Raw genomic sequence first — 57,671 nt, forward strand, 5'->3', positions numbered from 1 at the left:
CGCGGCGGAATGCGGCCCCGGCGGGTACGCAAACACTAGCTGAAAGGTCAGGAAACACTTGATAATAGCAGACTGTCTCTCATTATCCGTCCCTATGCGATCTTTGCTGCGCCCCGCCCCGTTGTTTGTCCTTGCCAGCTACCTGCTGCTGTCGCTGGTGCCGTGCGTACCGCTGCTGCTGGGACGGCAGGTGCCGGAGCTGGGCCGCATCCTGCTGGTCGAGCTGCTGACCTGGGCCGCCGTGTGGGGCGTGCTGCAGCGCCCGGCCTGGTTCCACTGGCTGCTGATCCCGGCCTTCCTGGCGATGCCGACCGAGATCTACCTGTTCATCTACTACGGCCAGGGCATCTCCACCCACCACCTGGGCATCATCGCCGAGACCAGCCCCAGGGAGGCGCTGGAATTCCTCGGCCGCAAAGTGTGGCTGATGGGCGCGGTGATGCTGGCCGTGATCGCCTGGTGGATCGCCGTGCAGGCGGCCGCGCGCCGCAGCCCCACTCTGGCCTGGCGCGGCAAGTCGCGCTGGATCGCGCTGCTGGTGTTGGCGGCCATCGCCGCGCTGTGGCTCTACGGCTGGGAGTTCGGCGTGCGCGCCAAGCCGGCGCAGAAGGCCGCGCCGGTGGCGGCGTCCAAGGCGGCCAGCAGCAGGCCGGCCGGCTCGGCGCTCAGCCAGGTCGGCATCACCGCCTCGGTCGGCGCCAGCGATGCCTCGGACAGCGACGACGCGTCCGCCGAGGAAGAGGAAGACGCCGAAGAGGACAGCTCGCCCGAACACGCCGCCATCGCCGGCGCCAGCCGCACCGGCTGGGCGCTGGCGCAGCTGCCGTGGTGGGCGCGCTCGCCGCTGGGCTTCGACGACTTCGCCTCGTCGTGGCCGTTCGGCCTGACCGCGCGCGGCGTCGACTTTTATAAAGAACGCGAATACCTGGCCGACCTGGGCCGGCGCAGCGGCAGCTTCACCTTCAAGGCGCACCAACCCGAGAAGAACGACACGCCGGAAATCGTCATCATGGTGATCGGCGAATCTTCGCGCTATGACCGCTGGGGCATCAACGGCTACCAGCGCGACACCACCCCGCTGCTCAAGCAGGAAGCCAACCTGGTCACACTGCCGGACGTGATCACGGCGGTGTCGGCCACGCGGCTGTCGGTGCCGGTGATCATCTCGCGCAAGCCTTCGATGCAGAGCCTGAAGGACGGCTTCTCGGAAAAATCCTTCCTGACCGCCTATAAAGAAGCCGGCTTCAAGACATGGTGGCTGTCCAACCAGATATCGTTCGGCCAGTTCGACACGCCGGTTTCGGTGTTCGCCAAGGAGGCGGACGTGATCCAGTTCATGAACCTGGGCGGCTTCACCAACAACTCCAACTTCGACCAGATCCTGCTGGAGCCCCTGCAGCACGCCATCGCCGACCCGGCGCCGAAAAAGCTGATCGTGCTGCACACGCTGGGCAACCACTGGAACTACAGCCAGCGCTATCCGAAGGAATTCGACAAATGGCAGCCGTCGCTGTTCGGGGTCGACAAGCCGGTCTACACCGACACCAAGATCAAGCCGCAGCTCAACAACAGCTACGACAATTCCATCCTCTACACCGACTGGTTCCTGTCGCAGGTGATCCACCAGTTGAAGGACACGCAGCAATTGAGCTCGATGGTCTACGTGGCCGACCACGGCCAGACGCTGTACGACAACAGCTGCAACCTCGCCTTCCACGGCCACAACACGCAGTTCGAATTCCATGTGCCGGCGATGGTGTGGTACTCGGACGAATACAAGACGCGTTATCCGGAGAAGGTGAAACAGCTGGTGCGCCACCGCAAGGCGCGGCTGGCGACGGAGAACATCTTCCACACGCTGCTGGACCTGGGCGACATCCAGTACGACGACGAGCGACTGGAATGGAGCTTCATCAACAAGCAGTTCAAGCAGCACAAGCGCTACGTCGACAGCTACGGCTGGAGCAACTACGACAACGCCAGCTTCAAGGGCGACTGCCGCGAGGTGATCGACAAGGGCAAGCCGCTGAAGCAGGAGAAGTGATGGGCATCCGCATCGCCGCTGCGCAGTCGCCGTCCATCGCGGGCGACATCGAGGCCAACGTCCGCATCCACTTGCGCTTCGTCGAAGCCGCGCAGGCGCAGGGCGTGGAGCTGCTGCTGTTTCCCGAGCTGTCGCTATGCGGCTATGAACTGCCGCTGCTTCGCGACTGCCTGCTGACGCCGGACGACGCGCGCCTGGCACCGCTGCGCAACGCCGCCATGGCGACCGGCATGCGCATCATCGCCGGCGCCCCGCTGGCCGGCGATGGCGACGCCCTGCCCTACATCGCCGCGTTCAGCTTCCTGCCCGATGGCACGGCCACCGTCTACCGCAAGCAGTATCTGCATCCAGGCGAAGAACTGTATGCGCGGCCTGGGCCGATGGGCGCGCATTGCCAGGAGCTGGGTGGGCAGCGCTACGCCCAGGCGATCTGCGCCGACGCCACGCATTACCAGCACGCGGCGGATGCGGCGGCGGACGGCGCATCGATCTATCTGGCGGGAGTGCTGATTTCCGAAGCGGGTTACGCGAACGACGCCGCCAAGCTGCAGCGCTACGCCAACGACTTCGGCATGGGCGTGCTGATGGCGAATCACGCCGCGCCGTCGGGCGGCTATGCGGCTGCGGGCCGCAGCGCCTGGTGGACTGCGGGCGGCGTGTTATCTGCGGAGGTGACGGGGCCGGGCAGCGCCCTGCTGGTCGTCGACAGGGCGGGCAACGCGCACGTTGTCGCGCCAATCGGGATGTGACGCTTGGCGGAAGCGCTTATTTCGTATGGTAGGTGAGTGGACGTTGCATCACGGCCCCTGCTCCAACGCGATTTGCAGAGAGGCGCTCTCGGCGTCTTCGCGAGACAGGTTGATGACGGGACTTCCATTCTGATTTAAGGACTTGTCGAGGGAATACCTCCATGCCAAATGGTCACTTCCGCTTTTTTTCGGAAGGCCCAACTTCTTTACGACTAACGCCTTCATCGCCGGAAAACGGTCTGCCGAAAAGTCCACGACGATCGACATCATGTAGTTCGGCAGCGGCTCGCCCAGTCCCTCGCGGGAGTCCACGCTGATTGCCGTGATGCCGGATTCCGGCGAGCACGTATATTCCCGAACTATCATCGGCTTCCGGGCTTTGTCGCGCACCCTCGTGCAATAGGGCGCGACGAGGCTGTCGAGTTCCGAGCTCTTCAAGCGAAACGTCTTGTAGTCGGCCAGGGCGCCGATCACGATGTCGAGCGGCGCCGCACACGCCATTTGCGCCGCACCGGCGGCCGATATCAAAAGCGTCGCGGCGCGCAGCGACTTGAATAAGCTGAAATTCAATCTTCCTCCAATCATGGTGTCCGCCGTTTCTGCCCCTCCAGCCAGGCGGCCGGCAGCCTGGCAAGCAAGGGATCGTTAGCCTTCAGATTGCGCCAGCGCTTGCCGCCATCGTCCGAATATACCAGCAGATGCGGACTGGGGCCGTCGCCTTGCGGCAGCGCGGCCGCTAGCCAGATCTCGCGCTCGTTGGTCACGTGGGCGCTGACCAGCGACGACAGGCCCGCCGGCAGGCTCACCTTGCGCCAGTGGCGGCCATCGCGCGAACGCAGCAGCGTCTGCTCGACCGAGCCGGCGATCCACCAGCCTCCGCGCTCGGAACGCGCCAGTTCGACCAGCAAATCCGGGTTGCCCAGCCGCTGCGGCGCCACCACCCGGCAGCGGGCGATGTCGATCCGCTCGACCAGGTAGTCGGCCACCGCGCCATCCGCGCCGAAGCGCGTCACCAGCACCAGCAATGTGCCGCTCGCGCTGGCAAGGACCAGATTCGCATCTTTCAGCGCATCGAGCGCACTCTTCTTCGCGTCGAGATGGAGCTGCCGCGGCGACAGGCGGCACTCCTTGCCGCCACGCCGGAAGCGATAGCGCTCATCCAGCACCGCCACCTCCACGCCGTGCGGCAACGCCAGCGCGGCATCCGCGCGCGACACCACGCGGCCGGTGGCGCTATCGATCACCGTGCCACCGGCGTAGATGCGCCCGGCCTCGTCAAGCGACAGCGCCGGCCAGGATCTGCCTCCAGGCAGGATGTCCACAGCGATGGCAGGCTGCGCATGGATCACAATCCGATATTGGTCCTCGCTGACACTGGTCGCGCCGAGGCGGTAGTCGAAGGCATTCACACCGGCCAGTGCGGAATGCGCCAGGAACAAGCCAGCCACGAATATGCCCGGAAGTTTCATCGGCACTCCTATGGCGTCTTTAGCGACGACACCACCAGCACCGACAAGCCGCGATTGGCATTGCTCACCTCACCGGATACGCTGGCCGTCAATCCAGGATTGGCCAGTCCGCACACCAGCGACACGGCGGGATGCGCCTGCTGCCAGTTGGCCTGCGGCTGCGTGACCGCCAGCCGCACATCGCGCATCAGCATGAACGCCAACGGGATCTCATAGCGCTCGACCATCACTTGCACCGGCTCGCCGGTCGTTTGGCGCAAGCGGCGGCGGATCGCGTCGGGATTGCCGCAGTGCTGCAGCACCGCCTGGCCGAACGCCGGCGAGTCGAGCTCGGTCAGCGAAAATTGCGGCAGCGCGCGGTATCGCACCTCGACCGCCGCCGACGCATGCGGCGCAATGGCGGCGTTCCATGAATAGGCCACGTAGCCCTGCCATTGCTCGAAGCGCAGTCCTTGCACCGTCGGCAGCCTGGCCAGCTTCTTGGCGTCGGCCTGAAGGTCGGGCAACGGCGCCAGGCCGGCCCGGGCCAACTCACGGGTGATGTCGCGCCCCATGAAGTAGCCGCGCCGGTAAACGGCCGGTTTCATCGCATGGCCATTGAAACTGGCGCCGACATCGGAAAACGATTTATCCTGATGCTCCTCGCCCTCGCCGAGCACCGTGAATTGTGGCGTGCTGGCGTACCAGCCGATCTGCGAGGCGCGCGCCTCGCCGTTCCGCAGCGTGGTCAGGATGGACACTTCCCGGCCATCGAGCTTGACGGCGATCTGCTCAACGACGGCCTTGCCGGCTTCCAGTCCCAGTTTCAACGGCACCGCGTTTTCATCCTCATACGCGGCGGCGCTTGCACACACGATAAGGGCGGCAAGCAAGGCGGGCCGTGCCAGGACGGGGGATTTCACTCAGCGCAGCGCCAGTTGGCTGCCGGTGCGGCGCGCGGCAGGCACCGCGCCCTCGTTGATCTTGAACACGCTGACGGTCTGCTGCAATTGGCTGGCCTGGTCCTGCAAGGACTGGGTCGCGGCGGCCGCCTCCTCCACCAGCGCGGCGTTCTGCTGCGTCACCTGATCCATCTGGGCCACCGCCTGGTTGACCTGGTCGATGCCCTCGCTCTGCTCGCGGCTGGCGGTGGCGATCTCGCCGACGATCTGCGTCACCTGATGGACATTGCCAACCAGCGTGGTCATGGTGGTGCCGGCCTGCTCCACCAGCGTGGTGCCGAGCTGGATCTTCCGCACCGAATCGTCGATCAGCACCTTGATCTCCTTGGCGGCGGAGGCCGAGCGCTGCGCCAGGTTGCGCACCTCGGTGGCGACCACCGCGAAGCCGCGGCCCTGCTCGCCGGCACGGGCCGCCTCGACCGCCGCGTTCAGCGCCAGGATATTGGTCTGGAAGGCGATGCCGTCGATCACGCCGGTGATGTCGACAATCTTACGCGAGGCGTCGTTGATGTCGTTCATGGTGGAGACCACCTGCTGCATCACCTCGCCGCCCTGGGCCGCCGTGTTGGACGCGCCCTCCACCAGCGAGCGCGCGTGCTGCGCGTTCTCGGAGTTTTGCCGGACGGTGCTGGTCAGCTCCTCGATCGAGGCGGCGGTTTCCTCCAGCGAGCTGGCCTGCGTCTCGGTGCGCGCGGACAGTTCCATATTGCCCGCCGCCAGTTCCTGCGAGCCGGAATTGATCACCGCCGCGCCGTTGCGCACGCGCGACACGGTCGACAGCAGGTCGCCCTGCATGCGCTGGATGGCCTTGAGCAGGCGCTGGATCTCGTTGTCGCCCGATGCCTCGATGATGGCGGTCAGGTCGCCGCTGGCCACGCGGTCGAGCTGCTCGACGGCGCCCTCCAGCGGCAGCAGCACGGTCGAGCGCAACATCAGGTGGGTGGCGGCGACCACGCCCAGCGCGATCAGCAAGCCCAGCGCCACCAGCCACATGACGATGCCGTATTCGCTGGCGCGCTTCTCGGCCAGGGCCGTGACCTGCTCATCGCCCAGCTTCTGGAATTTCTCCAGCGCCGCCGAGAAGGCCGCGCCCACCGGCGTCAGCTCCTTGGAGTTGATGGCCGAGTAGGCCGCCGTATCGTCCTTGACCAGCGCGTCGGCAGCGCGGTCCAGCACCGCCGACAGCTTGCGGCCCGATTCGAGCAGATCCTTCTTCAACTGCGCATCCTGGCCGGGGAAGGCCGGCGCCTTTTCGAACTTGTCGAGGAAGTCCAGCGTGCGCTGGTAGGATTTCTTGGCGCTGCCCAGCGCGGAATCGCGCTCGGTCTTGTTGTCGCTTTCCTTCAGTGCGGAATAGCCGCGCGTCAGGGCCGAGCGGGTGCGCGTGGTGTCCTTGTAGGCATCGTTGATGGTGATGATCTGCGAGGAGATCGCGTGCACCTCCGCGATCGACCTGTTGGACTGCTGCAGCGCGAAGATGCCCAGTCCTGCACCGGCGAGCAACATCGCAGTAAACAACACCAGCACGCCCAGCAAGCTCGCCCGCACAGTAACCTTATTCATCCCGCCTCCAAAGATTGATATTTCCAATTGACAATACTATATCAAATTTTAAAGTTTTCTGATCCGGGGGGGGCGCCGGCCTCAGGCCGGTTTATGCACCATCAGCCAGTACACCACCAGCAAACCGGCGAAGGCCGGGAAGCCAAGCGCGGTCCAAATTTTTTCGTAACGCCAGTAGCGCGCCGGCAGCGCCTCGCCGCAACGCGCCGCGTGAACCGCCATGTCGCGCATCCGCAGCTGCAGCCAGACCACCGGCAGCCAGCAGGCGCCGGCCAGCAGGTACAGCGCCATCGACCACACGATCCAGGTCGCGGTGAACGGGAAGCCCGCCAGGTGGACCATCCACAGCCCGGACAAGGGCTGGATGACGACCGCCGGTGTGGTGAACCACCAGTCGGCCCTGGCGACCAGCCGCGTCACCACCGCCATCGCCTGCACGTTGCCGCTGCGGTTGACGAAGAACATGTAGAACGCCGTGCCGAAGCCGGTGCCGAACATCAGGGTGGCCGACAGGATGTGCAGCCATTTGATCGCGAGGTAGTCCATTATTTGCTCACTCTCCACATCAACAACATCAACGCCAGCAAGGGCAGGTTCTTGCTCAGCGGGCCAAACGGATGCAGCCAGAACTCCGGCAGGCACACGCTCATGATGACGGTGTAGCCGCCGGCCAGCGCCAGCTGCGCCGCCCACAGCCAGCGGCGCGGCCGCAGCAACAGCAGCGCGCCCACGGCGGCGTCCATGAAGCTGGCCGCCAGCAGCATCGGCTCCCGCAAGCCGGCCGGCACCCCGCAGGCCGCCAGCCATGACATGCTTTGCGCATGCGGCCAGCCGAACCACGAGACCCAGGCGGTGATTAGCCAAAGCAGCGCGACCGTCATCGTGATCAGCGGCGCGGCCCAACTCCAGACGGCGCCGATGCGCTGCGCTGGCCGCGCGAAGCGCGCCGGATCGCGCAGCGGGCGGCCCAGCATCGCGACGACGGGAGCCGCGTCGGCCGTGTTGCCGCCGTCGGCGCTTTGTTCCAGCATGCGCAGCGAGTCCGGCGTCAGCGCGCTCGATGGCATCCTTGCCGCCACGCGCGCGGCCATCCGCGCCAGCGGCATCGACAGGTCCAGCACCAGTGACGGCGCGGACCGCATGCCGCCGCGCAGTGCGCCGAGGTAGCCGGCCAGCGTCATCGCGCGTGGGCCGACTGCTGCCAGCTCACGCGGCGCCTCGCCGATTGCGGCCATCTCGTGCGGCGCCTCGCCGCCCGCCATCGCCAGCCGGGCGATCAGCGCCGCCAGGTCGTCGATGTGGATCGGCTGTACCTTGGCCTCATGCGCCATCGGCAGCATCAGCAACGGCAAGGTCGCCAGCGCGCGGAACAGGACACTGCTGGCGCCGTCCTCGCCATACACCAGCGAGGGCCGGACGATGGTGGCGCTGAGCGTGCGCGCCAGCAGATCGGCATCCGCCGCACCTTTGCTGCACCAGTAGGCGGTCACCGCGTCCGGATGGCTGCCGAGCGCGGACAGCTGCACCACGCGCCGCACGCCGAGGCGCTCGCAAGCGCCGAACAACGCGACAGGGGCGGCGCGGTGCAGCAGGTCGAAATCGCCGGCTTGTTCCTCGCGGAGGATGCCGACGCAATTGACCACCGCATCCACACCGGCCAACAACGGCAGCCAGTCGTCTTCGCTAGTCATGCGGCCGAAGTCGATCTCGATCCAATCATCTGGATGCTCATCTTGCGGACGATGGCGACTGGCGCCGGTCGTCGTGCAGCCGGCGGCGCGCAAGGCCCGCAGCGCATGGCTGCCGACCAGGCCTGTCGCGCCAAGTACCAATGCTTTCATGTCATCCTCCAATCAGGCCAGGCTGCGCAGCGCGCCTTCCAGCTGCGGATGGCGGAACGCGTAGCCGCTGGCCAGCAGCCGCTCGGGCGCGACGCGCTGGCCCTCCAGCAGCAGGTCGGCCTGCTCGCCCAGCATCAGGCGCATCGGCCAGCCCGGCGTGGGGAAGCCATATGGACGATGCAGCACGGCCGCCGCCACGCGGTTGAACCGCGCTTGCGTGAGGCTCTCCGGCGCCGTGAAGTTGAAGACGCCCTCCTCGCCCGAGCTGCACAGGTGGGCGATGCCGCCGATGACATCGTCCACGTGGATCCACGACAGCCATTGCGTGCCGCCGCCCAGCGGACCGCCCAGTCCCAGCTTGATGGGCAACAGCATCATCGGCAGCGCGCCCTGCGTGCCCAGCACCAGCCCGAAGCGCGTACAGGCCACGCGCACGCCGTGGGCCGCCGCGCCTTGCGCCGCCTGCTCCCATTCCCGGCACAGGTCGGACATGAACATGGGTTGCGGGCCGTCGTTTTCCGTCAACACGGTATCGTCTCCGCGCCGCTGCGTGCCGTAGTAGCCGATCGCGGAGGCCGATATCAACTGCGCCGGCTTGTGCTCGGCCGCGGCGATCCAGGCCACCAGATTGTTCGTCAATGCGACGCGGCTGGCGCGCAGCGCGGCACGGCGTGCGGCTGTCCAGCGCCAGCCCAGGATGCGCGCGCCGGCCAGGTTGATCACGACATCGATGCGGCGCGACGCCGGCAATTGCGCCATGCTGTCCACGCAATCGACGCGGCCGTCGAACAGCCACGCGGCTTGCCGCACCTGACGGGTCAGCACCGTCACGCGATGGCCGTCGCGCAGCAGGGCGCGCACCAGGCGCTGGCCGATAAAGCCGGTGGCGCCGGTCACCAGGAAGCTGCGCTCCGGCGCGCCGAAACCCGGCTCCGGCGCGGCGCCGTCGCGCAGCGCCAGCTTGCCGATGGCCCTGGCGGCAAACGCGTCGCGCATGCCGGACAGGCCGACGCCCACGCCGCACAACGCCAGGAACACGCTCAACGCGCCTTGCGGTTGCCAGGCCAGCGCGGTCGGCATCGCCCACCACGCGGGTGTGTTCAACGCCAGCAGCGCGATGAAGGCGCCGCCGTTCATCGCCAGCACGGTGTGGGTCACGCGCTCGGTGGCCGGCAGCAGGCGGGTGCGGTCCTCCACCACGAAGTCCCACAGGGTCAGCACGATCTCGACCGAGAACACGGCCAGCAGCACCAAGGCCCACGCGCCGTGGAACGCCCAGCCGGCAAGGCCGATGAACAAGGCGCTGTAGATCAGTGCGCGCACGGCGTGGATGGACAGCTCGCGCCGGGCCGTGGCGCGGCCGGGCAGCGCCTCGGTCAGCTCGTGGTGGTACAGGGTGTCGAACGCGCCAAGGCAGCCCTGGGCGGCCATGAGCTGCAGCGCTATCAGATGGGTATTCATGCTGTCACCTCGCGAAATACGCCTGCTTGTGTGAATGTGGTGCCGAACAGCGCATGCCGGATCTCGATGCGGATGTCGAACTGGTTGGCGCTGTTGTTGCGGTGGCAGAGGAAGGTCTTGCCCGGCGTGAGCACGCCCGGCAGCGGTATGCGCACGCCCAGCACCTCCCAGAAATAGCCGTCGCTTTCGAAGTGCAGGTTGCCGTCGCGGACGTCCAACAGCAGCTTCATGCCCAGGCCCATGCCGACGTATTCGAGCACTTCGCCCTTGCTGCTCTCGGCCATGAAGGAGGTGAACATGACCGGCTTGCGGCCGTTGAGCCGGTAGATGCGCTGCTTGAAGATCGAGGCGCAATCGGGCTTGGAGTAGACCTGGATGTCGACCGGGAAGTCGGCGTCGTTGTAGGGCATCAGCGCGCCCTGGATCAGCGGCATGGTCAGGTAGCCCAGCAGCCTTCCGACGCGCGAGCACGTCAGCTCGGACAGGCTGCCGCTGTAGTTGAGCGGCTTGCCCGGCAGCGGATTCTTGTCGAAGCGCGCCTGGATGTCGGGATGCAGCCGGCGCCATTCCGGCCCCAGGATTTTCTTGAACAGCTCACCTTCGGAGGGAATCATCATGATATTGCCCTTGTATGTTTGAATGCCAGGTCGTGCCTGCACAACCACAACAGCGGCGGCAGCATGACCGCCAGCGCCGACATATCAATCCACAGGTTGATCCAGCAATGCGCGCGCGCCGAGATCAACATGTCCTGTGGCGCCCACACCAGCAGGCCGGCGATGAGCATGAACCAGGCGAAGGCGTTGCGTTGCTTGTCGCCGATGACCGCCAGGCCGGCCATCCAGATCGCCGCCGCCTGCACCGTCGGGCCGAACAGCGAGATCCACCACACGTGCAGCGCCTGGCCGGCGGCCGGGGCCTCCGCGCCAAAGAAAAATTCTTCGATGCCGCGACGGTAAGCGCCGCCGATGGCCGCGCCCGCACACAGCGGCAGCAACACGCCCACCAGCAAGTGCACCGCCACCGTCGCGTAGATCCACCGCACCAGCCAGGTTCTCGTTCTCATGACTCCATCCGTAATTTCTGTAAAAACAGAAATAGAAAGTGAAAAAAATCAGCGCAATGGGTGTTTATAGGCGCACACGCCATCGGCGCAGGCGGGCCGGCCCAGCCAGCCGGAGATGCGATAGCGGTTACGGGCGAAGCCGCGATACAGCGCGGCAAACAATGGCCTCAGCCAGCGCACGCGCAACGGCGCCACCATCCAGCCGCGTCCGACCAGCGTATAGGCGGCCAGCAAGCTATCGATGCCGACCAGCAGACGCCCATCGGTGCTCTGCGCGTGCATTTCGGTCTCCAGCGCGTGCATGCTGACGCCCGGCGGCGGCACAAAGTCCGGGGCGGCGATATCCACGAACGCCAGGCGGCGCGCGCGGTCCCAGCCGCGCAGACGGGAGACTTCGACGCGGCAAAAGCCGCAGCTGCCGTCGTAGTACAGCGTCAGCGTGTCCATGTCAGTCTCCGCCCAGCAGCCGCGCCACCTTGCCGCCCATCTTCAGGAAGCGCTGCATGGTGGCGGGCGGCAGGTGCTTGTAGTCGCCGTAGGTAGCGGTCAGCATTTCGAGGAAGTCCAGCACCTGGTCCATCTTGACCTTGGTGGCCTGCTCCAGCGCCGGATCGTTTTCAGCCTCGGCCGCGCATTCGCGCAGCACGGCCAGCGTGGGATCGATCTCGCGCTTCTTGCGCTCCTCGACGATGACGCGGAAGATTTCCCACACGTCCTGCAGGGCGACGAAGTGGTCGCGGCGGTCGCCGGCCACGTGGCTGATACGCACCAGCCCCCAGCCCTGCAGCTCCTTCAAGCTGTTGCTGACGTTGGAGCGCGCCACGCCCAGCGTGTCGGCGATCTCCTCGGCCGGCAGCGGGCGGTTGGACAGGAACAGCAGCGCGTGGATCTGCGCCACCGTGCGGTTGACGCCCCAGCGCGTGCCCATCTCTCCCCAGTGCAGGATGTACTTCTGGATGGTCGGCGCGAGCGTCATGGCATTTCCTTAATTTCTGTCGTTACAGAAATAATAGAACTACACGCCGCAAAAGTCAAAGACTATTCCGGATGCCCTCGCAGTCGGTCGGATGCGCCATGTAGTCGCTGAGCCAGTCGTACACGCGGTTGGCCTTGGCCGAGATGACGGCGTCGAAGCCGCGCGCGGCCAGCAGGGCGATGCCGTTGGTCTCGCGCAGCACGCCCGGCGCCACCCGCAGGCCCTCGCCCACGCGGCCCACGCACCACGGCGTCAGGCGCGCCTCCAGCAGCGGCGCCAGCACCAGGTTGTGCGAGGACACGATCACCGTGCCCCGCTGCGACAGCGTGTGCAGCACCGCCGCCGCCGCCGAGATCGATTCCAGGTGGTTGGTGCCGCGGAAGATCTCGTCGATGATGAACACCGCCGGCGCCCGCTCGGCCAGCGCCAGCAGCTCGTGCGCCCGGCGCAGCTCGGCGATGTACAGGCTCTCGCCGCCCTCCAGCGCATCCTCGCTCTGCATGCTGGAGTACACCGGCAGCTGCGGCGTGACGGCCCGCTCCGCGTAGCAGAAGCCGAAGGCGCGGGCGACGATCAGGTTCAGGCCCACCGTGCGCAGCAGCGTGCTCTTGCCGATGCCGTTCTGCCCGGAGATAAAGGCGCCCCGCCCCGCCAGCGCGAACGACAGCGGCTCGGCCCGCGCCAGCAGCGGATGCACCACTTGCTCCAGCGTGAGCTCGCCGCCCTGTTGCGCCCAGCAGTGGCGCGGCGTCTGCGCCAGGTGCCGCGCCAGCGCCAGGTCGGCCTCCAGCGCCGCCACGCGACGGAAGCTGGCGCGCAGCAGGTCGATATGGGTCCGCACCGCGTCGCGGCTGGCGAAGTGGTGGCGCACATTCATTTGCCACAGCCAGTCGCGGTACTCGCGCACGCCGGGCAGGTTGCCGGCCGCCGACTGGCTGAGCCGGGAATTGAGCTTGCCGGCCTGCGCGGCGTCGTCGCGCAAATCGGCCGTCAGCGGATCGTCCAGCGCGGCCAGCAGGCCGTGGCTGCGCAGCAGTTGCTGCAGCGTCGCGCGGACGCGGTCCCATTCCTCGATCGCTTCGTGGTGGAGCACCTGCACCGCCAGCGACGCCATCCACAGCGCCACGACCACGCCCCACAGCACCACCACGCCGGTGACCAGCGCCAGCACCACCGACAGCAGCAGCGCCGGCGCCAGCCACGGCAGCAACGCCACCCAGCGCGGCGACGGCGCCAGCGGCGCGCCGAACAGGGTTGCGCTGACCTCGCGGTCGGCGCGGCGCAGGCCGGTGCAGGCCGCGTGCAGGCGTTGCCGCTGTCCGGCGTCCTGCGCCAGTGTCCGCACCCGGACGGCGGACGCGGCCACGCCGCCGCCATCCGCGTGCAGGCGCCGGTGCAGCTCCTGCTGGCCGAAGATGCTGGTCTCGCGCGCCAGCAGCGCGCTGTATTGCGGCAGCAGCATGTCGTCCCAGGTCTGCGCGTCCAGCACGCTGTCGTGCGCGTGGGCGGTGCGCCGGTACAGCGCGACGTCGCTGGCGACAAAGGGGTAGTCGGCGACCGGCGCTTCGGCGGGCAGCAGCAGGCGGGACAGACGGTCGAACAAGCTCATGCGGTTCTCGGTTGGGGCGACAGTACGCCACATGGTCACGCTTGCCGTTTTATCAAGTGCGGCCGGACAGGCGGACGACCGGACAGGCGGGCGGACAGCGGACGTCACCACAAAATACCAATCAAATCAAATACTTAGATTCTGGCACAGTTTCTGCATAACATTGCCTGTCTCTAAACACTTACCCCATCATGATACGCGACACCTCCAATCAAGACGCCGTCATCGCCGCCCCCAAAGGGCAAGCCACCAAGCGCCGCCTGTTGATCGCGCTCGGCGCCGTGGCCGTCGCGGCGGCGGCCTATTCCGTGGTCCACGCGTGGCGCGGCAGCGACCATTCGGTCAACCTGTCGCGCCTGCGCATCGCCGAGGTGGGCCGCGGCACGCTGATCCGCGACGCCGCCGTCAACGGCCGCATCGTCGCCGCCATCAGCCCGACGCTGTACTCGGCCTCGCCGGCCACGGTGACGCTGAAGGCGGCCGCCGGCGACACCGTCAAGAAGGGCGACATCCTGGCGGTGCTGGAATCGCCCGACCTGACCGACGCGCTCAAACGCGAGCAGTCCAGCTATCTGCAACTGGAGGCCGAGGTGGCGCGCCAGCAGATCCTGGCGCGCAAACAAAAGCTGCTGGCCCGGCGCGACGCCGACACCGCCGAGATCGAGCGCCTGTCCGCGCTGCGCACGCTGGAGCGCTACAACGCCGTCTCCAACGAGGGCATCATCGCCAAGATCGAGTACCAGAAGGCCAAGGACGCCTTGAACTCGGCCGAGATCCGCGCCAAGCACGCCGGCCAGGCGGCCGAGCTGGAAAGCGACAACGTGGCGCTGGAACTGAAGACCAAGATCAACGAGCTGGACCGCCAGCGCCTGTCGCTGGCCAACGCCCAGCGCCGCGTCGACGAGCTGACCGTGCGCGCGCCGGTGGACGGCTTCATCGGCACGCTGTCGGTGGCCAACCGCAGCGTGGTGCCGGCCAACGCGCCGCTGATGACCTTGGTCGACCTGTCGCGCCTGGAGGTGGAGCTGGAGGTGCCGGAGACCTATGTGTCCGACATCGGCCTGGGCATGAACGCCGAGGTCAACTTCGGCACCGGCACCGCCAACGCCAAGCTGTCGGCGCTGTCGCCGGAGGTGGTCAAGAACCAGGTGCTGGCGCGGGTACGCTTCACCGCCGCCCAGCCGGCCGGCCTGCGCCAGAACCAGCGCGTCACCGCGCGCCTGCTGATCGACGAGAAACCCAACACGCTGATGCTGCAGCGCGGCCCGTTCGTGGAATCCGAGGGCGGCCGCTTCGCCTACGTGGTGCGCGACGGCATCGCCATCCGCACCCCGATCAAGATGGGCGCCACCAGCGTCTCCGCGGTGGAGATCCTCGGCGGTTTGAAACAGGGCGACAAGGTCGTCATCTCCGGTACCGAAACGTTCGAGAACGCCGAGCGCGTCTCGATCAACCAATAACTTTTTAAAGAGGCCCTCCATGCTGCGCATGCAAAACCTGAGCAAAGTCTATCGTACCCACATGATCGAAACCCACGCGCTGCGCGGCTTCGAGATCAACGTCAAGCAGGGCGAGTTCGTCACCGTGACCGGGCCGTCCGGCTCCGGCAAGACCAGCTTCCTCAACATCGCCGGCCTGCTGGAGGAGTTCACCGACGGCGAGTACATCCTCGACGGCATCAACGTCAAGGGCATGGACGACAACGCCCGCTCGCGCCTGCGCAACGAGAAGCTCGGCTTCATCTTCCAGGGCTTCAACCTGATCCCCGACCTGTCGCTGTTCGACAACGTCGATGTGCCGCTGCGCTACCGCGGCTTCAACGCGGCCGAGCGCAAGGAGCGCATCGAGGACGCGCTGTCCAAGGTCGGCCTGGCCTCGCGCATGAAGCACTACCCGGCCGAGCTGTCGGGCGGCCAGCAGCAGCGCGTGGCGATCGCGCGCGCGCTGGCCGGCTCACCCAAGCTGCTGTTGGCCGACGAACCGACCGGCAACCTGGATACGCAAATGGCGCGCGGCGTGATGGAGCTGCTGGAGGAGATCAACGCCCAGGGCACGACCATCCTGATGGTCACCCACGATCCCGAGCTGGCGGTGCGCTCGCAGCGCAACGTCCACATCATCGACGGCCAGGTGTCGGACCTGGTGCGCAAGGCGCCGACGCTGTTCGACGCCAACTCGCACGCCGACGGCAAATCCCATGTCGCATAAGGAGCGCCGCATGTTCCACTACTACTTCCTGCTGGGCCTGCGCAGCCTGCGCCGCAACCCGGCCCTGACCGCGCTGATGGTGCTGACCCTGGCCGTCGGCGTGGCCGCCAGCGTGGCCACGCTGACCATCCTGCACGTGATGTCGGGCGACCCGATCCCGCACAAGAGCGACCGCCTGTTCGTGCCGCTGGTCGACAACGGCCCGATCGAGGGCTACAAGCCGGGCGACGAGCGCCCCGACAACCAGGTCAGCTACCGCGACGCCATCAACTTCCTCAACAGCAAAGCGGCCGAGCGCGCCACGGCGGTCTACGGCACCAGCGTGGCGGTCGAGCCGGCGCGCAAGGACATGGCGGTGTTCATTTCGCGCGGCCTGGGCGTGGGCAGCGATTTCTTCAACATGTTCGACGCGCCCTTCCTGCACGGCCAGCCCTGGAGCCCTGCCGACGACAAGGCCGCCGCCAACGTCGTGGTGCTGGGCCGCAAGCTGGCCGACAAGCTGTACGGCGATACCGACCCGGTCGGCCAGCGCATCACCATGAGCGGCCAGCAGTACCAGATCGTCGGCGTGCTCGACACCTGGACCGTGGTGCCGCGCTTCCACCGCATCATCGGCAGCAGCGACGGCGCCTTCAGCGACGAGGACGACATGTTCGTGCCCTTCACCGCGGCGATCCGCAACGAGCTGCCGCGCAACGGCAGCACCACCTGCACCGACGACATCAGCCCCGGCTACCAGGCCTTCCTCGATTCCGAGTGCACCTGGATCCAGTTCTGGTTCGAGACCCGCAGCGCCGGCGACCGCCCCGCGCTGCAAAACTACCTCGACAGCTACGCCGCCGAGCAGCGCAAGCTGGGCCGCCTCAAGCGCAACGCGCCCAACGTGCTGTACGACGTGCGCGAATGGCTGGACTTCATGAAGGTGGTCGGCAACGACAGCAAGCTGTCGGCCTGGCTGGCGTTCGGCTTCTTGGTGCTGTGCCTGGTCAACACCATCGGCCTGCTGCTGGCCAAGTTCTCGGTGCGCGCCGCCGAGGTGGGCATCCGCCGCGCGCTGGGCGCGTCGCGGCGCGAGATCTTCAACCAGTTCCTGATCGAGACCACGGTGGTGGGCCTGGTTGGCGGCGTGCTCGGCCTGGCGCTGGCCTTCGGCGCGCTGGCGCTGATCGCCATGCAGTCGAAGGCGCTGACGGTGGTGGCGCACATGGACTGGATCATGCTGCTGACCACCTTCGCGCTGGCGGTGCTGTCGGCCGTGCTGGCCGGCCTGCTGCCGACCTGGCGCGCCTGCCAGGTCACGCCGGCCCTGCAACTCAAATCCCAATAAAGCGAGGCCCCTTATGGAAATCCGTCCCATCCTGTCCGCGCTGCTGCGCAATAAGACCGGCCCCATCCTGGTGGCGGTGCAGGTCGCCCTCAGCCTCGGCATCCTGGCCAACGCGCTGCACATCGTGCAGGTGCGCCAGGCCGTGTCGGCGCGCCCCAGCGGCATCGCCAACGAGGCCGACGTGTTCAACCTGCAGGTGCGCCGCCTGAAGACCGGCAACCACCAGGAACAGCTGGCGGCCCAGCACCGCGAAACCGACACCCTGCGCGCCGTGGCGGGCGTGACGTCGGTGGCGATCACCACGCAGATGCCGCTGTCGCGCTCGGGCAACTACACCGGCCTGGCCACCGACCGCCGGCAGGTCAAGTCGACCCTCACCACCACCTCCTACGTCAGTCCCGATTCGCTGATCAAGACCTGGGGCCTGCAATTGGTGGAGGGGCGCGACTTCCTGCCGGGCGAGATTCCGGAGATCGACGAGACCACCAGCCAGGAGTTCGCCAAGGTGGTCGTCATCACGCGCCAGCAGGCCGAGAAGCTGTGGCCGGGCCAGGCCAGCTACGTCGGCAAGACCATCTTCTTCGGCACCGGCGAGGGCGCCAGGGCGGTGCAGGTGGTGGGCGTGATCGACAAGCTGCAGTCGCCGAACGCCCATATCGGCGAACGGGGCGATTTCTCCACGCTGGTGCCGGCGCGCCTGACCGGCGACAACGCCAACAACTACACGCTGCGCGCCGAGCCGGGCCAGATGGACCGCGTCATCAAGGAGGCCGAGGCGGCGCTGCGCGCGTCCTCGCCGACGCCGGTGATCGTCAAGACCAGGACCATGGTCGAGCTGCGCCGCGACCGCTACCGCGCCGACCAGGCGCTGGCGTGGATGCTGGTGACGGTCAGCGTGCTGCTGCTGTTGATCACCGCCAGCGGCATCGTCGGCATGGCCAGCCTGTGGGTCACGCAGCGGCGCAAGCAGATCGGCGTGCGGCGCGCGCTGGGGGCGCGCCGGGTCGACATCCTGCGCTACTTCGTCACCGAGAACTTCATGATCACCAGCGTCGGCGTGGCGGCCGGCGTGGTGCTGGCGCTGGGCCTGAACCAGCTGCTGGTGAGCCAGCTGGAGATGGCGCGCCTGCCGGCCGGCTACCTGGTCGCCGGCGCCGCCGTGTTCTGGGCGCTGGGCGTGCTCGCGGTGTACGGCCCGGCCTGGCGCGCGGCGTCGATCTCGCCGGCCACCGCCACCCGCAGCGCCTGACGATGTTGGCCGCACCGGGCATGCCGCGACAATGTTATGCTTACGGCATGCCTACCGTATTGATCATCGACGACAACGCCGCCGTCGCCATCGCGCTTGAAGTGCTGTTCTCGCTGCACGACATCGACGCGCTGCGCGCCGCCTCCCCCGAAGCCGGCCTGGCGCTGCTGGAACAGCACAGCGTCGACCTGGTGCTGCAGGACATGAACTTCTCCGCCGACACCACCTCGGGCGAGGAAGGCACGGCGCTGTTCCGCGCCATCCGCGAACGCCACCCCGAGCTGCCGGTGATCCTGCTGACCGCCTGGACCCACCTGGACGCGGCGGTCGAGCTGGTCAAGGCCGGCGCGGCCGACTACCTGGCCAAGCCGTGGGACGACAACCGCCTGATCGCCACGGTCAACAACCTGATCGAACTGGGCCAGGCCAAGCGCGCGCTGCAGCAGCGCCTGCAGACCGAGCTGCGCCAGCGGCGCGAGCTCGAACGCGGCCACGACCTGCGCGGCATGGTGTGGCAGGACCCGGCCACCGAGCGCGTGGTGCACCTGGCCTGCCAGGTGGCGCGCGCCGACGTCCCGGTGCTGATCAGCGGCCCGAACGGCACCGGCAAGGAGCGCATCGCCGAGATCATCCAGGCCAATTCGTCCGTGCGCGACGGCCCCTTCGTGGTCTTGAATTGCGGCGCCCTGCCCGCCGAGCTGATCGAGGCCGAGCTGTTCGGCGCCGACGCCGGCGCCTACACCGGCGCCTCCAAGGCGCGCGAGGGCAAGTTCGAGGCGGCCGACGGCGGCACCTTGTTCCTCGACGAGATCGGCAACCTGCCGCTGGCCGGGCAGATGAAGCTGCTGCGGGTGCTGGAGACCGGCCGCTTCGAGCGGCTCGGCTCCAACCGCGAGCGCCAGGTCAAGGTGCGCGTGGTCAGCGCCACCAACGCCGACCTGCAGGCCATGATACGGGCCGGCAGCTTCCGCGAAGACCTGTTCTACCGCCTCAACGTGATCGAGCTGCGGCTGCCGCCGCTGGCCGGCCGCCCGGCCGACATCCTGCCGCTGGCGCGCCACTTCCTGGGCGCCGGCAAGGACCTGCACCCGTCGGCGCAGCAGGCGCTGCTGGCCCACCCGTGGCCGGGCAATGTGCGCGAGCTGAAGAACGTGATGGCGCGCGCCGGCCTGCTGGCCGCTGGCGACGTCATCAAGGCGGCCGACCTGGGCCTGCCGGCCGCCGCCAGCGCCGTCGCCGACGACGGCGCGCGCGAGCCGGACCGCGACACCATCGGCCTGGCGCTGAGCCGGGCCGGCGGCGTGTGGCGCAGGCCGCCGCCGAGCTGGGCCTGTCGCGCCAGGCGCTGTACCGCCACGTGGGCGGCTGGGCATCGCCCGCCTGATGGGCGCCACGCCGCCAACCCGCCCGCCGGCCGCGCGCCCGGCCGGCATGCGCCTCTCGCTGCTCACGCGCTGGACCGCGATGGTCGGCACCCTGCTGACGGTCGGCATCCTGATCGCGCTGGCGCTGACGCATTTCTTCCCCAACCATCCGGGCCTGGTGCTGGCGGTGTGCCTGCTGTGCGTGCTGCCGATCTCGATCATCACCATCCGCGCCCAGCTCGAGTCCATGCTGTCGCTGTTCCGCGCGCTGACCGGCACCGTCACCAGCTACCAGGACGGCGACTTCTCGTTCAGCCTGCACTGGCCGCAGAACGACGAGCTCAGCGACCTGGTGGCGGCCCACAACGCGCTGGGCGACGTGCTGCGCCAGCAGCGCCTGGACCTGGTGCAACGCGAACTGCTGCTCGACACCATGGTGCAGAACACGCCGGTGGCGATGCTGCTGGTCAGCGAGGCCGGCCCCATCGTCTACGCCAACGTGGCGGCGCGCCAGCTGCTGCACCAGGGCCGCAAGCTGGAGGGCCACCGGCTCGACGACATCCTGGCGCACGCCTCGCCGGCGCTGCTGGAGGCGCTGGCGCGCGGCGGCGACGGCCTGTTCACCACGCGCGAGGCCGGCGCCGAGGTGGAGGAGGAAGAGGTCTACCACCTGGCGCGCCGCAGCTTCAACCTCAACGGCCGCAAGCACGAGCTGCTGCTGCTGCGCCAGCTGACCATGGAGCTGCGCCGGCAGGAGGTGCAGACCTGGAAAAAAGTCATCCGCGTGATCAGCCATGAGCTGAACAATTCCCTGGCTCCGCTGACCTCGCTGGCCCACTCCGGCGCCGAGCTGGTGCGGCGCGGCCAGACCGAGCGGCTGCCGCAGATCCTCGCCACCATCGAGGAGCGCACCCGCCACCTGGAGAGCTTCATCCTCGGCTACGCGCGCTTCGCCAAGCTGCCGGCGCCGCGGCTGGAGCTGCAGGCGTGGCCGGCCTTCCTGGCCCAGCTGGCGGCCCAGGTCGATTTCACGGTGAGCGGCACGCCGCCCGACGAGCCCAGCGCCTTCGACCCCTCGCAGCTGGAGCAGGCGCTGCTGAACCTGCTCAAGAACGCCCACGAGTCCGGCTCGCCGACCGGCGAGGTCAGCCTGGAGGTGCGGCGCCTGCACGGCGCGGTGCGGATCGACGTGCAGGACCGCGGCCCCGGCATGAGCGACACGGTGCTGACCAACGCGCTGGTGCCGTTCTACTCGACCAAGCGCAGCGGCACCGGCCTGGGCCTGGCGCTGGCGCGCGAGATCGCCGAGGCGCACGGCGGCCGCATCACGCTGGCCAACCGCGACGGCGGCGGACTGGCCGTGACGCTGATCCTGCCGGTGTCGGCTGCAAACAACTAATCCGCCATGAAAAAATTGAAATTATGTTGACGATTTGCACAACAGAAATTGATTGGTAGAAATTGTTTATGGTTCTGCCTGTGCAATAGACCTGTTCTATTGGATTTACCGCCGCAATCAAAAAATAGCTAATTGACATCGAAAATAGCCAAGCGTACTTTGCATAGGTAGCACCGGGGTTTCATGTCTTTTAGTCAGATAATTGCGGAGATAATATGAAATTAAAATCAATATTGGCAGCGGGGTTGATGGCTGCAGCGGCGGGTGGCGCCATGGCCAACGATTACACGTCGCCGGTGATCGCCATGGCGGGCGGCGCTGGCAGCTGGAGCACGGCGTTCGGCACCACGCACAGCGACGGGCTGGCGTTCACCGACACCTTTACGTTCTCGTATGACGGCTCGCCGGGCTCGGCGCAGGGCTTCTTCGCCAACTTCGTCAATTTCACGGCCGGGCCGCCGACCATGCTGAACTTCAGCTGGGCCGACCTCAATGGCACGTCGCTACCGGTCTTCAACGGCTTCTCGTCGGGCAGCGTGTTCTTCGCCGTGCCGGTGAGCGGGCTGATCACGCTTACCATCAAGGGCACCGACATCGGCACCGCCAGCTACGGCGGCACGCTGGACATCAAGTCGGCCGTGCCGGAACCGGCCACCTACGGCATGCTGCTGGGCGGCCTGGCGCTGATGGGCCTGGTCGCGCGCCGACGCCGGTCTTGAGCCCCCTCACAAAAGACGCTGCGGCGTCTTTTTTTATTCCGCGCGGGCCGGTAAACCACGCCATGTCCAAAATACCCGCCTCCGCCGCCCGCCACCATCACCGAATACCAGGGCGTGCGCAGCCTGCACCTGGGCACCTCCTGGACTTGGAACAGAAGTGTCCATTTTTGACAATGAACCGAATGGGAGACGACTGATCGAGGCCGGCGTGCCCGAGACGATACGCGGCGCGACGTCGACCGGCGTGGCACCGCTCAGGCGCCGGGCCGTCCCAGCCACTGCCCGGCGAACGCGGCGGCCGGCAGCGGCCGGCAAAAATAGTAGCCCTGCGCATCGTCGCAGCCCAGCGCCAGCAGCGCCTCGGCCTGGGCCGCCTGCTCCACCCCCTCGGCCACGGTGCGCAGCTGCAGGTTGCGGGCCATGCCGATGATGGTGGTGACGATGGTGTAGTCCTGGCGGTCGCTGAGCATGTCGCGCACGAAGGAGATGTCGATCTTGAGCGTGTCGGCCGGCAGCCGCTTCAGGTAGGACAACGAGGAGTAGCCGGTGCCGAAATCGTCGATCGACAGGGTGAAGCCGGCCGCCTTCAGGGTCGCCATCACGCCGATGGCGTGCTCGACGTTGTCCATCAGGCCGCTCTCGGTCAGTTCCAGTTCAAAGCAGTCGGGGCTCAGGCCGGCCTGCTCGACGATGGCCAGGATCTGCTCGGCCGCGTCGGCGCCGGCCAACTGCCGGGCCGCCAGGTTGACGGCCAGTCGGCCCGGGAACTCCAGGCCGGCGGCGCGCCAGGCGGCCATCTGGCGGCAGGCGGCGCGCAACACCCAGTTGCCCAGCGCCGCTATCATGCCGCGCGCTTCGGCGATGGGGATGAAGGTGGCCGGACTGACCGCGCCCCACTCCGCGTCGTGCCAGCGCAGCAGCGCCTCGGCGCCGTCGACGGCGCCGCTGGCGAGCCGCACCTTGGGCTGGTAGTACAGTTCCAGCGTGCCGGCCTCGATGGCCAGGCCGAGCCGCCTGGCCATTTCGATGCGCTGGTCCAGGCCGGCGCTCATGTCGGGCCGGTAGGCCTGGTGGCCGCCGCCCTGCGCCTTGGCGCGGTACATCGCCAGGTCGGCGTGCTTGAGCAGTTCCTCGACGCTGCGCCCGTCGCCGGGGAACAGGGCGGTGCCGATGCTGACGCTGAGCGGGAAGCTGTGGCCCATCGCCGCCACCGGCAGGCGCAGCGCGTCCTGCAGGCGGGCGGCCAGCTGGGCCGCCATGGCCGCGTTGGCCGAGCCGGCGACGACGACGAACTCGTCCCCGGCCAGCCGGGCCAGCAACTGCTCGCCCGGCAGCGCCGCCTGGAAGCGCTGCGCCACGCCGATCAGCACCTGGTCGCCGACCTCGTGGCCCAGCGTGTCGTTGATTTCCTTGAAGCGATTCAGGTCCAGAAACAGCAGGGCCAGGGTGTCGTCGTGGCGTTCGCCGTCGGCCAGGGCCTGGCGGATGTGCTGCATGAACATGCGCCGGTTGGGCAGCCCGGTCATGCTGTCGTACAGGGCCATCGTGCGGATCCGCGCCTCCTGCTCCTTGCGCTGGCTGATGTCGGTGTTGATGATGAACACGGACTGGGCCCGGCCGGCGCCGTCGCGCACCAGCGTGCGCTGGCTTTCGACGGTGAAGCGGCCGCCGTCGCGGCGTAGTTGTACCAGCTCGCCGCGCCAGCTGCCCTGCGCCAGCACTTGCCGCTTGATCTCCTGCAGCTCGGCCGGATCGGCGTACATCGCGGCGGCGCCCGGCGCGCCCAGCACCTCGGCGGCGCGCCAACCGTACAGGCGCTGCGCGCCCATGTTCCAGAACACCACGCGGTCGTCCATGTCGCGCACGATGATGGCGTCGGTGGCCTTGTCGAGCAGCGCGGCCTGGTTGCGGTAGTGCGCCGCCGGCGAACACGACTCCTGGCACGGTTCCTCGCCGCGGATGCCGTCGTCCAGGCTGAGCAGCAGGCGCGCGCCGATGGCGCCGATGTCGACCACGGCGAAGCTGGCGTTCAGGCAGCGCCCGCCGACGGTCACGGCCATGGCCGGCGGCGCGGCGGCGCCGGCCAGCAGGGCCTGCGCGCGCGCGCACAGCTGCGCGCTGGGCAGCAGGGTGGCCAACGCCAGGCCGGCCGGCTCCAGCGCGCCGTCCAGGCCGCAGATGGCGCGGCCGCGCGCGTTGATGGCCAGCACCCGCAGCGCGCCGTCGGTCACGATCACGCCCGCGCACAGCTGGTCGAGTATGCTCGCGGCGCAGCCGAGCCAGTCCGCCGCCGGCGTCCCCGATTGATTGATGACGACCCTAGCGACCATGCTCGTTCCCATTGCTCCAGTTGGCCGCGCCGGCCGGCGGCGGGCGATCCGCTCAGAACGGACTCAGAATGCTTCCCACTCGTCGACGGCGGCGAGTTGGCGCGGCCGCGCCTTGGCGGCAGCCGGCGTGGTTACGGCGCCGCGCCGCCGTGGCGGGACCGGGGCCGCGGCCAGCGCGCCGGCGCGCAAATCGTCGATGCGGAACACGCCGACCGTCGCGGACAGGCCGCGCGCCTGCTGCTGCAGGCTGGCGGCCGCCGCCGCCGCCTCCTCCACCAGCGCGGCGTTCTGCTGGGTCACCGCGTCCATCTGGGCGATCGCTTCGTTGACCTGGGCGATGCCGGCGCTTTGTTCGACGCCGGCGGCGCTGATCTCGCCCATGATGTCGCTGACCCGGTGCACGCTGGCCACCACCTCGGCCATGGTGCGGCCGGCGTCGCTGACCAGTCGGTTGCCGCATTCGACCTGCTCGACCGAGTCGCGGATCAGCAACTCGATCTCCTTGGCCGCCGCCGTGCTGCGCTGGGCCAGGCCGCGCACCTCCGCCGCCACCACGGCGAAGCCACGGCCCTGTTCGCCGGCGCGCGCCGCCTCGACGGCGGCGTTCAGCGCCAGGATGTTGGTCTGGAAGGCGATGGCCTCGATGACGCTGATGATGTCGACGATCTTCTGCGACGAGGCGTTGATCGAGGCCATCGTGTCGACCACCCGGGCCACCTCGGCGCCGCCCTTGCTGGCCACCGCGCTGGCGCCGGCGGCCAGCGCGCTGGCCTGGCGCGCGCTGTCGGCGTTTTGCCGCACCGTGCTGGTCAGCTGCTCCATCGCGGCGGCCGTCTCCTCCAGCGAACTGGCCTGCTGCTCGGTGCGCGCCGACAGGTCCAGATTGCCGTCGGCGATCTCGCTGGCGGCGGCGTTGATGGTGTCGGTGCCGCTGCGCACCTGGCCGACGATGCGCTGCAGGCTGTCGTTCATTGCCTGCAGCGCCTTGAGCAGGCGCGCCGTCTCGTCGTCGCCGCTGACGCTGATGTGGCTGCGCAGGTCGCCGCCGGCGATGGCCTGGGCGACGGCCATGGCGCAGCGCAGCGGGCCGGTGATGCCGCGCGTGATCCAGATGCCCAAGCCGCAGGCCAGCAGCGTGGCCAGCGCCGCCAGGCCGAGCATCCAGTTGCGGCTGGCGTGGAAGGTCAGCGCCGAGTGCTCGCCGGCCTTCTCCATCAGCTGGCCGACCAGGTTGACCAGGCCGCGCACCTCGTCGAAATAGGCTTGCTGGTCGCGCATCACACTCGACAGCAGCAAGGCGCCGGCCTGCGCCTTGTCGCCCGCCGCCAGCAGCGCGAGGAAGCGCTGTTGCCCGGCGGCGTAGCGGACCCGCGCGTCGAGGATGCGCTTGAGGCTCTGGCGGCCCTGCTCGGTCGACAGTTCCCGTTCCAGCGTGGCCAGCTGGATCGTGACCTGCCCGCGCGCCAGCGCCATCCGTTCCAGCGCCTGGGCGGCCTGCGCCTTGTCCTCGAGGATCAGCAGGTTGCGCATCTCCACCGCCGTGCTGTTGATGCCGTCGAGGACGGCGTTGGCGATCGTCACCTTGCGGTACCGGTCGTTGACGATCAATTCGCTGCTGTCGTTGACGGAACTCATGCCGGCGATCCCCTGCAGGGTGATGCCCAGCAGCAGAACAATCATCAGCAAGAAGGCGGCGCTCAGCCGGGTACCCACATTCATGTTCATTCAAGCTCTCCGATTGCGGTGGATCCCGCCGGTTTGCCGGCGCGACGGGAGGGAAGGCGACGCCGGCGGCCTGGACTGGCGGCGCGGGCAAGACAGGTCGCGCCAGCATCGCGCAATGAGGCACGGAACAACCTGATTCCCGACGGAAATATATATCGGAGTTTCAAACAAGTCAATAATTTTGATCGTTTTAATCGGTTTGATCGAATATGTCTCGCCGGCGCGACAGCGCCGCCGGCACCGCTCAAACCAGCGCCAGCGCGACCGCCCGCAGCAGCGCGTCGCCGGAGACGGGCTTGTCGAAGCAGCGCTGGACGCCGCAGCGCACCAGCGCCGCCTCGTCCAGGCCGGCGCGCTGGCCGGTGCACAGGAAGATCGGCAGGCCGGGCCGCAGGCGGTGCAGCGCGGCGGCCAGCGCCAGGCCGCCGATGCCCGGCATGGTCTGGTCGGTCAGCACCAGGTCGACCGCCATCGGCGCGGCGCGGAAGGCGGCCAGCAACTGCAGCGGATCGTCGAAACGGCGCACCTGGTAGCCCCAGTCGCCCAGCAGTTCGGCGATGTAGCGGGCCACGGCCGGCGTGTCGTCGACCACCCAGATCTGCTGGCCGGCCCCGGCCACGCCGTCGAACACGGCGGCCGGGCCGGCCACGGCGGCCGCGCCGGCGGTGGCCGCCGCGACCGGGAACAGCAGCGGGAAGCAGCTGCCCAGGCCGGGCGCCGTCTCGACCAGCACGTGGCCGCCGGCGCGCCGCAGTATGCTTTGCAGCATGGCCAAGCCGAGGCCGGTGCCCTTGCCCACCTCCTTGGTGGTGAAGAAGGGGTCGAACAGGCGCCCGACATGCTCGGCGGCGATGCCGCAGCCGTCGTCGCGCACCTCGATGGCCAGGTAGTCGCCCGCCAGCCGGCGCCGGCTGACGGCGCACAACTGGCCGTCGAGCAGGCGGCGGCGCACCCGCACCTCGATGCTGCCGTGCTCGCCGATCGCGTCGCGCGCATTGATGATCAGGTTGACCAGCACCTGGTGCAGTTCGCCGGCCGCCATCAGCACGCAGGCCGGATCGTCGACGCGGCTGTGCAGGGCGATGCCGGACGGGATCGACGGGCGCAGCATGGCCAGCACCTCGGCGATCACCCCGGCCGGCGCCAGCGGTCCGGCCGGCGCGCCCGGCTGCATGCGCGCGAAGGTCAGCATCTTGGCCACCAGCTCGCTGGCCCGTTCGCTGGCGCCGACGATTTCGCGCAGGTAGGGGCCCAGCTTGCCGGGCTGGGCCGGCAAGCAGCGGCGCAGCGCCAGGTTGGCGTAGCCGAGGATGGCCGTCAGCGCGTTGTTGAAATCGTGCGCGATGCCGCCGGTCAGTTGCCCGAGCGACTGCATCTTCTGCGACTGCAGCAGCTGCCGCTCCAGGTCGTAGCGGGCGGCGGCGGCCGCCTCGTACTCGCTGCGGTCGTGCAGGAACACGAAGATATGGCCCGTCGCGGGGTCGTGGGTGGCCGACATCTCGACGACGAACTCGTGGCCGTCGGCGTGGCGGTGGCGGCTCTGCAGCCGCAACTGCCCCTGGCTGGCGAGATGCGCCATGCGCAGCGGGATGTCGCGGGTGAAGGCGGCCGCCTCCAGCTCGTCCACGTTCATCCGCAGCAACTGCGCCACCGTGTAGCCCGACATCTTGGCGTAGCCCTGGTTGACCTCCAGCAGCCGGCCGTCGGCGCCGACGATCCAGAAGCCGTCCAGGGCGGTGTCGAGCACGCGCTTGTAGCGTTGCCGCGCCGCGATGCGCTCGGTGACGTCCTCGGCGGTGATGACCGAGCCGTCCACCGCACCGTCATCGTTGCGCAGCGGCGTCGCCGTGCAGTCCAGGCTCAGGCGCGGCCCGCCGTCCCGGCCCAGGCGCACCTGGCCGCGCCAGAGCTGGCCGTTGGCGAGCGCGGCGCGCATGCCGGCCAGCGCGGCCGGATCGCTGTGCAACAGGGCCGACATGAACTGCTGGCGCGCGGCGCGCCCGGGCAGGGCCTGGCGCAGCAGCGCGTAGGCGGCGCGGTTGCGCCATTGCACCCGGCCGGCCAGGTCGGTCACGAAGACCGGCATCGCCGTCGAGGACAGCGCCAGCGAGCGCGTGCGCAATTGGGCGTTGGTCTCGGCCAGGGCATGGGCCTGCAGCGACAACTGGTGGTAGGGCTTGCGCACGCTGGCGACGAACATGGCCTGGAACAGCAAGCCGTAGCTGAGCAGCTTGTACAGGTGGCCGAACAGATTGCGCAGGTCGGCCATGATTTCATGATTGATCAGCAGCAGGCCGCTGAGCGCCCCGGCCAACGCGGCGAGGAACAGCGGCCGCAGGCTGTCGGCGCCGGCGCCGGCGCCGCGCGCCAGCCGCCGGTAGCGCCAGGCACTGGGCAGCAGCAGCGCCGCCGCCAAGCCTTCGAGGATGTTTTTCAAGCTGAAATAGTCCATCGCGCCGCCGCCGCCGGGCAGCTCGGCCTCGTGCCAGAACACGCCCCACAGCAACAGCAGGTTGAGCGCGGCGGCGCCGGCCAGCAAGCCGTAGCGGCCAAGCCGGCTGGGACGCCGCAGATGCGGATAAAAGCTCACGCCCAGCAGCGTCAGCGCCACGATGAGGCGGGCCGCCAGCCAGAACGCCGTGGATTTTTTCGCCGTCGACGGCGTGATCAGGTCCGGCATGCCGCGGAACGACAGCGCATGGGCCAAGTCCAGCCAGCCGGCCGAAAACAGCGCGACGGCGATCAACAGCCAGGAAGCGGAGACGGCGTTGGACGGGGTGTACCAGAGCGTGGCGAAGACCAGGAAGGCGACGACGATGGAGGTGAACTCAAGCAGCGTATGCAAGGGCAGGTAGTGACGGAAGGGAATGTCAACCTGGCCCCAGGGCAGCAGCACCAGCAGCGCCACCAGCAGCGCCAGCGCCACGGCGAGGCCATCGTGCCGCGCCGGCCTGATGTGCTTAACCATATTTTCCTATCGCGCCATTCATCGTTGCGTCTGGCCTCTGGCCTGCCGACAGCACGGCGGGCGCCGTGCCGGGCGGTCAGACCTCCAGGCCCATCGCCTTGAGCAAGGCCATGCCGTCTATGGGTTTGGCGATGCAGCGCTCGGCCCCGGCCGCCAACAGCTCACTTTCGTTCTCGGCCGTCAAGTAACCGCTCATTGCGATCACGCGCACACTGTCCAGCCCCGCGCTTTGCTTGATCTGGCGGCACACCTCGGTGCCGCTCAGGCCCGGCATCATCAGGTCCAGCAACATCACGTCGGGGACGAAACTCTGCGCCAGGCAGCCGGCGTCGAAACCGTTGTGCGCCGTCTCGACCACGACGTCGTAGTCGCCGCCGTCGATCAATTCGCGCAGGAAACCCACCACGCCCATGTCGTCGTCGACGATCAGCACGCGCAGCGGCCCCTTGTTGCCAGCCGGATTCCACTGGCGCGCGAAGCGCTCAACTTCTTCGCGGCGGAACCGGCGGTGGCCGCCCGGCGTCACCTCGGCCTGCAACAGATTGCGTTGCGCCCAGCCGCGCACGGTGACGGGCGACACCATCATCCAGTTGGCCACTTCGGTGGGGGTCAGGTAGGGCCGGTCTTTGGGATCTTTGGACATAATCACGTTACACAATTGAGTCCTCATTTTAAGCGATTTCGCCTGGAGCCCGGCGATTGATTCCGGCGCGGCCAGACCGCCCGCGCCGGCGCCGGCTTTGGCCGGGATCTATCGAACCCCGTTGAAATCGGAAAAGGCCCGACCGGCTTTCCACCCTTATGCGATGTGAACTTCTATTCAGCCTGCTAAACTACCGGGCTATGTCCAAGTCCTCCAATTTCTATAATACCGCCAACATCCGGTTCGATCAGCCCGGTTATCCTCCCGCCACCATCACCGAATACCAGGGCGTGCGCAGCCTGCACCTGGGCACCTCCTGGGTGCAGGGCGCCATGCGCCTGGCCAAGCCGGACAACATCGAGCTCGAATACGTGCAGATGATGATGATGTGGCTGCTCTTCAACGACCAGCCGCGCCACATCGTCCAGCTCGGCCTGGGCAGCGCCGCGCTCACCAAGTTCTGCTACCGCCGCCTGCCCGGCGCGCGCGTGACGGCGGTCGAGCTCAATCCCAACGTGATCGCCATCTGCCACGCGCAGTTCGCCCTGCCGCCCAACGACGAGCGCCTGAACGTGCTGGAAATGAACGCCATGGATTTCGTGCTCGACCCGGCCAACCACGGCGGCGTCGACATCCTGCAGGTGGACCTGTACGACGAGGAGGCGCGCGGCCCGGTGCTGGACTCGCCCGAGTTCTACCAGGCCTGCTTCGACACCCTGCGCGACGGCGGCATGATGACCACCAATGTGTTCGGCGACTTCGCCAACTACGACAAGAACCTGCAGGCGATGGAGCAGGTGTTCGACGCCGTGGTCTGGCTGCCCGAGGTGCACGACGCCAACATCGTGGTGATCGCCTTCAAGCAGTCGCCGGTGCTGGATTTCAGCGTGCTGTACGAGCGCGCCGGCGCCATCAAGAAGAGCCTGAACCTGCCGGCCAAGTCCTGGGTCAACGGTCTGAAGGGCTGGATGCTGGACCAGCAGTAACGCACCAGGCAAAGCACCGTACTGATGCGCCCGCACCACAGTTTTGCACCGTTTTGCGGCGGCCCGTCGGCCAGATTACGACAAGTCGTCCCATAACGCACGCAATATTGTCGAATGTGCAGAATATGCAACATGATGGTGCATGCCGCGTTGCCGCTCAGTTCGCGGAAACGATAGTATTTTTCTCGCCCGTGCTATCCGCGCGCGTCCACAACAACGAGAGAGATACATGACAAGAGCACCGCACTTCAAACGCACGCTGGTCGCCAGCGCGATCCTGCTGCTGGCAGCAGGCCAGGGCAGCGCCCAAACCGCCTCCGCCGACACCACGGCGGCCCCCGAACAAACCGTGGTCGTGCTCGGTTCGCGCTCGGTGGCCAAGACCGCGCTGGACACCTCGGCCCCGGTCGGCCTGATCAGCCTGAAGGACATGCAGACCGCCGGCCCGCTGGAGCTGGGCAAGCTGCTGCAGACGCTGGACCCGTCGTTCAACTTCTCCAGCACCTTCATCAGCGACGGCACCGACTCGATCCGCCCCGCCACGCTGCGCTCGCTCGGCCCCGACCAGGTCCTGGTGCTGGTCAACGGCAAGCGCCGCCACCAGCAGGCGCTGGTGAACGTGCAGCAGACCATCGGCCGCGGCTCGGCCGGCACCGACATCAACGCCATCCCGCTGGGCGCCATCCACCACATCGAGGTGCTGCGCGACGGCGCCGCCGCCCAGTACGGCTCGGACGCGATCGCCGGCGTGATCAACATCGTGCTCAAGTCGCAGGTCAACGAGACCCAGTTGAGCGGCAGCTACGGCACCACCTCCGAAGGCGACGGCGACCTGTACTCGGGCACCGCCAACACCGGCTTCGCGCTGGGCCAGGACGGCGGCTTCATCAATCTGACCGCCGAGGCGCGCAAGCGCGGCGAGACCAACCGCGCCGGCCCCGACTCGCTGCGCGTCAATCCGCCGCGCGTGACCCAGCACATCGGCGACAGCAACACCAAGGACGGCTACCTGTGGTGGAACGCCGGCCTGCCGATCGACAAGGCCAGCGAGTTCTACGCCTTCGGCGGCGTCTCCAAGCGCAAGAGCGATTCGTACGGCTTCTTCCGCTCGGCCGGCGACGACCGCACCATCCCGTCGATCGCGCCGAACGGCTACCTGCCGGCCATCCACACCGACATCAAGGACGCCTCGTTCGCCTTCGGCTACCGCCGCGACCTGGCCAACGACTGGAAGGCCGACGTCAGCATCAACTACGGCGCCAGCGAGCTCGGTTTCCACGAGTCGGACAGCGTCAACGTCAGCTACTGGTGGGAGAAGAAGGCCGACGGCAGCATCTACGGCGAATCGCCGCGCGACGCCAACACCGGCACGCTGAAGTTCAACCAGCTGACCTTCAACGCCGACGTCAAGGGCCCGGTCAAGGTCGGCGACGGCAGCATCTTCCTGGCCACCGGCTTCGAATACCGCGCCGACAACTACCAGATCGTCGCCGGCGACCCGGTCTCGTACCAGTACGGCCGCACCAACAACCCGGCCATCATCATCAAGACCCCGAGCGGCGCCACGGCGGCCTCCGGCATCCAGGGCTTCCCCGGCTACACGCCGGCCACCGCGGTCGACTCGGGCCGCCACAACATCGCCCTGTTCCTGGACGCCGAGCACAAGCCGGTCGACAACCTGACGCTGGCCGGCGCCGTGCGCTATGAAAAATACTCGGACTTCGGCAGCACCGTCACCGGCAAGCTGAGCGCCCGTTTCGACCCGACCAAGGAAATCGGCTTCCGCGGCAGCCTGTCCACCGGCTTCCGCGCGCCGAGCGTGCAGCAGGAGTTCTACAGCTCCGTGTCGACCAACCTGAACAACGGCGTGCTGACCGAAACCCTGACCGCGCGCCAGGGTAGCGCCGTCACCCAGGCCTTCGGCATCGCGCCGCTGAAAGAGGAAACCTCGACCAGCGGCAGCGTCGGCATGGTGCTGCGTCCGGCGAAGAACATGTCGCTGACCGCCGACCTGTACGAGATCAAGATCAAGGACCGCATCGTGTTCTCGAGCGAGATCGCACCGGAGGCCAACGGCGGCCCGATCGCCAACATCCTCAAACCGCTGGGCGTGGGCCAGGCGCAGTTCTTCACCAACGCGGTCGACACCCGCACGCGCGGCCTGGACATCGTGGCCGAGCACACCTCGAAGTTCGCGGCGTCGACGCTGGTGCTGTCCGGCCAGCTGGGCTTCAACAAGACCGAAGTCACCAAGCGTCATTCGACGTCGTCGGTGCTGACCGGCGAGCAGCTGTTCGACAAGTCGCAGGTGACCCTGATCGAACACGGCCAGCCACGCAAGCACCACGTGGTGGCGGCCGACTACACCGCCGGCCAGTGGAACGTGAACACCCGCGCCAATTACTACGGTGAAGTGGAAGCGGAAAACTTCAGCCCCCTGCAGAAGTGGGACGCCAAGTGGCTGGTGGACGCCTCGGTGCGCTACGCCTACACCAAGCGCACCTTCTTCAGCATCGGCGTGAACAATATGTTCAACCAGCTGCCGTCGGAGTGGACCAACGGCGGATCGTTCCCGAAACTGGGCTTCACCCGCTGCTGGGAAACCTGCCCGATCGGCGTGAACGGCCGCTCGATGTACATCCGCGCCGACACCGCGTTCTAATGTCGTCCTGAACGGTTGGCGGCGAAGGCCGCCAGGTGCAGTATCGCCGCCAACTGTTTGACCAGTCCCTCCATTTGCTCGGCCGGCACTTGTGCGTAGCCGAGCATCAGCCCCTTCCAGCCCGACGTACCCTGCGTGTCCTTGCCGCTCAGCGCCTCGGCCACGATGCCATGCTCCAGCGCCTGCGCGCTGATCGCGTGGTCGTCCAGGTCCGCCCGCGCGAAGCGCAGCGCTAGGTGCATGCCGGCCGAGCCGCCGTGCACCGTCGCCACCGATCCCAGATGCTGTTCCAGCGCCGCCACCAGCGCGTCGCGCCGCTGCCGGTACAGCCGCCGCATGCGGCGCAAGTGCAGCGCGAACTGGCCGCTGCGCAGGAACTCCGCCAGCGCCAGCTGCTCGGCCACGCGCCCCCGCGCGGACGACTGCGCGCGCATGCGCGCGAAATCGTCGGCCAGCCAGGGCGGCACCACCACGAAGCCGATCCGCAGCGACGGGAACATGGTCTTGCTGAAGGTGCCCAGGTAGACCACTGGCGCGTCCGGCGCCAGGCCCTGCATGGCCGACAGCGGCGCGCCGTCGTGGCGGAATTCGCTGTCGTAGTCGTCCTCGATGATCAGCGCGCCGGCGTCGCGCGCGGCGGCGATCAGCGCCATGCGGCGGCGCAGACTGAGCACGCTGCCCACCGGGTATTGGTGCGACGGCGTGGTGTAGACCAGGCGCGGTGGCCGCAGCAGCCAGTCGGCGGCGGCGGGCGCGATGCCGTCGTCGTCGACCTCGATGCCGGCCACGTTCAGGCTGGCCGCGCGCGCCGCCGCCAGCGCGCCGCCGTAGCCGGGGTTCTCGATCCAGATGGTGTCGCCGACATCGGCCAGCGCGCGCACGCACAGATCCAGGCTGCTCTGGGTGCCGTCGGTGATGAACACCTGCGCCGCCTCGCACACCACGCCGCGCGCCGCGCGCAGATGGTCGGCGATGGCCTCGCGCAGCTGCGGCTCGCCGGCCGGGTCGCCGTAGTTGAGCTGCTCCACCGTCAGCGTGCGCCAGGCGCGTTCCAGCATGCGGCGCCACAACGTCAGCGGAAAATGGTCGAGCGCCGGCACGCCGGGCACGAAGGCGCCCATCATCTCGGCCGGTCCCTGCGGGGGGCGCAAGGCGCGTGCCCGCTGCGACAGGCCGGCCTGCGGCGCGGCCGCCTGGCGCTGCGCGGCGGGCTTGCGGTCCGGCGCCACGGCGGCCACCACGGTGCCGCGCCGGTCGGTGGTGACGAAGCCCTCGCTGGCCAGCTGCTCGTAGGCGTACAGCACGGTGTTGCGGGCCAGGCCCAGCTCCTCGGCCAGCGCGCGCGACGCGGCCAGCCGCGTGCCCGCAGCCAGCGTGCCGTTGCGAATCGCCGCGCGCAGGCATTCGTGCAGCATGCGCTGGCGCGGCCAGCCGCGATGGCGGTTCTGCGCGGCGTAGCCGTCGATCAGCAAGGCAAAGTCCATTCGTGGCTCCATTAAAACAATGATTACTGGACCTGTTTAAGGGGCCAGCCAGCCATTATATTGCGGCTTCAACCTTTTTGGATGGAGATCATGACCGAACCAGCAAGCCACGCCGCACCGAGCGAACGCACCCGCGTCCGCCGCATTCCGACCAACGCGCATTACGACACCGCCACGCTGCACGCGATTATCGACGACGCCTACCTGTGCCACATCGCCTTCGCCGACGACAAGGGGTCGCACTGCATCCCGACCGCCTGCTGGCGCGAAGGGAACCACCTGTACATCCACGGTTCCAACGGCAGCCGCATGCTCAAGCGTTTGACGGAGAGCGAGACCTGCGTGACCATCACGCACCTCGACGGCCTGGTGATGGCGCGTTCGGCGTTCAACCATTCGATGAACTACCGCTCGGCGATGGTCTACGGCCGCTTCGAGGTGGTGGCGGACGAGGGCGAGCGGCGCCGCACGATGGAGGCGTTCATGGAGAAGCTGGCGCCGGGCCGCCAGGCCGACATCCGGCCGGGATCGGACAAGGAATACGCGGCCACCACCATCATGCGCGTCGCGCTCGACGAAGCGGCCTGCAAGGTGCGCGCCGGCGGCCCGGAGGACGACGAGGAGGACATGAGCTGGCCGGTGTGGGCGGGCGTGCTGCCGTTCGAGCGCGTGCAGATGAAGCCCATCACCGATCCGGCCTGCACCCACGCCGCGCCGGCGTACGTGGTCGGCTGGCAGAAGTGGTAGCGCACTTTTTTACTGGCGCTGCCGGGACTCGCGATACCACAAGCCCAACATGCACAGGGTAAACGCCAGTGCGAAGGGCGCAATCGGCAAGAGAAGCCCGGCGGAGGCCACGTCACCGGCGCGGGCGGCACGCGCCGCATAGGTCGTGGTGGCGTCGCGCCGCAAGGCCCGCTGCCACGCCGGCCAGTCCTTGACGTCGTAGACATATTCCAGCGCCGGCGCCTCCATGCCGGCCGCATCGAACCTCATCCACCCAGCGCGGCGCGGCCACCATGCGCCGCATCGGGAATCGGCCTTGTCGGCGCGTGCCAGCAGCGGCAGCGCGGGGCCGCCGTCGGCCGGCTGCGCGCTTGCCGCCGCGCCTCCCTCGACGCAGACTTCGCTGCGCAAGCCTTGCAGCGGCATAGGGTCCGGCATCCGCCAGATGGTTTTTTGAACGCCCGCCAGCGCGATCTTGTCCATCGCACCCTGCCACCATAAGGCCAGTGCTTGCGGCGAGTTGATGGCGTAGCGGTGCCAGTCCGATACGCCTATCCACACCACTCGGCCCTGCTGAAAATCGCGCTGCCAGAGCCAGGGCTGCTTCCTGCTGTCGCGCGCCGCCACGGACCACGGCGCAACGGCGTTATCGTCGGGATTCAAGGCGGCGGGCGGCATCGCCAGCACGGCGCCGGCGACGGCGAACTGGCGCGTGTCCTCCTTCTCCGTGGTGGGCGATTGCGGATGCAGGCGCAGGCCGAACTCGCGCTGCCACATCGCCGCATCGGCGGCGTTCGCGCCCAGCACAACCAGCGGCGTGCCTTGCCGTGTCTGCGCCAACAGTGCGCCGCGCGCGGAAGGATTCATGTGTTCCACGTAGGCGGCATCGACAAACATCGCGTTCGGCGCCGTCAATGGAGCGCGCGCGGTTTCGCTGCGTGCAACGGCCTTGCCCAGGGTGACACTCCAGTCCAGCACCGCGTTGCCGTCGGCCAGCAGCTGGTTCAATGCGCGCGCGTCGAACGATGGCGCATCGAAGCGGCCCTGTATCTGCAAGGGCATCGGCTCCTTTACCTGCAATGGTATCGGGCCTTGGGCGATCGCCTTGCCGGCGGCGTCCAGCAGGCGCGCCTGCAATACCATGGCCTCCGCCACCGGCGGCAGCCACTGAACGCTCAGCGACGACGTTCCGGCGCCGGACAGATTGGAGTCCGCCAAAACCTGCTTGTTCTCGGCCAGCAGCTGCAAGCGCCATCCCGCCTGCGCCGGCGCGCGGCGCACCGTCAGCGTGAAGATACGGCCCAGCGATATCGAGCGCGGGAAGTCCAGCCAGAGCTGGTCGGCCGCGCCTGGCGTCCATTGCACGGGGCGCGCTGGCAGGTCGCGCCACTCCGCCTCTCGCAGGCCATCGCCGCTCAGGGCGACGGTTTGGGCGCGCGTTATCGCTTGCAGGGATGCTTCGCCGATGCCGCCGGATGCGTCGGTCGTCACCTTCGCGATGTTCTCGCCGGCCTGCGGCAAGCGTATATCGGCCAGTGCGATGGCCAACGACGACGAGGCCACCAAGACCAGCGCGGCATCGATCCATTTGCGCTTGCGGCCATACAGCATGCCGCTGACTGCGCCGGCGGCCAAAACTGCCACGGGAACGGCGACGGACGTCAATTCCATGTTCATCATTTCGACGGCTCCTTGCCGCTCCAGGCCTGACGGAATGGTGTATCCGTCGATGTCCGTGCTTGCAGCAGCACCGGGGCGTCCGTCAGCGTGCCGCGCAACCATGCACGCAATTCGCCGCGACAGGCGGCACAGCCGTCCTGCACATCCTGCACCGCGCGTTGCGCGCTCAGTTTCTGTTCCGGATCGGCGATGCGGGCGGCGATGGTGTCGCGGGCGGCCTTGCTCCACAGGGCCGGCAGCGCGCCGTCCTGCGACAAGGCCTGAACCAGTTCGCGCACTTCGGTAGGCACCGTGTCGCCGGCGGTGCCTTGTGCGCGCTTGTAGCTTAATACGCCGACGATGTCGCCGCTCATGCGCTTCTCTTCCTTCAGCGCGGGCGGCACGAAGGCGGTGCGGTGCAGGTAGATCCGCTCCGCAGCCTGCAGCTCCTTGATCGCGTCCAGCGCTTTATATTCTGGCGGCAGTGCGGGCTTGGGCGAGATCGCGCGCAGTGACTTTTCCGCGTCCCACATGGCGGACAGTGCGCGCTTCAGTATCGCCTTGGTCTTGGGGTCGAAGATGGTGGCGTTGTCTTCCTGGTCGTGCGCGTGGCCGAACTCCTTCACCACCGACATCTCGCTGCCGAAGGCCGCCTTGCCGCCGTGGTGTTCTTCGCCTTCGTGGTCGTGCTCATCGCCGAACAGGCTGGATTCTTCGCCGAGGAATTGGCCGTAGCGCAGGCGCAGGCTGGCCTGGTCCGATGCGATGGCTTCGCTGCGCGCGCGCACCGTGGCCGCCGGCATGCCGGGGTGGGCTTGCATGTCGGCCACCAGCTGTTCGGTGTCGATGATGATCTGGCGCTGGCTGCGCAGGTTTTCGGGCTTGGACAGCGATGGCAGCGCGCTGGCGTCCAGGCTTTCCGCTTCCGGTGCGGGCAGGCGCAGAGTGTAGGTGGGCGATTGGGTGGTGTGCGGATTGTCCGGCGAGTTGTCGGTTGCGCGCACGAAGAAATACAGTTCATCGCCCGGTTCCATGCCGAGTTCCGCCAGCGTCCATTGTTTTTTCCAGTTGCGGGTTTTCGGATCGGACGATTGGGGCAGCGGCACTTCACGGTCAGTGAAGCGGATATTCTCGCCGCTGCCACGCGCCAGCGTCATGTGCAGACTGGCGCGGACGATGGCGTAGTCGTCGCGGGCGCTGACGGCGATCTGCGCGGTCTTCGCGTCCTTGGAGAGGATGTGTATCAATTCGTTCGGCTCGATGATGGTCACTTGCGGCGCCTGGTCGGGCGTGACGCGGATGTTGTAGCGGGTGCTGTTCTTGCCGCGCGCGCGCCAGAACGTGGATTCTTCGACGCGCTTCATCGCGCAGGCTTCGGTGACGGGCAGGATGACGCCGTCGCCCAGCTCCACCGCCGGCTGCGCGCCGCTGGGGTTGCGCACGCACCAGCGCACTTCGGAGAATTGCGGTGCCTGGATGTCGCGGGCTGCGGTTTCAAACTGCTTGGCGCCGGTGTAGACCGGCGGCGTTACGCGCAGGTAGATTTCGCCGTCGACAATCGGCCTTGGCGCCTGGCTGGCTGCGGCTGGCGCGCTGGCGGCGGTTTGCTTGCCGTGGTAGCCCCATGCGGCGCCTGCAGCGGCAAGGCTTAGCAGGATGGGCAGGATGCTCATTCGCACACGGTTGCGGGCGATGCGGCGGTAGTCGTCGTCACCCAGCACGGCGGCCAGGCGGGCTTGCAGGCGTTGTTGCTGTAGCCTGGCGATCGGCGTGGTGGCGTCGGCCGCCAGCAGCGTGCTGCTGTCTTCCAGCGCGGGGATGGCGGCGTTCAGCCAAGAGGTCCATTCGCGTTTGATGCGCTGGCGCCAGCGGTAGATGTCGACGGCCAGCCAGGCGCCCCATGGCAGCATGGCCGCGATCACCAGCGGGCGAGCCGCGTGCAGCAGGACCAGGGCTGCGGCAAGCGGCGCCAATGCGGCCAGCCATTGGGGGACGCGGCGGCGCAGGACGGCGGCCCACAGGTGGCGGCGCAGGGTGTCAGCTTCGCCGTGCATGGCTCAGTATCCGTTCGAGTAAAAACAGCGCAAGCAGGACAAGGGCGAGCCAGGCGGCGGGCTTGGCATCGGTGATGGCGGGCAGCGCGCTGCGGGTACCGCCCAGGGTTTGCGATGGCATCGGGTAGGCCGGTGCGGGGGCGGGGCTTAGCTGTTGCCACGCTTCGTAGAGGGCGCGGGCGGTGTCGGCGTCGCGCGGGGGGAGGGCGTCCGAAGTCCACAGGCGGCCGCGCGGGGAGTCGGCGTATTTCAGGGTGAGGCCGTTGATGTTCAGCGTGGAGGCGTTTGCCAGTTCGGGAAACGCGGGGCTTGGCGCGGCCAGCCACCAGTGCGGGGCGCGCCAGTTGGCGGGCGGCGCGGATGGGGATTCCCAGATGATCAGCTCCGTCGCAGTGGCCGGTTCGGCGGCGAGCGTGTAGCGTTCAGCGCCATCGCCGGCGCGGGCAAAGGCGGCGAGCAACGAACGCCAGGCGGCGCCCTGCTCCTGCGCGCCGGCCAGCACGATGTGATGTCCGCCCCGCAGCGGTCCGGCAGGCGCGGCCGACGCGGCGGCGGTGGGGGCGGCGGCGGGCGGCAGCTTGGTGCGCAGTTCGACCTGGTGGCTGAACGGCGGCACGCGGGCCGGCATCGCTATCTGTTCGCCACGTGCGACGATCAGAAGGCGCGCGCTGGGGCGCCAATCGCGCTCGTGCTGGCGCAGCCATTGCAGGCCGTTCGGCGGCAGTTCGATGCGCTGGGCGGCGCTCATGCCGGCGGCGGTGATCTGCTGCTCGGCCCAGGCCTTGTCCACGCCGGCGTCCAGCAGCACGGTGTCGCCGCGCCATGGGAAGATGGTCGCGGCCAGCCAGGCGATCAGCGTCACCAGCATCAGGCAGCGCACCAGCAGCAGCAAGCGGTCGCGCCATCGCCATACGCGCAACTGCTCCGGCGCGGCCGATGGCAGGAAGCGCGCGGTCGCCAACGGCTCGGCCTTCAGGCGCTGGCGTTTTTGGCGATGCCACCACACCGGCAGCAGCAGCACCGGCAGCGCAAGCCACCACAATGGATAAGAACTCAACATCATTTTGCGCGCGCTCCCGCCAGCTGCAACCAGCTGCGCAGCACTGCGCCCAATGGCTGCTCGATGCGCGCCTCGTAGTGGACGATATTGTTTTGACGGCAGCTGGTCGCCACCGCGTCGAAATGCGCGCGGCTCTGCTGCCTGTAGCTTTCGCGGTCCGCGTTGCTCATGCGGTGCAAGCCGTCGCTCCGTTCCGGGTCGCGGTAGGCCGCGCCGGCCTTGAAGCTGGCATCGACTTCCGCTTGCGTGCGCAAGGTCAGCAGCCGCACGTCATGCCGCAGGCGGCGCAGGCGCAGCAGCGCTTCGCTCAGCGGCGATGGCCAGTCGAGGAAATCGCTGGCGGCGAATATCAAACTCGGTGAGCGGGCGAAGTGCAAATTCGCTTTCAGCACCTCGGCGCCGGGCAGGCCGCCTTCCGGCTTGGCCTTGGCCAGTTGCGCCAGCACGCGCTGCAACTGGCGCGGCCCGCGCGAGGCTTGCGTGAATTCAACCTTGCCGCCGCTGCACACCACCAATCCGAACGCGTCGCCCTGCCGCTGCGCGATGGCCGCCACGCAGGCCAGCACGGTGCGCGCGAACCACAGCTTGTCGACACCGTTGATCTCGCGGCTGGGCTCCGCCATCGACGCGCTGGCGTCCAGCCACAGCCAGGTGGCGACGTGGCTGTCGCGCTCCGCCTCGCGAACGAAGTAGCGGTCGGCCCGCGCCAGCAGCTTCCAGTCGACGCGGCGCCACTCGTCGCCCGGCGCATAGGCGCGGTACTCGGAGAACTCGACGCCGGCACCGCGCTCGCGGCCCGCGTGCAGGCCGTGGCCCAGCCCCGCCAGCACGTGGCGGATCACCAGGTCCAAGTCCTTGGTCTGCGCCATCATCGCCGTCATGGCGGCGGCAGGTGAGGACGTCCCCGGCGCGGACGGTTTGAAAGTCGATTGCATCGCGGCTTAGTCTAGGCGGATATGCTCGCGCAGCGCCAGCAAGATGTCGGCGATCGCCACGCCATCCGCCTCCGCTTCGAAATTTCGAATGACCCGATGCGCCAGCACCGGCAGCAGCATCTCGCCGATGTCCTCGCGCGTGACTGCGAGGCGGTTGTGCATCAGAGCGCGCGCCTTGGAGGCCAGCACCAGCGCCTGCCCCGCGCGCGGGCCAGCGCCCCAGCCGACATGCTTTTTCACCGCAGGCACCGTCGTCAACGCCGGACGGGTGGCGCGCACCAGGCGCGTCGCATAGGCCAGCAGATGGTCGCCGATCTCGATGTCGCGCACCAGCTGCTGCAGGCGCAGAAGCGTCTCCACGTCCATCACCGGGTCGGCATCCTTCAAGCCGGCGTGGGTGGTGGCGGAGACCATCGCGATTTCCTCTTCCTCGGTCGGATACACCACGTCGATGCGCAGCAGGAAGCGGTCCAGCTGCGCCTCCGGCAGCGGATAGGTGCCGGCCTGCTCGATCGGGTTCTGCGTCGCCAGCACGAAGAAAGGCATGGGCAGCCGGTGCGTCTGGCCGGCGAAGGTCACGCTGCGTTCCTGCATCGCCTCCAGCAGCGCCGATTGCGTCTTCGGCGGCGCACGGTTGATCTCGTCGGCCAGTAGCACCTGCGTGAACACCGGCCCTCGCTGGAAGCGGAACTCGCGCTTGCGCGTCGCATGGTCCTCTTCAAGGATCTCGGTGCCGACGATATCGGACGGCATCAGGTCCGGTGTGAACTGCACGCGGTGGAAGTCCATGTCCGTCGCCTGCGACAACGATTTGACCAGCAGCGTCTTGCCCAGTCCCGGCACACCCTCCACCAGCGCATGGCCGCCGGCCAGCAGGCAGATGATCAGCGAATCGATCACGTTTTCCTGGCCGATGATCACACGGGACATGCTCGCCTTCAGCGCCGCCACCTTGGCGCTCAACGCGCCGATTTCATTTTCGCTCCAGGCGATTGCACTATCCAAGATCAGGCTCCCAACGCATATTGAATGATATTGACCGCGAAGCGGGTGTTGTCGACCACCAGCCAGCGCTTGTTGCGGAAGTCGTAGTCCCACTCGCAGCCGTAGTCCTTGTTGCTGTACAAAAGCCGCACGCGGCCACCGACTTCCACCGCCTTCAGGTAGTCGTGCACCAGATCGTCGCCCCAGCCGTTGAGCTCCACGCTGGTGTTGGGCGGGCCGTCGAAATGGAAGAAGCTCGAATACACGGGATGCGTGTTCGGAATCTTGTGCAGCGCCTTCGGCCCGAAGATGCGGGCGATTTCGGCCTCGAACGATTTGGCGAACAGGCCGTCGATATCGTGGTTGCAGTCGTCCACGAACAGGAAGCCGCCGCCCTTGATGTAGCGCTCCAGGTTCTTGCGCTCGGCCGGCGTGAACTGCACCAGCTTGTGGCCGGCGAAGTAGCAGAACGGCGCTTCCAGCATCTTCGGGTCCGACAGCGCGACGATGCGCTCGACGGGATCGACCCGCAAGGTCGTGTATTCGACCAGCGAATTGAGCACGTTGCTCGGCATGCGGATATCGACATCCCAGTCGCCCGACTCGTAGGTCAGGCGGGTGAAGTAAAAATCGTAGTTGGCCACGGCCCTGCCTTACACCGCGTCCGACAGGGAGGTGAAGTTGAAGTCGCGTATCTTCATCGGCGGGATCAGCATCTGGAACCGTACCTCGTCGCCGCCGATCACCACCGGCTTGCCCAGTTCATCGATATTGTTCAGCATCGACACCGGGCTTTCGTTGAAACGGAAGTTCTTGATCGGATGCTTGATCTTGCCGTTCTCGATGTAGAAGGTGCCGTCGCGCGTGAGGCCCGTCAGCAGCAGCGACTGCGGATCGACCATGCGGATGTACCAGGTGCGCGTGACCAGCACACCCTTCTTGGTCGACGCGATCAACTCCTCGGTCGACTTGCCGCCGCCCGCCATGATCATGTTGCCGTGCCGGCCCGACGCGCGCTGGCCCTGCTTCTCGGCCCAGTAGCGGGTATAGTCGAGCGAGGCCACCTTGCCGCCCTTGATCACGTCGGCGCGTTCGCGCGCCAGCATCGACGAGTCGTCCCACGCCAGCACCGGCACGTCCTTGTCCCAAGGGTCGGCCCAGACGTTGACCTGCTCATCGAACAGCTTCTCGCCCAGGCGGTTGCCGCCGCCCTTCTTCGACAGGAAGCTGCGGCCCTCGTCGGCGCGCCGCGCGTCGAAGGCGCCGAACATGCGGCCGATGATTTCCGATGTCGCAGCCGGCTCCAGGATCACCGTGTAGCGGCCCGGCTCCAGCGCCTTGGCGTCCACCGATTTCAACGCCTTCTCGATCGCGATCTCGGATGCCTCGCGCGCATCGAACTTCTTCGCATCGGTGGCCGAGCGCGTGGCCCAGCCGGAGCCGCGACCATCCTCGGTGCGGGTGGTGATGGTGAAGCCAAGATTGCTCAAGGTCTGGTGGCCGAACACGCCGTTCGAGTTGGCCACCGTTTCAAAGCCGGTGGTGTCGCTGAAGAAGCCCGCAGCGACCAGCCCCTGCTTGCGGCAGGCGTTGATGCTGGCCGCCGCCACTTCGGCGCGGTATTCGGGATCGATGGCGGCGGTGGCCTCGTTGTACGTGGCGGACGGCTTGTACTCCTGCTTCTTGATCGCCGGCTGGAACTCCGGGTTCTCCGGCGCCAGGCGCGCCACGTCCTCGGCGCGGCGCACGGCGCGCTCCAGCGCCTTGTCGTCGAACTCATTGATCGAGGCCGTGCCCTGGCGCTTGCCGAAGGCGACGCTGACGGTCAGCTGCGTATTCTCGGTCAGGCCGGCGGTCGACACGGCGTTGCGCGCGTAGCGAATATTGCCATTGCGGCTGCCGCTGATCTGCACGCGACACTCGTCGGCCTTGGACAGCGACATCACCTTGTCGCAAATGCGTTTTGCTTCTTCCTGATTCAGCATCTTCATTGTTTATCCTATCTTGCGAGCGGTGTTGATGACGTTGATGCCGTTGAAGCGCGTGGTCGGCGATCCGTGCGATACCGCGCTCACCTGCGAAGGCTGGCCCTTGCCATCGAAGAAGGAGCCGCCCATGCGCCAGTCGCGTTCATCGCACAGCGCCGAGCAGGCGTTCCAGAACTCCTGCGTGTTGGACTGGTAGGCCACGTCCTCCAGCTGGTTGGTGATCTTGCCGTTCTTGATTTCGAAATACAGTTGGCCGCCGAACTGGAAGTTGTAGCGCTGCTGGTCGATCGAGTACGAGCCCCGGCCCAGGATGTAGATGCCCTTCTTGATGTCCTTGACCATGTCGTCCGGCGTGAGCGGCTTCCTGCCCGCCTCCAGCGACACGTTGGGCATGCGCTGGAACTGCACGCTGCTCCAGCTGTCCGCGTATGAGCAGCCGTGCGATTCCTTCTCGCCGATGATGGCCGCCTGGTCGCGCGTGGCCTGGTAGTTGACCAGGATGCCGTTGCGGATCAGGTCCCAGCGCTTCGATGCCACGCCCTCGTCGTCGTAGCCCACGCAGCCCAGCGAGCCTGGCGTGGTTTTGTCGGCGACGATGTTGACCAGCTCCGATCCATACTTGAAGTTCTTGCTCTTCCACTTGTCCAGCGTGGCGAAGCTGGTACCGGCGTAGTTGGCCTCGTAGCCCAGCACGCGATCCAGCTCGGTGGCGTGGCCGACCGACTCGTGGATGGTCAGGAACAGGTGTTCCGGCGACAGCACCAGGTCGTACTTGCCCGGTTCGACGGTTTTCGCGGTCAGCTTCTCGCGGGCCTGGCGGCCGGCGGCGCGCGCGTCCTCGATCAAATCGTAGGCGCCCTTGTACAGCGTGGTGACGTTGCCGGCGGCCTTGATCTTGTTGGCGTCCTTCGCGTCGAAGAACTCATAGCCCATGCTGGCCGGCGACGACAGCCCGTCGCGCGTGCGGAAGCGGTTGGTGGCCTTGTCGACGGCGGTGGCGGTCAGCGGCGCCCACAGGCGGTGGATGTCCTGGTCGATGTAGGAGCCGTCGGTGGAGGCGAAGTACTTCTGCTGGTTCACCTGGAACAGGTTGGACGACATGAAGCTGGCGCCCGCGTCCAGGCCGGCCTTGTTGGCGGCGATGAGCATCTCGGCCTTTTCCTTGATCGGCACGGTGCGCCAGTCCTTCTTGAACTGCGTGGCCCACGCCACTTCGCCCACGCCCTTGACGGGGGCCAGCACCACAGGCTCGGTTTGCAGCTTGGCGTTGGCGCGCGCGATGGCGACCGCCTGGCGCGCGGCGGCGGCCACCGAGTCCGGCGTCATCACGTTGGTCGAGCAGAAGCCATAGGCGCCGTTGGCGATCACGCGCACGCCGACGCCGGAGGATTCGGTGTTGACGATGTTTTCCACGTTCAGGTCGCGCGTGGTGAGGAACTGGTTCAGGTAGCGGCCGATACGGACGTCGCAGTAGCTGGCGCCGGCCTTGGTGGCGGCGTTCATCGCGGCGTCGGCCAGCGATTTCTTGAACTGCACGGCCACGGGGTTGAGCAGCTCCTCGGCCGCGATGGCGTTGCCGAACACCGGTATCAGCAAGCTGCCGCCCGCCGCCGCACCGATTTTTAGAAATGAACGTCGTTCCACTTTGACTCCCTGATGAACGTAACAGGGCCGGAATCGGATCCGGCCCCTGATGCCTTACACCGCGTCCGACAACGAGGTGAAGTTGAAGTCGCGCACCCGCATCGCCGGTATCAGCAACTGGTACTGCGACTCGTCACCCGCCAGGATTTCCGGCCGGCCCAGTTCCTCGATGTTGTTCAACATCGTCACCGGGCTTTCGTTGAAGCGGAAGTTCTTGATCGGATGCTTGATCTTGCCGTTCTCGATGTAGAAGGTGCCGTCGCGCGTCAAGCCGGTCAGCAGCACCGACTGCGGATCGACCATGCGGATGTACCAGGTGCGCGTGACCAGCACGCCCTTCTTGGTGTTGGCGATCAGCTCCTGGGTCGACTTGTTGGTGCCGGCCATGATGATGTTGCCCGGCGAGCCGACGGCGCGCTTGCCCTGCTTCTGCGCCCAGAAACGCGAGTAATCCAGGTTGGCCACCTTGCCGCCCTTGATGATGTCCATGCGCTCGCGGGCCAGCATGTTCTGGCCGTCCCACGGCAGCACCGCCACGTCCTTGTCCCAAGGGTCGGCCCAGACGTTGACCTGCTCGTCGAACAGCTTCTCGCCCATGCGGTTGCCGCCGCCCTTCTTCGACAGGAAGCTGCGGCCCTCGTCGGCCTGGCGCGCATCGAAGCCGCTGAACATATAGCCCAGCAGGTCCGAGGTCGCCGCCGGTTCCAGGATCACCGTGTAGCGGCCCGGCTCCAGCGCCTTGGCGTCCACCGATTTCAAGGCCTTCTCGATCGCCACGTTGGACGCCTCGCGCGCGTCGAACTTGCCGACGTCGCCCACGCTGCGCTTGACCCAGCCCGAACCGCGGCCGTCTTCCGTACGCACGGTGACGGTGAAGTCCAGCCCCGTATCCTGCTGGTAGCCGAACACGCCGTTGGAGTTGGCGATGGTGGTGAACTGCGCGCTGTCGGTGAAGAAGCCCGCCGCCACCAGCTTGTTCTTCCTGCTGTTCTCGATGCTGTAGGCCGCCACCTGCGCGCGGAATTCGGGATCGATGTCGGCGGTCTTCTGGAAGAAGGTCTGGCTGGCCTTGTATTCCTGCTTGGTCGGCGTCGGCATGAACTCCGGATTCTCCGGCGCCAGGCGGGCCAGGTCCTCCGCGCGGCGCACGGCTTTTTCCAGCGACTTGTCGTCAAACTCGTTGATGCTGGCGATGCCCTGCTTCTTGCCGAAGGCGACCGACACGGTCATCTGCGTATCCTCGATCAAGCCGGCGGTCGACACGGCGTTGCGCGCGTAGCGGATGTTGCCCTTGCGGCTGCCGGTGATGTTCACTTCGCACTGGTCGCCCTTGGAAAGGGACAGCACCTTGTCGCAGATGCGTTTTGCTTCGTCTTGACTCAAATTCTTCATCTCGTGGTCTCCAGGGCTTAGCCGATTTTGCGTGCGGTGTTGATGACGTTGATGCCGTTGAAGCGCGCCGTGCTGGCGCCGTGCGACACCACCGACACCTGCGAAGGCTGCCCTTTGCCGTCGAAGAAGGAGCCGCCCATGCGCCAATCGCGCTCGTCGCACAGGCCGGCGCAGGCGTTCCAGAACTCCTGCGTGTTCGACTGGTAGGCCACGTCCTCCAGCATCTCGCCGATCTTGCCGTTCTTGATTTCGTAGAACAGCTGGCCGCCGAACTGGAAGTTGTAGCGCTGCTGGTCGATCGAGAAGGAACCGTCGCCGACGATGTAGATGCCCTTCTTGACGTCCTTGACCATCTCGTCCGGGGTCATCTTCTTTTTACCCGCCTGCAGCGAGACGTTGGGCATGCGCTGGAACTGCACGCTGCTCCAGTTGTCCGCGTACGAGCAGCCGTGCGATTCCTTCTCGCCGATGATGTGGGCCTGGTCGCGCGTGGCCTGGTAGTTGACCAGGATGCCGTCCTTGATGATGTCCCAGCGCTTGCACTGCACGCCCTCGTCGTCGTAGCCGACGTTGGCCAGCGAGCCCGGCGTGGTCTTGTCGGCCACGATGTTGACCAGGTCCGAGCCGTACTTGAATTTCTTCGACTGCCATTTGTCGAGCGTGGCGAAGCTGGTGCCGGCGTAGTTGGCCTCGTAGCCCAGCACGCGATCGAGCTCGGTCGGGTGGCCGACCGATTCGTGGATGGTCAGCCACAGGTGTTCCGGCGACAGCACCAGGTCGTACTTGCCCGGCTCGACCGACTTGGCGGTCAGCTTCTGCTTGGCCTGCTTGCCGGCCGCGCGCGCGTCCTCGATCAGGTCGTAGGACTTGGTGTACAGCGTGGTCACGCCGCCGGCCGCCTTGATCTTGTGCTCGGGCCGCGCGTCCAGGTATTCGTAGCCCATGCCGACCGGCGCCGACAGGCCCTGGCGCGAGCGGAACTTGTTGGTCTTCTGGTCGACGGCGGTGGCGAACACCGGCATCCACAGGCGGTGCATGTCCTGGTCGATGTAGGAGCCGTCGGTGGAGGCGAAGTACTTCTGCTGGTTCACCTGGAACAGCAGCGACTGCATGAAGCTGGCGCCGCCCTCCATGCCGGCCTTGTTGGCGGCGATCAGCAACTCGGCCTTGTCCTTGATGGCGACGGTGCGCCAGTCCTTGACGATGGGCGTGGCCCACGCCACTTCGCCCACGCCCTTGACCGGCGCCAGGATCACCGGTTCGGTCTGCAGCTTGGCGTTGGCCTTGGCGATGGCGACCGCCTGGCGCGCGGCGCCGGCCACGCCGTCCGGCGTCATGTCGTTGGTGGCGGCGAAGCCGTAGGCGCCGCCGGCGATCACGCGCACGCCGACGCCGGCCGACTCCGTGTTGACCACGTTTTCGACGTTCAGGTCGCGGGTGGTGATGAACTGGTTCAGATAGCGTCCCACCCGCACGTCGCAGTAGGAAGCGCCGGCCTGGGTCGCCGCGGTCATCGCGGTGTCGGCCAGCATTTTCTTGAATTGAAGGGCGACTGGCTTGAGCAGCTCTTCCGCCGCGATTGCGCGGCCGAAGGCGGGCAGCAACATCGTGCCCAGGGCCAGACTACTAACATTGAGGAATGCACGTCGTTCCATCGTATCTCCAAAAACGTAACAGCAAGGATAGGATTGCGGGCCGGTCGCCCGGGATTCTGCTTTTTATTTGCTCTTCCAGCTGGAACTACTTCGTTACCGCTCGTTGCTTCGCACTACACCTGAATATCCGCCGCCGTTTCCGCGGGTTTTGCAATATTAGCGCCGGATTAAGGAACGAGATAGGCAAAATGTGTGCCACGGGTTTTCATGTTGCAAGTTGGTGCATTTGCCATGTTTGCCGTGGCCCGGGTGTCCGCCGGACTGTCCGCGCGAGTGTCCGCGAGTGTCCGGAAGTGTCCGCCAGGTGTCCGCCGGCCGCGCGGTCACTGCGGGATGGAGCGCCGTCCCAATTCGCTTGACCAACTTGCAAGGTTGGCCGATGATCGCGCTGGGCGAGCGGCTGCGCGTCGCCACAACCATGATCCATCAGGAGACCCTGCATGAAACGAACCGTACTTGCCGTCCTCGCCACCACCATGCTGATCGCGGGCGGCGCCTTCGCCGCCGAGGACGCGGCGCTGAAGGCCGCCATCGCGGCGCCGTCGCGCACGCCGGCCAATGTGGAGCGCGACGTCTATCGCCATCCGTACGAGACGCTGAGCTTTTTCGGCATCAAGCCGACCATGACGGTGGTCGAGCTGGCCCCGGGCGGCGGCTGGTACACCGAGATCCTGGCGCCCTATCTGCGCGACCACGGCAAGCTGATCGCCGCCGGCAACGACCTGGCCTCGCCCAATGCCAACGAGCGCAAGGCGGCCGAGCGCTTCATGGCGTACCTGAACACCAAGCCCGAGGTGTACAACAAGGTGGCGCTGGGCGTGTTCTCGCCGCCGCGCAACAAGTATGAGTTCGCGCCGGCCGGCAGCGTCGACATGGTGGTCACGTTCCGCAACATCCACAATTGGATGGCGGGCGGGCCGGACACCCTGAAGCCGCTGTTCGCCAGCGTCTTCACCAGCCTGAAGAAGGGCGGCGTGTTCGGCGTGGTGGAGCACCGCCTGCCTGCCTCCAAGACCCAGGACAAGGAGGCCAGCACCGGCTACATGCATGAGAAATATGTGATCGGCCTGGCCGAGGCGGCCGGCTTCAAGCTGGCCGACAAGTCGGAGGTCAACGCCAATCCGAAGGACAACGCCGAGCACAAGGAAGGCGTGTGGGCGCTGCCGCCGACCTACGCCAACAAGGACGAGGACCGCGCCAAGTACAAGGCCATCGGCGAGAGCGACCGCATGACGCTGAAGTTCGTCAAGCCGTGATCAGAAGCGCGTGAACTTGGTCTCGTCCGGCGCGCCCTCGGCCACCAGGTCGAGCTTGCGCGACGGACGCGCCGGCGCCGGCTTGGCGCCCGGCCTCAGCACGGCGGCGCGCCGTGGCGCGGCGCGCGGCGCGGTGTCGACCGCGTACTGCTTGAACACCGCCATCAACAGGCCCAGCTGCTCGGCCTGGGCGCTCATCTCCTCCGACGTGGCCGCCAGCTCCTCCGAGCTGGCCGCGTTGACCTGGGTGGTCTGGCTCAGCTGACCCACCGCGCTGTTAATCTGCCGCACGCCGGAGCTCTGCTCCTCCGACGCCGCCGCGATCTCCTGCACCAGTTCCGACGTCTTGCGAATATTCGGCGCCAGCGCGTCGAACATCTGGCCGGCCTGCTCGGCCAGCTCCACGCTGTCGGCCGCCACCTTGCCGATTTCCTGCGCCGCCACCTGGCTGCGCTCGGCCAGTTTGCGCACCTCGGCCGCGACCACCGCGAAGCCCTTGCCGTGCTCGCCCGCACGGGCCGCCTCGATCGCCGCGTTCAGCGCCAGCAGGTTGGTCTGGTAGGCGATGTCGTCGATGATGCCGATCTTGCCGGCGATCTGCTTCATCGCCATCGCCGTGGCCTTGACCACCTCGCCGCCGCGCGCCGCGTCCACCGCCGCCTGGGTGGCGATGCCGTCGGTGACCTTGGCGTTCTCGGTGTTCTGCGCGATCGACGCCGTCATCTGCTCGATCGAGGCGCTGGTCTCCTCGACGCCGGCGGCCTGCTCGCTGGCCGCCTGCGACAGCGATTGCGCGGTCGAGCTCACCTCCTCGGAGGCGCCGGCCAGGCTGCCGACCACCATCTGCACCTCGCGCACGATGCCCGACAGGCTGCGCGCCAGCCACACCGCCAGCACGCAGCCCAGCACCGAGATCAGGATGTCCATGCCCAGTATCAGCCGCTTGGCGGAGTCGGTCACTTCCGTCATGGCGGCCGATTCGGCCCGGGTCTCGCCGTCGTTGACCTTGAGCAGCTTGCGGAAGGCGGCGGCGATGGCTTCGTCCGCGCCCTTGATGGACTTGTCCATCTCCTGCGCCGACATGCCCTTCTCGTGCATGGCCTCCAGCTGGGTCATGCTGTCGCCGTAGCTGCGGGTGGCGGCCACCACGTCGCTCAGCAGCGTCTGCTCCTCGGGCGTGAGGCCGCCGGCCCCCTTGTAGTCGCCCATGCTCTTGTCGATGGCGGCCAGGTCGGCGCGGAACTTGCTGTTGTTGTCGCCGCCGCGCAGCATGTAGTTCTTGAAGTGATGGACCGCCTCGCCGTGCGCGGTGACGCCCTCCAGCACGGCGTTCTTGCGCGCCAGCGTGATGGTCTCGAAATCGTTCCAGTGCCCGTGCAGCGAACTGAGCTTGGCGAACGCGATCACGCCCAGCAGCACCACCAGCAGCACGATGCCGCCAAAGCCGGCATGCAGCCGGGTTTCCATTTTCATCTGTTTGAACATGAGCGCTTTCTCCAATCGGCGGGGAGGGTCACGAGTCATTGTGAACCAATCGGCCGCCGCAATTCTCACCAATTCCCACCTGTGGCGCGCATCCCACGCGGCCGCCGGATGGGCCCGCTAGGAAGCCTGCGCCAACGCGCCGCCCTCGGCCAGCGCGGCCAGCTCGCTGGCCGCCACCACGTGCTGCACGTTGAGCAGCAACACGAAGCGGCCATCCACCTTGCCGATGCCCTGCAGCAGCTCGGCGCGCACCTGGGCGCCGAAGCTGGGCGCCGGTTCGATCTCGGCCGGCGGTATGTCGAGCACGGCGTTGACGGCGTCGACCAGGATGCCGATCACGAAGGCGCCATCCCCGCCGCTGTCGACCTCGACCACGATGATGCAGGTGCGCTTGCCGATCGGCGACGGCGCGCGCTCCAGCCGGCGCGCCAGGTCCAGCACCGGCACCGCCGTGCCGCGCAGGTTGATGACGCCGCTGATACAGGCCGGCATCTGCGGCACCGGCGTCACGCCGGCGTACTCGAGGATCTCGCGCACCGCCAGGATGCCGATGGCGAACATCTCCTGGCCCAGCATGAAGCTGAGGTATTGCGCCGGTGTGGTCATGGTGTTCATCTGCGCCTCGCTCAGAATTTGACGAAATGCGATTCGTCCGGATCGCTCATGTCGGCCATGCGGTGGCTGCCGCCGCGCGGCCGCGCCGGCGCCTTGCCGGCCGGCCCGGGCTTGTCCGGCCTGCCCGGCTTGCGCTCCCCGCCCGCACGCGCCGGCCGCGAAGCGCCGGCCAGCGTGAAGAAGGACATGGTCTGCTGCAGCTGCTCGGCCTGGCCGCTCATCTCCTCGGCGGTGGCGGCCAGCTCCTCGGAACTGGAGGCGTTCTGCTGGGTGGTCTGGCTCAGCTGGGTGACGGCGGCGTTGATCTGGCCGACGCCGGCCGACTGCTCCTCCGACGCCGCCGTGATCTCCTGCACCAGGTTGGACGTCTTGCGGATGTTGGGCACCATCTCGTCGAGCAGGCGGCCGGCCTTCTCGGCCAGCTGCACGCTGCTCGACGCCACCTGCTCGATCTCCTGCGCCGCCACCTGGCTGCGCTCGGCCAGCTTGCGCACCTCGGCCGCCACCACCGCGAAGCCCTTGCCGTGCTCGCCCGCGCGCGCCGCCTCGATCGCCGCGTTCAAGGCCAGCAGGTTGGTCTGGTAGGCGATGTCGTCGATGATGCTGATCTTCTTGGCGATCTGCCGCATCGCCGCCACCGTCGACCTGACCGCCTCGCCGCCCTCGGCCGCCTCCAGCGCCGCCTTGCTGGCGATGCCGTCGGTGACCTTGGCGTTTTCCGTGTTCTGCGAGATCGAGGCGGTCATCTGCTCGACCGAGGCGCTGGTCTCCTCGGTGCCGGCGGCCTGCTCGCTGGCGGCCTGCGACAGCGCCTGCGCGGTGGCGCTGACCTCCTCGGAGGCGCTGGCCAGCGACTCGGCGCCGTTGTTCACCTCCTGCACCACGTGCGACAGCCTGGCTATCATGCCCTTCATCGCCGCCAGCAGGCTGGTGCTGTCGCCGTTCCTGAGCGCGACGTCGGCGCTGAGGTCGCCCTCGGCCACCTGCCGCACGATCTCGGCCGCGTAGGCCGGATCGCCGCCCAGCTGGCGCATGATGCCGTTCAGGATCAACAGGCCGATCGCCACCAGCAGCGCCAGCGCCACGCCGCCGGTCGTGTACATCAGGTTGAGCGCGTGCGCCGACGAGGTGTCGGCCTGGCGCACGGCGGCGTCGCCGTAGCCGACGTTGAGCGCCACCAGCTTGTTCAGGCTGTCCTCGGCGTCGTGGAAGAACGGCCCGGCCTCGACGACCGCCTTGTGCAGCGCGACGAACAGCTCCTTGCGCTGGCCGGGGGCGGACCGCGCGATCCGGCCGGCCGCCTCGCCGATGATCACGTCGCGCGCCTTCCAGGCATCCCACTGCTTGACGAACACCTTCCACAGCGCCTCCTCCTCGGGTTCCTGCGGCAGCGGCTCGTAGATCTTCCAGCCCTTGTCGATGCCGGCCCAGATCTCCTGCTTGCGCTTGAGCTGTTGCGCGATCTGGTCGAAGTTTTCGGGATAGGCCGCCACCGCGTCCATGGCGCGGTTGGCCGAGCGTACCGCGGTCTGGCCCTCGCTCACCTGCAGCAGCCCCTGCACCGAAGGCAGCCGGTTCCTGCCGACCTCCGCCAGCATGGCCGCGTCCTGCTTCAAGCCGACGAAGGCGATCGCGACCACCGCCACCAGCGCCAGCACCGCCACCGACAGCAGGATGATGATCTTGGCCCTGACCGTTAATGTAGACAACATATCGCCTCCCAGTTGATGAAACCGTACGGACTTGCCGGACTACGGTTGCTCCGCCAGCTCGCGCAGGCGGCGCCGCTCGTGGCGGATCCAGGCCACCAGCTCGCCGGCCGGCATCGGCTTGGCCAGCAGGTAGCCCTGCGCCATGTCGCAGCCCAGGCTGCGCAGCAGCCGCCAGTCGGCCAGCGTCTCCACGCCTTCGGCCACGGTGGCCACGCCCAGGCTCTGGCCGAGGTCCAGCGCGCTCTTGAGCACCATGTGCCGGTTCGGCCACTGCCACGCGCCGTGGACGAAGGCGCGGTCGATCTTGAGCTCGGTGAACGGGCAGCGGGCGAACTGCTGCATCGACGAGTAGCCGATGCCGAAATCGTCCATCGCCAGGCCGAAGCCCATCAGCCGCAGCCGCCCCATGTTGGTCAGCGCCTGCGACAGCTGGCGCATCACGCTGGTCTCGGTCACTTCCCACACCAGCGCGGACGGCGGCACGCCGGAGCCGCTCACCAGCGCCATCAGGCGGTCGATGAAGCCGCGCTCGGCCAGGTTGTCGGCCGACAGGTTGACCGACACCGTCAGCGGCGGCAGGCCTTGCCGCTTCCACTCCAGCAGCCGGTCCAGCACCTGGCGCACCATCAGCAGCGTGAACTCCTCCATCAGCGGCGTGCCCTCCAGCGCCTCGATGAAGTACAGCGGCGCCAGCAGCCCGCGCGTCGGATGCTGCCAGCGCGCCAGCGCCTCCAAGCCCTTCAGGTGGCCGTTCTGGATGGTCACCTTGGGCTGGAAGTGCGGGACGAATTCCTGGCGCGCGATGGCCTGCGCCAGCTCCTCCGGCGGCGGCATCTCCGGCCGCGCGCAGGCCGGGCTGACGATGGTCTTCTTGCCGGCGCGGTCGAGCAGCATGGCCAGCGCGTCCAGCTGCACCGGCTTGAGCAGCGTGCCCAGCAGGTCCATGCAGGCGTCCTCGAAGTTCATGCTCTCGATCACCTCCAGCAGGCGCGGATCGCGCGCGCTGACCACGATCAGGTTGCGCGCCAGCTGCCGTTCGCGCAGCTGGCAGGTCAGCTCGATGCCGTCCATGCCCGGCATCTCCAGGTCGGTCAGCACCAGGAACACGCCGTCGCCGCCCAGGCGCTCCAGCACCGCCAGGGCTTCGACGCCGTCGGCCGCCTCCAGCACCTCGCCGAAGTCGAGCTGGCGCAGCAGGCCGCACAGGTAGCCGCGCTGCACCAGGCTGTCCTCCACCACCAGCACGCGCTGGCCGCTCCACACGTGGAGCGGGGCGGCGGGGCTGGCGGACAGGATGGAGGTGCTCACGATGGCCGCCGTCAGTAGGAAAGCTGTTGCAGGATTTCGCGGTAGATCGCGTTCAGCGGCAGCGACTTCTCCACCCCGCCGCGCTTGACCGCCTCCTTGGGCATGCCGTACACCACGCAGCTGGCCTCGTCCTGGGCCACGGTGCGGGCGCCGGCCTTGTGCATCTCCAGCATGCCGGCGGCGCCGTCGTCGCCCATGCCGGTCATGATCACGCCCAGCGCGTTGGCGCCGGCCGCGCGCGCGGCCGAGCGGAACAGCACGTCCACCGAGGGCCGGTGGCGGTTCACCAGCGGGCCGTCCACCACCTCGACGTAGTACTGGGCGCCGGTGCGGCGCAGCAGCATGTGCTTGCCGCCGGGCGCGATCAGCACCAGCCCTTGCAGCACGCGGTCGTTGTTGGCCGCCTCCTTGACCCGCACCTGGCACACGCTGTCGAGCCGCGCGGCGAAGGCGGCGGTGAATTTCTCCGGCATGTGCTGCACCACCACGATGCCGGGCGAGACGCGCGGCAGCGCCGTCAGCACCTCCTCCAGCGCCTGGGTGCCGCCGGTCGAGGTGCCGACCGCCACCACGCGCTCGGTGGTGGCGGTCATCGGCCGGTATTCGGACGGCGGCAGGATGGCGTCCGCGTTGAGCTTGGCCGTGACCGGCGGCGGCGCCGGCCGGTTAACCAGCTTGCCGACGCGGGCGCCGGCCGCCGCCCGCACCGCCGACACCAGCTCGTCGGCGCTGTCGTGCAGGAACTGCTTGAGGTCCAGCCGCGGCTTGGTGATGATGGCCACCGCGCCGGCGGCCAGCGCCTCGACCGAGGTCTGGGCGCCCTTCTCGGTCAGGGTCGAGCAGATCACCACCGGCGTCGGCCGCTCGCCCATGATCTTGCGCAGGAAGGTGATGCCGTCCATCTTGGGCATCTCGACGTCGAGCACGATCACGTCCGGCCACTCGGTCTTCATGCGCTCCATCGCCAGCAGCGGATTGGCCACCGCGTGGCCGACCTTGATGCCGGGCGCCGCGTTCAGCAGGCTGCTGAGCACCTGGCGCACCACGGCCGAGTCGTCGACGATCATCACGTTGATTGCGCTCATAGCTTCTCCTTGTGCGGCGATGCCGGGCGGGCGGCCAGTTCCGGCGGCACCTGCCGGCTCAGCACCTCGCCGCTGCGGATGGTGAAGATCAGCTGCCGGTGGCCCTCGCCGAACAGGCTCTCGGACACCACCCGGATGCCCTGCTGCTGCAGCAGGCTGCGCGCGTAGTCGCCGTTCTGCAGGCCGATGTCGCGCACCTTGATGGAGCGCGGGAACATGGCGCCGCCGCCGAAGATCTTGCCCTGGCACTGGGCCAGCGGCACGCCGTGCCGCAGCATGCCGCGGATCAGCAGGTCCATGGCGTCGGCGCCGTACATGCCGGGCTTGTCGTGGCGCTTGCGGGCGCCGCTGCCCGGCAGCAGGAAGTGCGACATGGCGCCGATGCGCAGGCCCGGATGCCACAGCGTGACCGAGACGCAGGACCCCAGCAGCGTACGCACGCGGAACTGCTCGTCGCCGACGAAATAATCGCCGGGCATCAGGAAGATATCGATGAGCTTGGAGTCGGGCATGGTCGGCGTCGCGATCATGGTTTGCGGTAGATCGAGGGGGCCACGGCGACCAGGGTGTCGTTGATGTCGTTCAGCGTTTCCGAGTGGCCGATCAGGAAGTAGCCGCCCGGCCGCAGCAGCGCCAGCAGGCGCGCCACCACCTGGCGCTTGGTCGCCAGGTTGAAGTAGATCATCACGTTGCGCAGGAAGATGACGTCGAAGCTGCCCAGCTTGGGCAGCGGCTCGTTCAGGTTCAGGTGGCGGAACTGCACGCGCTGGCGCAGCGGCCGCTCGACCAGCAGCGTGCCGTCCTCGCTGCCCTGGCCCTTGAGGCAGTAGCGCTTCAGGTAGGCCAGCGGCATCTGGCTGGCGCGCTCGATCGGATAGTGACCGCAGCGGGCGCGCTCCAGCACGCGGGTGCTGATGTCGGTACCCAGCACCTCCCACGGCGCCTCGTCCAGCACGTCGGCCAGCACCATGGCCACGCTGTAGGCCTCCTCGCCGCTGGAGCTGGCCGCGCTCCAGACGCGCATGGTGGCGCGCTTGTCGCGCGCCTCCAGCGCCAGCTCGCGCAGCAGCGCGAAGTGCTTGGGCTCGCGGAAGAAATAGGTCTCGTTGGTGGTCAACAGGTCGACCGCCACCTGCAGCTCGGCCGGCTGGGCGCGGCTCTCGAGCAGGCGCAGGTAGTCGCCGTAGCTGTCGAGCTGGTAGTGCGCCAGGCGCTTGGCCAGCCGGCCGCTGACCAGCGCCTGCTTGCCGTTGGCCATGCAGATGCCGGCCGCCTCGTAGATGAAGCGCTGGAACTGCAGGAACTCGCGCTCGGTGATCATGACGACTGC

The 57,671-nt window shown here is 67.7% G+C and carries 46 protein-coding genes and 1 pseudogene (1 of these 47 cut by a window edge); 13 read left to right on the plus strand and 34 right to left on the minus strand.

Annotated elements, in window-relative coordinates:
• The first annotated feature begins 94 nt into the window (after positions 1-94).
• Together HUX88_RS15935 and HUX88_RS15940 are read left to right on the plus strand one after the other, a co-directional pair.
• Positions 95-2,044, plus strand: a complete 1,950-nt coding sequence (locus HUX88_RS15935) for a phosphoethanolamine transferase (RefSeq protein ID WP_176362398.1) — start codon at positions 95-97, stop codon at positions 2,042-2,044.
• Positions 2,044-2,793: a carbon-nitrogen hydrolase family protein gene (locus HUX88_RS15940; protein WP_217916348.1), complete on the plus strand. Its 750-nt coding sequence runs from the start codon at positions 2,044-2,046 to the stop codon at positions 2,791-2,793. Before HUX88_RS15935 ends, HUX88_RS15940 begins: the two co-directional genes overlap by 1 nt.
• A gap of 48 nt (positions 2,794-2,841) precedes the next feature.
• Here the strand turns inward: HUX88_RS15940 and HUX88_RS15945 are convergent, their stop codons facing one another.
• From HUX88_RS15945 to HUX88_RS15995, 12 genes are all read right to left on the minus strand, one after another.
• The gene (locus tag HUX88_RS15945) at positions 2,842-3,363 is read right to left on the minus strand and encodes a hypothetical protein (RefSeq protein ID WP_176362399.1); all 522 of its coding nucleotides are present in this window, start codon (positions 3,361-3,363) and stop codon (positions 2,842-2,844) included.
• 11 nt (positions 3,364-3,374) lie between these two features.
• Positions 3,375-4,262 (minus strand): hypothetical protein, encoded by an 888-nt coding sequence (locus HUX88_RS15950; RefSeq protein WP_176362400.1) that lies wholly within the window; start codon positions 4,260-4,262, stop codon positions 3,375-3,377.
• Positions 4,263-4,270: 8 nt separating this feature from the next.
• Positions 4,271-5,164 carry a hypothetical protein gene (locus HUX88_RS15955; protein WP_176362401.1) on the minus strand — a complete coding sequence of 298 codons (894 nt, stop codon included), beginning with the start codon at positions 5,162-5,164 and terminating at the stop codon, positions 4,271-4,273.
• Positions 5,165-6,766 carry a methyl-accepting chemotaxis protein gene (locus tag HUX88_RS15960; RefSeq protein WP_176362402.1) on the minus strand — a complete coding sequence of 534 codons (1,602 nt, stop codon included), beginning with the start codon at positions 6,764-6,766 and terminating at the stop codon, positions 5,165-5,167. It abuts the gene before it with no gap.
• 81 nt (positions 6,767-6,847) lie between these two features.
• Complete coding sequence (locus HUX88_RS15965; RefSeq protein ID WP_176362403.1) at positions 6,848-7,312, minus strand: DUF2269 domain-containing protein; 465 nt, start codon at positions 7,310-7,312, stop codon at positions 6,848-6,850.
• Complete coding sequence (locus HUX88_RS15970; protein WP_176362404.1) at positions 7,312-8,607, minus strand: SDR family oxidoreductase; 1,296 nt, start codon at positions 8,605-8,607, stop codon at positions 7,312-7,314. The genes HUX88_RS15965 and HUX88_RS15970 overlap by 1 nt, the downstream gene beginning before the upstream one ends.
• 12 nt (positions 8,608-8,619) lie before the next feature.
• Positions 8,620-10,068, minus strand: coding sequence for a TIGR01777 family oxidoreductase (locus HUX88_RS15975; protein ID WP_176362405.1), 1,449 nt, complete (start codon positions 10,066-10,068; stop codon positions 8,620-8,622).
• Positions 10,065-10,685: a DUF4166 domain-containing protein gene (locus HUX88_RS15980; RefSeq protein ID WP_176362406.1), complete on the minus strand. Its 621-nt coding sequence runs from the start codon at positions 10,683-10,685 to the stop codon at positions 10,065-10,067. Before HUX88_RS15980 ends, HUX88_RS15975 begins: the two co-directional genes overlap by 4 nt.
• Complete coding sequence (locus tag HUX88_RS32400) at positions 10,682-11,134, minus strand: cell division protein (RefSeq protein WP_229219374.1); 453 nt, start codon at positions 11,132-11,134, stop codon at positions 10,682-10,684. The genes HUX88_RS15980 and HUX88_RS32400 overlap by 4 nt, the downstream gene beginning before the upstream one ends.
• A gap of 48 nt (positions 11,135-11,182) precedes the next feature.
• Complete coding sequence (locus HUX88_RS32405; protein ID WP_229213350.1) at positions 11,183-11,581, minus strand: thiol-disulfide oxidoreductase DCC family protein; 399 nt, start codon at positions 11,579-11,581, stop codon at positions 11,183-11,185.
• A gap of 1 nt (position 11,582) precedes the next feature.
• A complete protein-coding gene (locus HUX88_RS15990) occupies positions 11,583-12,110 on the minus strand; it encodes a GbsR/MarR family transcriptional regulator (RefSeq protein ID WP_117014479.1) in 528 nt (175 codons plus the stop codon).
• Positions 12,111-12,165: 55 nt separating this feature from the next.
• A complete protein-coding gene (locus HUX88_RS15995; RefSeq protein WP_229219375.1) occupies positions 12,166-13,752 on the minus strand; it encodes a DNA mismatch repair protein MutS in 1,587 nt (528 codons plus the stop codon).
• A gap of 158 nt (positions 13,753-13,910) precedes the next feature.
• On the opposite strand from HUX88_RS15995, the gene HUX88_RS16000 reads away from it, so the two are divergent.
• The 7 genes and pseudogenes from HUX88_RS16000 to HUX88_RS16030 all read left to right on the plus strand — a co-directional run bounded on the left by HUX88_RS16000 (position 13,911) and on the right by HUX88_RS16030 (position 21,985).
• Positions 13,911-15,179: an efflux RND transporter periplasmic adaptor subunit gene (locus HUX88_RS16000; RefSeq protein WP_176362408.1), complete on the plus strand. Its 1,269-nt coding sequence runs from the start codon at positions 13,911-13,913 to the stop codon at positions 15,177-15,179.
• A 19-nt stretch (positions 15,180-15,198) separates the two neighbouring features.
• Positions 15,199-15,927 carry an ABC transporter ATP-binding protein gene (locus tag HUX88_RS16005; protein ID WP_117014482.1) on the plus strand — a complete coding sequence of 243 codons (729 nt, stop codon included), beginning with the start codon at positions 15,199-15,201 and terminating at the stop codon, positions 15,925-15,927.
• Positions 15,917-17,254 (plus strand): ABC transporter permease, encoded by a 1,338-nt coding sequence (locus HUX88_RS16010; protein ID WP_229219376.1) that lies wholly within the window; start codon positions 15,917-15,919, stop codon positions 17,252-17,254. The genes HUX88_RS16005 and HUX88_RS16010 overlap by 11 nt, the downstream gene beginning before the upstream one ends.
• Positions 17,255-17,267: 13 nt before the next feature.
• Complete coding sequence (locus tag HUX88_RS16015; RefSeq protein ID WP_176362409.1) at positions 17,268-18,503, plus strand: ABC transporter permease; 1,236 nt, start codon at positions 17,268-17,270, stop codon at positions 18,501-18,503.
• A gap of 47 nt (positions 18,504-18,550) precedes the next feature.
• Positions 18,551-19,465, plus strand: a pseudogene (locus tag HUX88_RS16020) (sigma-54-dependent transcriptional regulator); the annotation flags it as partial.
• 421 nt (positions 19,466-19,886) lie between these two features.
• Entirely contained in the window at positions 19,887-21,266 is a 1,380-nt protein-coding gene (locus tag HUX88_RS16025; RefSeq protein WP_176362410.1) for a PAS domain-containing sensor histidine kinase, read from the plus strand.
• A gap of 248 nt (positions 21,267-21,514) precedes the next feature.
• Positions 21,515-21,985, plus strand: a complete 471-nt coding sequence (locus HUX88_RS16030; RefSeq protein ID WP_117014486.1) for an FxDxF family PEP-CTERM protein — start codon at positions 21,515-21,517, stop codon at positions 21,983-21,985.
• A 254-nt stretch (positions 21,986-22,239) separates the two neighbouring features.
• Here the strand turns inward: HUX88_RS16030 and HUX88_RS16035 are convergent, their stop codons facing one another.
• The 4 genes from HUX88_RS16035 to HUX88_RS16055 all read right to left on the minus strand — a co-directional run bounded on the left by HUX88_RS16035 (position 22,240) and on the right by HUX88_RS16055 (position 29,651).
• Positions 22,240-24,315: a bifunctional diguanylate cyclase/phosphodiesterase gene (locus HUX88_RS16035; RefSeq protein WP_176362411.1), complete on the minus strand. Its 2,076-nt coding sequence runs from the start codon at positions 24,313-24,315 to the stop codon at positions 22,240-22,242.
• 63 nt (positions 24,316-24,378) lie between these two features.
• Positions 24,379-26,040 carry a methyl-accepting chemotaxis protein gene (locus HUX88_RS32985; protein WP_301549481.1) on the minus strand — a complete coding sequence of 554 codons (1,662 nt, stop codon included), beginning with the start codon at positions 26,038-26,040 and terminating at the stop codon, positions 24,379-24,381.
• Positions 26,041-26,284: 244 nt separating this feature from the next.
• Complete coding sequence (locus HUX88_RS16050; RefSeq protein ID WP_176362412.1) at positions 26,285-29,008, minus strand: MASE3 domain-containing protein; 2,724 nt, start codon at positions 29,006-29,008, stop codon at positions 26,285-26,287.
• 76 nt (positions 29,009-29,084) lie between these two features.
• A complete protein-coding gene (locus HUX88_RS16055; protein ID WP_176362413.1) occupies positions 29,085-29,651 on the minus strand; it encodes a response regulator in 567 nt (188 codons plus the stop codon).
• A gap of 200 nt (positions 29,652-29,851) precedes the next feature.
• Between HUX88_RS16055 and HUX88_RS16060 the strand changes: the two genes are divergently transcribed.
• Entirely contained in the window at positions 29,852-30,637 is a 786-nt protein-coding gene (locus HUX88_RS16060; RefSeq protein WP_176362414.1) for a spermidine synthase, read from the plus strand.
• A gap of 229 nt (positions 30,638-30,866) precedes the next feature.
• Positions 30,867-33,299: a TonB-dependent siderophore receptor gene (locus HUX88_RS16065; protein ID WP_176362415.1), complete on the plus strand. Its 2,433-nt coding sequence runs from the start codon at positions 30,867-30,869 to the stop codon at positions 33,297-33,299.
• On the opposite strand, the gene HUX88_RS16070 is transcribed toward HUX88_RS16065, so the two are convergent.
• Positions 33,296-34,783: a PLP-dependent aminotransferase family protein gene (locus HUX88_RS16070; protein WP_176362416.1), complete on the minus strand. Its 1,488-nt coding sequence runs from the start codon at positions 34,781-34,783 to the stop codon at positions 33,296-33,298. The genes HUX88_RS16065 and HUX88_RS16070 overlap by 4 nt on opposite strands.
• Before the next feature lie 81 nt (positions 34,784-34,864).
• Between HUX88_RS16070 and HUX88_RS16075 the strand changes: the two genes are divergently transcribed.
• Positions 34,865-35,530 carry a pyridoxamine 5'-phosphate oxidase family protein gene (locus HUX88_RS16075; protein ID WP_373886803.1) on the plus strand — a complete coding sequence of 222 codons (666 nt, stop codon included), beginning with the start codon at positions 34,865-34,867 and terminating at the stop codon, positions 35,528-35,530.
• Positions 35,531-35,539: 9 nt separating this feature from the next.
• On the opposite strand, the gene HUX88_RS16080 is transcribed toward HUX88_RS16075, so the two are convergent.
• From HUX88_RS16080 to HUX88_RS16125, 10 genes are read right to left on the minus strand one after another with little or no spacing between them, the layout of a single operon-like run.
• A complete protein-coding gene (locus HUX88_RS16080; RefSeq protein WP_176362418.1) occupies positions 35,540-37,189 on the minus strand; it encodes a hypothetical protein in 1,650 nt (549 codons plus the stop codon).
• On the minus strand, positions 37,186-39,222 hold the full coding sequence (locus tag HUX88_RS16085) for a DUF4175 family protein (RefSeq protein ID WP_176362419.1): 2,037 nt from the start codon (positions 39,220-39,222) through the stop codon (positions 37,186-37,188). Before HUX88_RS16085 ends, HUX88_RS16080 begins: the two co-directional genes overlap by 4 nt.
• Entirely contained in the window at positions 39,206-40,285 is a 1,080-nt protein-coding gene (locus HUX88_RS16090) for a BatA domain-containing protein (RefSeq protein ID WP_229219377.1), read from the minus strand. Before HUX88_RS16090 ends, HUX88_RS16085 begins: the two co-directional genes overlap by 17 nt.
• Positions 40,282-41,217 (minus strand): DUF58 domain-containing protein, encoded by a 936-nt coding sequence (locus HUX88_RS16095; RefSeq protein ID WP_176362420.1) that lies wholly within the window; start codon positions 41,215-41,217, stop codon positions 40,282-40,284. Before HUX88_RS16095 ends, HUX88_RS16090 begins: the two co-directional genes overlap by 4 nt.
• 6 nt (positions 41,218-41,223) lie before the next feature.
• A complete protein-coding gene (locus tag HUX88_RS16100; protein WP_229219378.1) occupies positions 41,224-42,222 on the minus strand; it encodes a MoxR family ATPase in 999 nt (332 codons plus the stop codon).
• A 2-nt stretch (positions 42,223-42,224) separates the two neighbouring features.
• The gene (locus tag HUX88_RS16105; RefSeq protein WP_008444191.1) at positions 42,225-42,845 is read right to left on the minus strand and encodes a DUF4159 domain-containing protein; all 621 of its coding nucleotides are present in this window, start codon (positions 42,843-42,845) and stop codon (positions 42,225-42,227) included.
• A gap of 9 nt (positions 42,846-42,854) precedes the next feature.
• Positions 42,855-44,192, minus strand: a complete 1,338-nt coding sequence (locus HUX88_RS16110; protein ID WP_176362421.1) for a TldD/PmbA family protein — start codon at positions 44,190-44,192, stop codon at positions 42,855-42,857.
• A 3-nt stretch (positions 44,193-44,195) separates the two neighbouring features.
• On the minus strand, positions 44,196-45,833 hold the full coding sequence (locus HUX88_RS16115) for a TldD/PmbA family protein (protein WP_176362422.1): 1,638 nt from the start codon (positions 45,831-45,833) through the stop codon (positions 44,196-44,198).
• A 54-nt stretch (positions 45,834-45,887) separates the two neighbouring features.
• Entirely contained in the window at positions 45,888-47,225 is a 1,338-nt protein-coding gene (locus tag HUX88_RS16120) for a TldD/PmbA family protein (protein ID WP_176362423.1), read from the minus strand.
• A 17-nt stretch (positions 47,226-47,242) separates the two neighbouring features.
• Positions 47,243-48,880, minus strand: a complete 1,638-nt coding sequence (locus HUX88_RS16125; RefSeq protein WP_117012726.1) for a TldD/PmbA family protein — start codon at positions 48,878-48,880, stop codon at positions 47,243-47,245.
• Positions 48,881-49,320: 440 nt separating this feature from the next.
• Between HUX88_RS16125 and HUX88_RS16130 the strand changes: the two genes are divergently transcribed.
• The gene (locus HUX88_RS16130) at positions 49,321-50,136 is read left to right on the plus strand and encodes a class I SAM-dependent methyltransferase (protein WP_176362424.1); all 816 of its coding nucleotides are present in this window, start codon (positions 49,321-49,323) and stop codon (positions 50,134-50,136) included.
• Here the strand turns inward: HUX88_RS16130 and HUX88_RS16135 are convergent, their stop codons facing one another.
• From HUX88_RS16135 to HUX88_RS16165, 7 genes are all read right to left on the minus strand, one after another.
• On the minus strand, positions 50,137-51,621 hold the full coding sequence (locus tag HUX88_RS16135) for a methyl-accepting chemotaxis protein (RefSeq protein ID WP_176362425.1): 1,485 nt from the start codon (positions 51,619-51,621) through the stop codon (positions 50,137-50,139).
• Positions 51,622-51,738: 117 nt separating this feature from the next.
• On the minus strand, positions 51,739-52,236 hold the full coding sequence (locus HUX88_RS16140) for a chemotaxis protein CheW (protein WP_117012723.1): 498 nt from the start codon (positions 52,234-52,236) through the stop codon (positions 51,739-51,741).
• An 11-nt stretch (positions 52,237-52,247) separates the two neighbouring features.
• Positions 52,248-53,948, minus strand: a complete 1,701-nt coding sequence (locus HUX88_RS16145) for a methyl-accepting chemotaxis protein (protein WP_176362426.1) — start codon at positions 53,946-53,948, stop codon at positions 52,248-52,250.
• 39 nt (positions 53,949-53,987) lie between these two features.
• Complete coding sequence (locus HUX88_RS16150) at positions 53,988-55,256, minus strand: EAL domain-containing protein (protein WP_373886804.1); 1,269 nt, start codon at positions 55,254-55,256, stop codon at positions 53,988-53,990.
• Between the two features lie 11 nt (positions 55,257-55,267).
• Positions 55,268-56,341: a chemotaxis response regulator protein-glutamate methylesterase gene (locus HUX88_RS16155; protein WP_176362427.1), complete on the minus strand. Its 1,074-nt coding sequence runs from the start codon at positions 56,339-56,341 to the stop codon at positions 55,268-55,270.
• A complete protein-coding gene (locus tag HUX88_RS16160) occupies positions 56,338-56,871 on the minus strand; it encodes a chemotaxis protein CheD (protein ID WP_117012720.1) in 534 nt (177 codons plus the stop codon). Before HUX88_RS16160 ends, HUX88_RS16155 begins: the two co-directional genes overlap by 4 nt.
• A protein-coding gene (locus HUX88_RS16165) for a protein-glutamate O-methyltransferase CheR (protein ID WP_117012719.1) crosses the window boundary here: on the minus strand, positions 56,868-57,671 show its 3' portion. Its footprint extends 3 nt past the window's final position; the window shows 804 of its 807 coding nt (coding positions 4-807); its start codon lies off the right edge, out of view — the gene reads right to left on this strand; it ends in the stop codon at positions 56,868-56,870. Before HUX88_RS16165 ends, HUX88_RS16160 begins: the two co-directional genes overlap by 4 nt.

Source organism: Duganella sp. BJB1802 (assembly GCF_013369445.1).
Lineage (GTDB): Bacteria > Pseudomonadota > Gammaproteobacteria > Burkholderiales > Burkholderiaceae_D > Rugamonas > Rugamonas vulcania_A.

Bases quoted from the DNA above. Each gene is read 5' to 3' on its own strand.
- HUX88_RS15935 (WP_176362398.1), top strand. From the start codon at position 95: ATGCGATCTTTGCTGCGCCCCGCCCCGTTGTTTGTCCTTGCCAGCTAC.
- HUX88_RS15940 (WP_217916348.1), top strand. From the start codon at position 2,044: ATGGGCATCCGCATCGCCGCTGCGCAGTCGCCGTCCATCGCGGGCGAC.
- HUX88_RS15950 (WP_176362400.1), bottom strand. From the start codon at position 4,262: ATGAAACTTCCGGGCATATTCGTGGCTGGCTTGTTCCTGGCGCATTCC.
- HUX88_RS15960 (WP_176362402.1), bottom strand. From the start codon at position 6,766: ATGAATAAGGTTACTGTGCGGGCGAGCTTGCTGGGCGTGCTGGTGTTG.
- HUX88_RS15965 (WP_176362403.1), bottom strand. From the start codon at position 7,312: ATGGACTACCTCGCGATCAAATGGCTGCACATCCTGTCGGCCACCCTG.
- HUX88_RS15970 (WP_176362404.1), bottom strand. From the start codon at position 8,607: ATGAAAGCATTGGTACTTGGCGCGACAGGCCTGGTCGGCAGCCATGCG.
- HUX88_RS15975 (WP_176362405.1), bottom strand. From the start codon at position 10,068: ATGAATACCCATCTGATAGCGCTGCAGCTCATGGCCGCCCAGGGCTGC.
- HUX88_RS15980 (WP_176362406.1), bottom strand. From the start codon at position 10,685: ATGATGATTCCCTCCGAAGGTGAGCTGTTCAAGAAAATCCTGGGGCCG.
- HUX88_RS32400 (WP_229219374.1), bottom strand. From the start codon at position 11,134: ATGAGAACGAGAACCTGGCTGGTGCGGTGGATCTACGCGACGGTGGCG.
- HUX88_RS32405 (WP_229213350.1), bottom strand. From the start codon at position 11,581: ATGGACACGCTGACGCTGTACTACGACGGCAGCTGCGGCTTTTGCCGC.
- HUX88_RS15990 (WP_117014479.1), bottom strand. From the start codon at position 12,110: ATGACGCTCGCGCCGACCATCCAGAAGTACATCCTGCACTGGGGAGAG.
- HUX88_RS15995 (WP_229219375.1), bottom strand. From the start codon at position 13,752: ATGTGGCGTACTGTCGCCCCAACCGAGAACCGCATGAGCTTGTTCGAC.
- HUX88_RS16000 (WP_176362408.1), top strand. From the start codon at position 13,911: ATGATACGCGACACCTCCAATCAAGACGCCGTCATCGCCGCCCCCAAA.
- HUX88_RS16005 (WP_117014482.1), top strand. From the start codon at position 15,199: ATGCTGCGCATGCAAAACCTGAGCAAAGTCTATCGTACCCACATGATC.
- HUX88_RS16010 (WP_229219376.1), top strand. From the start codon at position 15,917: ATGTCGCATAAGGAGCGCCGCATGTTCCACTACTACTTCCTGCTGGGC.
- HUX88_RS16015 (WP_176362409.1), top strand. From the start codon at position 17,268: ATGGAAATCCGTCCCATCCTGTCCGCGCTGCTGCGCAATAAGACCGGC.
- HUX88_RS16025 (WP_176362410.1), top strand. From the start codon at position 19,887: ATGGGCGCCACGCCGCCAACCCGCCCGCCGGCCGCGCGCCCGGCCGGC.
- HUX88_RS16030 (WP_117014486.1), top strand. From the start codon at position 21,515: ATGGCTGCAGCGGCGGGTGGCGCCATGGCCAACGATTACACGTCGCCG.
- HUX88_RS16035 (WP_176362411.1), bottom strand. From the start codon at position 24,315: ATGGTCGCTAGGGTCGTCATCAATCAATCGGGGACGCCGGCGGCGGAC.
- HUX88_RS32985 (WP_301549481.1), bottom strand. From the start codon at position 26,040: ATGAACATGAATGTGGGTACCCGGCTGAGCGCCGCCTTCTTGCTGATG.
- HUX88_RS16050 (WP_176362412.1), bottom strand. From the start codon at position 29,008: ATGGTTAAGCACATCAGGCCGGCGCGGCACGATGGCCTCGCCGTGGCG.
- HUX88_RS16055 (WP_176362413.1), bottom strand. From the start codon at position 29,651: ATGTCCAAAGATCCCAAAGACCGGCCCTACCTGACCCCCACCGAAGTG.
- HUX88_RS16060 (WP_176362414.1), top strand. From the start codon at position 29,852: ATGTCCAAGTCCTCCAATTTCTATAATACCGCCAACATCCGGTTCGAT.
- HUX88_RS16065 (WP_176362415.1), top strand. From the start codon at position 30,867: ATGACAAGAGCACCGCACTTCAAACGCACGCTGGTCGCCAGCGCGATC.
- HUX88_RS16070 (WP_176362416.1), bottom strand. From the start codon at position 34,783: ATGGACTTTGCCTTGCTGATCGACGGCTACGCCGCGCAGAACCGCCAT.
- HUX88_RS16075 (WP_373886803.1), top strand. From the start codon at position 34,865: ATGGAGATCATGACCGAACCAGCAAGCCACGCCGCACCGAGCGAACGC.
- HUX88_RS16080 (WP_176362418.1), bottom strand. From the start codon at position 37,189: ATGATGAACATGGAATTGACGTCCGTCGCCGTTCCCGTGGCAGTTTTG.
- HUX88_RS16085 (WP_176362419.1), bottom strand. From the start codon at position 39,222: ATGCACGGCGAAGCTGACACCCTGCGCCGCCACCTGTGGGCCGCCGTC.
- HUX88_RS16090 (WP_229219377.1), bottom strand. From the start codon at position 40,285: ATGATGTTGAGTTCTTATCCATTGTGGTGGCTTGCGCTGCCGGTGCTG.
- HUX88_RS16095 (WP_176362420.1), bottom strand. From the start codon at position 41,217: ATGCAATCGACTTTCAAACCGTCCGCGCCGGGGACGTCCTCACCTGCC.
- HUX88_RS16110 (WP_176362421.1), bottom strand. From the start codon at position 44,192: ATGAAGATGCTGAATCAGGAAGAAGCAAAACGCATTTGCGACAAGGTG.
- HUX88_RS16120 (WP_176362423.1), bottom strand. From the start codon at position 47,225: ATGAAGAATTTGAGTCAAGACGAAGCAAAACGCATCTGCGACAAGGTG.
- HUX88_RS16125 (WP_117012726.1), bottom strand. From the start codon at position 48,880: ATGGAACGACGTGCATTCCTCAATGTTAGTAGTCTGGCCCTGGGCACG.
- HUX88_RS16130 (WP_176362424.1), top strand. From the start codon at position 49,321: ATGAAACGAACCGTACTTGCCGTCCTCGCCACCACCATGCTGATCGCG.
- HUX88_RS16135 (WP_176362425.1), bottom strand. From the start codon at position 51,621: ATGTTCAAACAGATGAAAATGGAAACCCGGCTGCATGCCGGCTTTGGC.
- HUX88_RS16140 (WP_117012723.1), bottom strand. From the start codon at position 52,236: ATGAACACCATGACCACACCGGCGCAATACCTCAGCTTCATGCTGGGC.
- HUX88_RS16145 (WP_176362426.1), bottom strand. From the start codon at position 53,948: ATGTTGTCTACATTAACGGTCAGGGCCAAGATCATCATCCTGCTGTCG.
- HUX88_RS16155 (WP_176362427.1), bottom strand. From the start codon at position 56,341: ATGAGCGCAATCAACGTGATGATCGTCGACGACTCGGCCGTGGTGCGC.
- HUX88_RS16160 (WP_117012720.1), bottom strand. From the start codon at position 56,871: ATGATCGCGACGCCGACCATGCCCGACTCCAAGCTCATCGATATCTTC.